Source organism: Pseudomonas sp. SDT291_1_S447 (assembly GCF_054070155.1).
In genome coordinates, this window is record NZ_JBSVXS010000023.1 from 1 (window position 1) to 56,927 (window position 56,927).

At 60.2% G+C, this 56,927-nt stretch carries 51 protein-coding genes and 1 pseudogene; 23 read left to right on the forward strand and 29 right to left on the reverse strand.

What is annotated here, in order from left to right; all coding sequences use genetic code 11:
* Positions 1-60: 60 nt before the first annotated feature.
* Both ACW9IR_RS10600 and ACW9IR_RS10605 read right to left on the reverse strand, forming a co-directional pair.
* Positions 61-915 carry a sulfurtransferase gene (locus tag ACW9IR_RS10600; RefSeq protein ID WP_457463093.1) on the reverse strand — a complete coding sequence of 285 codons (855 nt, stop codon included), beginning with the start codon at positions 913-915 and terminating at the stop codon, positions 61-63.
* 32 nt (positions 916-947) lie between these two features.
* Positions 948-1,619: a TetR/AcrR family transcriptional regulator gene (locus tag ACW9IR_RS10605; RefSeq protein ID WP_007913599.1), complete on the reverse strand. Its 672-nt coding sequence runs from the start codon at positions 1,617-1,619 to the stop codon at positions 948-950.
* A gap of 128 nt (positions 1,620-1,747) precedes the next feature.
* On the opposite strand from ACW9IR_RS10605, the gene ACW9IR_RS10610 reads away from it, so the two are divergent.
* The 5 genes from ACW9IR_RS10610 (at position 1,748) to ACW9IR_RS10630 (ending at position 6,474) form a co-directional block, all read left to right on the forward strand.
* Positions 1,748-3,196, forward strand: a complete 1,449-nt coding sequence (locus ACW9IR_RS10610) for a coniferyl aldehyde dehydrogenase (protein WP_457463148.1) — start codon at positions 1,748-1,750, stop codon at positions 3,194-3,196.
* Between the two features lie 29 nt (positions 3,197-3,225).
* On the forward strand, positions 3,226-3,771 hold the full coding sequence (locus tag ACW9IR_RS10615) for a twin-arginine translocation pathway signal protein (RefSeq protein WP_102901345.1): 546 nt from the start codon (positions 3,226-3,228) through the stop codon (positions 3,769-3,771).
* A gap of 119 nt (positions 3,772-3,890) precedes the next feature.
* Positions 3,891-5,486: a GMC family oxidoreductase N-terminal domain-containing protein gene (locus ACW9IR_RS10620; protein ID WP_457463096.1), complete on the forward strand. Its 1,596-nt coding sequence runs from the start codon at positions 3,891-3,893 to the stop codon at positions 5,484-5,486.
* Between the two features lie 115 nt (positions 5,487-5,601).
* Complete coding sequence (gene coaD, locus ACW9IR_RS10625; RefSeq protein WP_003229157.1) at positions 5,602-6,081, forward strand: pantetheine-phosphate adenylyltransferase; 480 nt, start codon at positions 5,602-5,604, stop codon at positions 6,079-6,081.
* A gap of 141 nt (positions 6,082-6,222) precedes the next feature.
* On the forward strand, positions 6,223-6,474 hold the full coding sequence (locus tag ACW9IR_RS10630; protein WP_003234652.1) for a YfhL family 4Fe-4S dicluster ferredoxin: 252 nt from the start codon (positions 6,223-6,225) through the stop codon (positions 6,472-6,474).
* 124 nt (positions 6,475-6,598) lie between these two features.
* Here ACW9IR_RS10630 and ACW9IR_RS10635 read toward each other — a convergent pair whose 3' ends face one another.
* The 3 genes from ACW9IR_RS10635 to ACW9IR_RS10645 all read right to left on the reverse strand — a co-directional run bounded on the left by ACW9IR_RS10635 (position 6,599) and on the right by ACW9IR_RS10645 (position 8,629).
* Positions 6,599-6,922 (reverse strand): multidrug transporter, encoded by a 324-nt coding sequence (locus ACW9IR_RS10635; RefSeq protein ID WP_102901347.1) that lies wholly within the window; start codon positions 6,920-6,922, stop codon positions 6,599-6,601.
* 69 nt (positions 6,923-6,991) lie between these two features.
* On the reverse strand, positions 6,992-7,804 hold the full coding sequence (mutM, locus tag ACW9IR_RS10640; RefSeq protein ID WP_102901348.1) for a bifunctional DNA-formamidopyrimidine glycosylase/DNA-(apurinic or apyrimidinic site) lyase: 813 nt from the start codon (positions 7,802-7,804) through the stop codon (positions 6,992-6,994).
* A gap of 12 nt (positions 7,805-7,816) precedes the next feature.
* Positions 7,817-8,629 carry an HDOD domain-containing protein gene (locus ACW9IR_RS10645; protein WP_457463150.1) on the reverse strand — a complete coding sequence of 271 codons (813 nt, stop codon included), beginning with the start codon at positions 8,627-8,629 and terminating at the stop codon, positions 7,817-7,819.
* Positions 8,630-8,856: 227 nt separating this feature from the next.
* Between ACW9IR_RS10645 and ACW9IR_RS10650 the strand changes: the two genes are divergently transcribed.
* From ACW9IR_RS10650 to ilvD, 6 genes are all read left to right on the forward strand, one after another.
* Complete coding sequence (locus ACW9IR_RS10650) at positions 8,857-9,396, forward strand: type 1 glutamine amidotransferase domain-containing protein (protein WP_457463099.1); 540 nt, start codon at positions 8,857-8,859, stop codon at positions 9,394-9,396.
* 172 nt (positions 9,397-9,568) lie between these two features.
* Complete coding sequence (locus ACW9IR_RS10655) at positions 9,569-10,765, forward strand: class I SAM-dependent rRNA methyltransferase (protein WP_095121546.1); 1,197 nt, start codon at positions 9,569-9,571, stop codon at positions 10,763-10,765.
* Positions 10,766-11,220: 455 nt separating this feature from the next.
* On the forward strand, positions 11,221-12,294 hold the full coding sequence (locus ACW9IR_RS10660) for a SagB family peptide dehydrogenase (RefSeq protein WP_457463102.1): 1,074 nt from the start codon (positions 11,221-11,223) through the stop codon (positions 12,292-12,294).
* A complete protein-coding gene (locus ACW9IR_RS10665) occupies positions 12,291-13,268 on the forward strand; it encodes a diiron oxygenase (RefSeq protein WP_095121549.1) in 978 nt (325 codons plus the stop codon). The genes ACW9IR_RS10660 and ACW9IR_RS10665 overlap by 4 nt, the downstream gene beginning before the upstream one ends.
* The gene (locus ACW9IR_RS10670) at positions 13,261-14,493 is read left to right on the forward strand and encodes a multidrug effflux MFS transporter (RefSeq protein WP_150706357.1); all 1,233 of its coding nucleotides are present in this window, start codon (positions 13,261-13,263) and stop codon (positions 14,491-14,493) included. Before ACW9IR_RS10665 ends, ACW9IR_RS10670 begins: the two co-directional genes overlap by 8 nt.
* Before the next feature lie 268 nt (positions 14,494-14,761).
* Positions 14,762-16,603 carry a dihydroxy-acid dehydratase gene (gene ilvD / locus ACW9IR_RS10675; RefSeq protein ID WP_110718048.1) on the forward strand — a complete coding sequence of 614 codons (1,842 nt, stop codon included), beginning with the start codon at positions 14,762-14,764 and terminating at the stop codon, positions 16,601-16,603.
* Positions 16,604-16,795: 192 nt separating this feature from the next.
* On the opposite strand, the gene ACW9IR_RS10680 is transcribed toward ilvD, so the two are convergent.
* Positions 16,796-17,857 (reverse strand): HAD family hydrolase, encoded by a 1,062-nt coding sequence (locus tag ACW9IR_RS10680; protein ID WP_064116295.1) that lies wholly within the window; start codon positions 17,855-17,857, stop codon positions 16,796-16,798.
* Between the two features lie 242 nt (positions 17,858-18,099).
* Here ACW9IR_RS10680 and ACW9IR_RS10685 point away from each other — a divergent pair, with 242 nt between their 5' ends.
* Positions 18,100-19,491 carry an L-cystine transporter gene (locus tag ACW9IR_RS10685; protein WP_457463105.1) on the forward strand — a complete coding sequence of 464 codons (1,392 nt, stop codon included), beginning with the start codon at positions 18,100-18,102 and terminating at the stop codon, positions 19,489-19,491.
* Between the two features lie 90 nt (positions 19,492-19,581).
* On the opposite strand, the gene ACW9IR_RS10690 is transcribed toward ACW9IR_RS10685, so the two are convergent.
* Positions 19,582-20,094, reverse strand: coding sequence for a dihydrofolate reductase (locus ACW9IR_RS10690; RefSeq protein WP_457463107.1), 513 nt, complete (start codon positions 20,092-20,094; stop codon positions 19,582-19,584).
* An 85-nt stretch (positions 20,095-20,179) separates the two neighbouring features.
* Between ACW9IR_RS10690 and ACW9IR_RS10695 the strand changes: the two genes are divergently transcribed.
* Positions 20,180-21,559, forward strand: a complete 1,380-nt coding sequence (locus tag ACW9IR_RS10695) for a DUF2868 domain-containing protein (RefSeq protein WP_457463109.1) — start codon at positions 20,180-20,182, stop codon at positions 21,557-21,559.
* Entirely contained in the window at positions 21,552-22,937 is a 1,386-nt protein-coding gene (locus tag ACW9IR_RS10700; RefSeq protein WP_457463111.1) for a GTPase/DUF3482 domain-containing protein, read from the forward strand. Before ACW9IR_RS10695 ends, ACW9IR_RS10700 begins: the two co-directional genes overlap by 8 nt.
* A 172-nt stretch (positions 22,938-23,109) precedes the next feature.
* Here ACW9IR_RS10700 and ACW9IR_RS10705 read toward each other — a convergent pair whose 3' ends face one another.
* The 7 genes and pseudogenes from ACW9IR_RS10705 to ACW9IR_RS10735 all read right to left on the reverse strand — a co-directional run bounded on the left by ACW9IR_RS10705 (position 23,110) and on the right by ACW9IR_RS10735 (position 32,219).
* A complete protein-coding gene (locus tag ACW9IR_RS10705; protein ID WP_457463113.1) occupies positions 23,110-23,670 on the reverse strand; it encodes a phosphonate degradation HD-domain oxygenase in 561 nt (186 codons plus the stop codon).
* On the reverse strand, positions 23,670-24,803 hold the full coding sequence (locus tag ACW9IR_RS10710) for a TIGR03364 family FAD-dependent oxidoreductase (protein WP_457463115.1): 1,134 nt from the start codon (positions 24,801-24,803) through the stop codon (positions 23,670-23,672). The genes ACW9IR_RS10705 and ACW9IR_RS10710 overlap by 1 nt, the downstream gene beginning before the upstream one ends.
* A gap of 143 nt (positions 24,804-24,946) precedes the next feature.
* Entirely contained in the window at positions 24,947-25,972 is a 1,026-nt protein-coding gene (locus tag ACW9IR_RS10715; protein ID WP_102901362.1) for a putative 2-aminoethylphosphonate ABC transporter substrate-binding protein, read from the reverse strand.
* Positions 25,973-25,998: 26 nt separating this feature from the next.
* Positions 25,999-27,723 carry a putative 2-aminoethylphosphonate ABC transporter permease subunit gene (locus ACW9IR_RS10720; protein ID WP_457463117.1) on the reverse strand — a complete coding sequence of 575 codons (1,725 nt, stop codon included), beginning with the start codon at positions 27,721-27,723 and terminating at the stop codon, positions 25,999-26,001.
* Positions 27,723-28,798, reverse strand: a pseudogene (locus tag ACW9IR_RS10725) (putative 2-aminoethylphosphonate ABC transporter ATP-binding protein). Before ACW9IR_RS10725 ends, ACW9IR_RS10720 begins: the two are co-directional and overlap by 1 nt.
* Positions 28,799-29,032: 234 nt before the next feature.
* Positions 29,033-29,896, reverse strand: coding sequence for a LysR family transcriptional regulator (locus ACW9IR_RS10730; protein ID WP_457463119.1), 864 nt, complete (start codon positions 29,894-29,896; stop codon positions 29,033-29,035).
* 13 nt (positions 29,897-29,909) lie between these two features.
* Positions 29,910-32,219: a heavy metal translocating P-type ATPase gene (locus ACW9IR_RS10735; RefSeq protein WP_457463121.1), complete on the reverse strand. Its 2,310-nt coding sequence runs from the start codon at positions 32,217-32,219 to the stop codon at positions 29,910-29,912.
* 84 nt (positions 32,220-32,303) lie between these two features.
* Here ACW9IR_RS10735 and cadR point away from each other — a divergent pair, with 84 nt between their 5' ends.
* Positions 32,304-32,753 carry a Cd(II)/Pb(II)-responsive transcriptional regulator gene (gene cadR / locus ACW9IR_RS10740; RefSeq protein WP_008088440.1) on the forward strand — a complete coding sequence of 150 codons (450 nt, stop codon included), beginning with the start codon at positions 32,304-32,306 and terminating at the stop codon, positions 32,751-32,753.
* A 121-nt stretch (positions 32,754-32,874) separates the two neighbouring features.
* On the opposite strand, the gene ACW9IR_RS10745 is transcribed toward cadR, so the two are convergent.
* The 3 genes from ACW9IR_RS10745 to ACW9IR_RS10755 all read right to left on the reverse strand — a co-directional run bounded on the left by ACW9IR_RS10745 (position 32,875) and on the right by ACW9IR_RS10755 (position 35,574).
* Positions 32,875-33,846 (reverse strand): thymidylate synthase, encoded by a 972-nt coding sequence (locus tag ACW9IR_RS10745; protein ID WP_457463123.1) that lies wholly within the window; start codon positions 33,844-33,846, stop codon positions 32,875-32,877.
* Positions 33,847-33,896: 50 nt separating this feature from the next.
* Entirely contained in the window at positions 33,897-34,712 is an 816-nt protein-coding gene (gene lgt / locus ACW9IR_RS10750) for a prolipoprotein diacylglyceryl transferase (RefSeq protein ID WP_007913003.1), read from the reverse strand.
* Positions 34,713-34,791: 79 nt separating this feature from the next.
* Positions 34,792-35,574 carry a sulfite exporter TauE/SafE family protein gene (locus ACW9IR_RS10755; protein ID WP_457463126.1) on the reverse strand — a complete coding sequence of 261 codons (783 nt, stop codon included), beginning with the start codon at positions 35,572-35,574 and terminating at the stop codon, positions 34,792-34,794.
* 132 nt (positions 35,575-35,706) lie between these two features.
* Between ACW9IR_RS10755 and ACW9IR_RS10760 the strand changes: the two genes are divergently transcribed.
* On the forward strand, positions 35,707-36,453 hold the full coding sequence (locus tag ACW9IR_RS10760; protein WP_457463128.1) for an NRDE family protein: 747 nt from the start codon (positions 35,707-35,709) through the stop codon (positions 36,451-36,453).
* A gap of 235 nt (positions 36,454-36,688) precedes the next feature.
* On the opposite strand, the gene ptsP is transcribed toward ACW9IR_RS10760, so the two are convergent.
* Complete coding sequence (gene ptsP, locus ACW9IR_RS10765) at positions 36,689-38,968, reverse strand: phosphoenolpyruvate--protein phosphotransferase (RefSeq protein WP_127930148.1); 2,280 nt, start codon at positions 38,966-38,968, stop codon at positions 36,689-36,691.
* A gap of 22 nt (positions 38,969-38,990) precedes the next feature.
* Complete coding sequence (locus tag ACW9IR_RS10770) at positions 38,991-39,470, reverse strand: RNA pyrophosphohydrolase (RefSeq protein WP_003229203.1); 480 nt, start codon at positions 39,468-39,470, stop codon at positions 38,991-38,993.
* 143 nt (positions 39,471-39,613) lie between these two features.
* Between ACW9IR_RS10770 and ACW9IR_RS10775 the strand changes: the two genes are divergently transcribed.
* Positions 39,614-40,270 carry a histidinol-phosphatase gene (locus ACW9IR_RS10775; RefSeq protein ID WP_110718059.1) on the forward strand — a complete coding sequence of 219 codons (657 nt, stop codon included), beginning with the start codon at positions 39,614-39,616 and terminating at the stop codon, positions 40,268-40,270.
* A 105-nt stretch (positions 40,271-40,375) separates the two neighbouring features.
* On the opposite strand, the gene ACW9IR_RS10780 is transcribed toward ACW9IR_RS10775, so the two are convergent.
* Together ACW9IR_RS10780 and ilvA are read right to left on the reverse strand one after the other, a co-directional pair.
* Entirely contained in the window at positions 40,376-40,789 is a 414-nt protein-coding gene (locus ACW9IR_RS10780) for a DUF2269 family protein (RefSeq protein ID WP_102901372.1), read from the reverse strand.
* Between the two features lie 40 nt (positions 40,790-40,829).
* Positions 40,830-42,344 (reverse strand): threonine ammonia-lyase, biosynthetic, encoded by a 1,515-nt coding sequence (ilvA, locus tag ACW9IR_RS10785; protein WP_095121585.1) that lies wholly within the window; start codon positions 42,342-42,344, stop codon positions 40,830-40,832.
* Between the two features lie 147 nt (positions 42,345-42,491).
* Here ilvA and rpiA point away from each other — a divergent pair, with 147 nt between their 5' ends.
* Positions 42,492-43,166, forward strand: coding sequence for a ribose-5-phosphate isomerase RpiA (gene rpiA, locus ACW9IR_RS10790; protein WP_007913886.1), 675 nt, complete (start codon positions 42,492-42,494; stop codon positions 43,164-43,166).
* 146 nt (positions 43,167-43,312) lie between these two features.
* On the opposite strand, the gene ACW9IR_RS10795 is transcribed toward rpiA, so the two are convergent.
* From ACW9IR_RS10795 to ACW9IR_RS10810, 4 genes are all read right to left on the reverse strand, one after another.
* On the reverse strand, positions 43,313-44,230 hold the full coding sequence (locus ACW9IR_RS10795) for an SdiA-regulated domain-containing protein (protein WP_457463131.1): 918 nt from the start codon (positions 44,228-44,230) through the stop codon (positions 43,313-43,315).
* Positions 44,231-44,425: 195 nt separating this feature from the next.
* Complete coding sequence (locus ACW9IR_RS10800) at positions 44,426-45,349, reverse strand: SdiA-regulated domain-containing protein (RefSeq protein ID WP_223027650.1); 924 nt, start codon at positions 45,347-45,349, stop codon at positions 44,426-44,428.
* A 268-nt stretch (positions 45,350-45,617) separates the two neighbouring features.
* Positions 45,618-46,283: a fumarylacetoacetate hydrolase family protein gene (locus ACW9IR_RS10805; protein ID WP_007913879.1), complete on the reverse strand. Its 666-nt coding sequence runs from the start codon at positions 46,281-46,283 to the stop codon at positions 45,618-45,620.
* A 41-nt stretch (positions 46,284-46,324) separates the two neighbouring features.
* Positions 46,325-47,719 (reverse strand): FAD-binding oxidoreductase, encoded by a 1,395-nt coding sequence (locus ACW9IR_RS10810; RefSeq protein ID WP_110718062.1) that lies wholly within the window; start codon positions 47,717-47,719, stop codon positions 46,325-46,327.
* Positions 47,720-47,923: 204 nt separating this feature from the next.
* On the opposite strand from ACW9IR_RS10810, the gene serA reads away from it, so the two are divergent.
* Positions 47,924-49,153 (forward strand): phosphoglycerate dehydrogenase, encoded by a 1,230-nt coding sequence (gene serA / locus ACW9IR_RS10815; protein WP_008085296.1) that lies wholly within the window; start codon positions 47,924-47,926, stop codon positions 49,151-49,153.
* Between the two features lie 119 nt (positions 49,154-49,272).
* Here the strand turns inward: serA and ACW9IR_RS10820 are convergent, their stop codons facing one another.
* A complete protein-coding gene (locus ACW9IR_RS10820) occupies positions 49,273-49,698 on the reverse strand; it encodes a DUF4399 domain-containing protein (RefSeq protein ID WP_102901377.1) in 426 nt (141 codons plus the stop codon).
* 135 nt (positions 49,699-49,833) lie between these two features.
* Here ACW9IR_RS10820 and ACW9IR_RS10825 point away from each other — a divergent pair, with 135 nt between their 5' ends.
* A complete protein-coding gene (locus ACW9IR_RS10825) occupies positions 49,834-50,397 on the forward strand; it encodes a transporter substrate-binding domain-containing protein (RefSeq protein ID WP_457463135.1) in 564 nt (187 codons plus the stop codon).
* 285 nt (positions 50,398-50,682) lie between these two features.
* Here the strand turns inward: ACW9IR_RS10825 and ACW9IR_RS10830 are convergent, their stop codons facing one another.
* Positions 50,683-51,168, reverse strand: a complete 486-nt coding sequence (locus ACW9IR_RS10830; protein WP_102901379.1) for a DUF523 domain-containing protein — start codon at positions 51,166-51,168, stop codon at positions 50,683-50,685.
* Between the two features lies 1 nt (position 51,169).
* Positions 51,170-51,802, reverse strand: coding sequence for a 2OG-Fe(II) oxygenase (locus ACW9IR_RS10835; RefSeq protein ID WP_102901380.1), 633 nt, complete (start codon positions 51,800-51,802; stop codon positions 51,170-51,172).
* Between the two features lie 108 nt (positions 51,803-51,910).
* Here ACW9IR_RS10835 and ACW9IR_RS10840 point away from each other — a divergent pair, with 108 nt between their 5' ends.
* Positions 51,911-52,642, forward strand: a complete 732-nt coding sequence (locus ACW9IR_RS10840) for a DUF2059 domain-containing protein (protein ID WP_122604472.1) — start codon at positions 51,911-51,913, stop codon at positions 52,640-52,642.
* 132 nt (positions 52,643-52,774) lie between these two features.
* On the opposite strand, the gene bipL is transcribed toward ACW9IR_RS10840, so the two are convergent.
* Positions 52,775-53,722 (reverse strand): phospholipase BipL, encoded by a 948-nt coding sequence (gene bipL / locus ACW9IR_RS10845; protein WP_110718066.1) that lies wholly within the window; start codon positions 53,720-53,722, stop codon positions 52,775-52,777.
* Between the two features lie 99 nt (positions 53,723-53,821).
* Between bipL and ACW9IR_RS10850 the strand changes: the two genes are divergently transcribed.
* Both ACW9IR_RS10850 and ACW9IR_RS10855 read left to right on the forward strand, forming a co-directional pair.
* Positions 53,822-54,400: a DUF6436 domain-containing protein gene (locus ACW9IR_RS10850; protein WP_034151959.1), complete on the forward strand. Its 579-nt coding sequence runs from the start codon at positions 53,822-53,824 to the stop codon at positions 54,398-54,400.
* Between the two features lie 102 nt (positions 54,401-54,502).
* On the forward strand, positions 54,503-56,911 hold the full coding sequence (locus ACW9IR_RS10855) for a penicillin acylase family protein (protein ID WP_457463139.1): 2,409 nt from the start codon (positions 54,503-54,505) through the stop codon (positions 56,909-56,911).
* Positions 56,912-56,927 lie beyond the last annotated feature (16 nt).

Consider the following 56,927-nt stretch of genomic DNA (forward strand, 5'->3'; position numbering starts at 1 on the left):
TAAAGGTGACTGACACACCGCTATCGCGAGTAGGCTTACTCCTACAGGGATGTGTGGTGACTATTCGCCAGTGGCGATACCGCGCGAAGGCTCGTTGATCCACTCGCTCCACGATCCGGCATACAACGACGCCAACGGATAACCCGCCAGGCACAACGCAAACAGGTTGTGACACGCCGTCACGCCAGACCCGCAATAGGCAACCAGATCCGCTGGCGAACGTTCACCGAGCTTCGCGGCAAAACGCTGCTTGAGCTGATCCGCCGGCAGGAATCGCCCATCGCTGCCGAGGTTGTCGGTGAACGCCGCGCATTGCGCGCCGGGAATGTGCCCGGCAATCGGATCAATCGGCTCAACTTCACCCTTGAATCGCGGCAAAGCCCGAGCATCAATCAAGGTCAACGCAGGTTGGCCAAGACGCTTTTGCAATTTTTCGGCGCTGATCAGCAGGCTCAGATCCGCCTGACCACTGAAACTACCGCGACTGACCGTCGGCGCATCCAGGCTCAGCGGCAGCCCCGCCGCATGCCACGCCTTGAGCCCGCCATCGAGAATGAACACGCCATCGCGCTTGCCCAGCCACGCCAGCAACCACCACGCCCGCGCCGCGTAGGCACCCGGACCGTCGTCGTACAAAACCACGTCGCTGTCAGCGTTGATGCCCCACGCTTGCAGCCGCTCGATCAACGCCGCCGGCTCGGGCAGCGGATGACGACCAGTCACGCCTTTGACCACGGTGCCGCTGAGGTCTCGTTCAAGATCGGCGAAGCTCGCCCCGGCAATGTGCCCTTCGGCATAGCTGCGCTGACCGTAATCCGGGTCTTCGAGGGCAAAACGACAATCGAGAATCACCAGCCCCGGCTGCGCCTTGCGGGCATCCAGTGCTTCGGGGCTGATCAGTTGCGCAATCGGCATAACGGGCTCCTGAGGGATTTCAACAGAACGGTTTATTTCACGTCTTCAAGGGCCTGGGCCAGCGGCACGTAGAACTCCTCGAACAACGCATTGACCTCGTCACGCGCCTGCTCGGTGACAAACCCGGCTTCCAGCACCAGCACCTGGTACACGCCACGTTTAATGGCTTGCTCGCTGAGGTGGTTGGAGTTTTCGCGGGTGGTGCACAAGAAACGCACCCACGACGTCAGAATGATCCAGGCATTGAGGGTCAGCGATTCGATCTGTACGCGATCCATATCGAGAATCCCGGCAGCGACAAAACCTTCGTAGATCGCCGCGCCCTGAATCACGCAGCGTTGCGAGAAGCGCCGATAGCGGGCGGCCAACTCCGGATCGCTGTCGAGCAGATGCTCCAGATCGCGGTGCAGAAAGCGGTAGCGCCACATCGCCGAGAGCAATTCCTTGAGATAGAAACGCTTGTCCTCGACCGTCGCCGCACGCCCCTGCGGCGGGCGCAGAAAACTGTCGACGAGGCTTTCGTACTCACTGAACAACACGGCGATGATCGCCTGCTTGTTGGGGAAGTGGTAGTACAGGTTGCCGGGAGAAATCTCCATGTGGGCAGCGATGTGATTGGTGCTGATGCTGCGCTCGCCCTGCTGATTGAACAGCTCAAGGCTGTTCAGCACGATACGCTCGCTGGTTTTTATTCGTGGGGCCATGGCTTGAGCTTTAATTCAGAGTGCGTTGGGGGGCATCTTACGACCTAACCGGAAATGGATAAAACACTGCTGTGCAAGGAAGTCATTTGACTTTCTAGAGCATAGACTCTAAAAAGTTCATCACTACAATAAATCCGGAGCAGACCATGACTGCCGACATTGCTTACCTGCAAACGCTGCAACAACCACTGGCAGAGCTGGATCGGTTGTTCAAGGCGCAGCGGGCCGCGTATGCCGCCAATCCGATGCCGCCCGCCGCTCAGCGCCAGCAATGGCTCAAGGCGCTGAGTGATTTGCTCAGCAACGAGCGTCAGGCGTTGATCGAGGCGATCAGCTCCGATTTCAGCCATCGCAGCGCCGATGAAACCCTGCTCGCAGAGTTGATGCCAAGCCTGCACGGCATTCATTACGCCAGCCGTCATCTCAAAGGCTGGATGAAAGCTTCGCGACGCAAGGTCGGCATGGCGTTCCAGCCCGCTTCGGCGAAAGTGGTGTACCAGCCTCTGGGCGTAGTCGGCGTTATCGTGCCGTGGAATTACCCGTTGTATCTGGCCGTCGGCCCGCTGGTCGGCGCCTTGGCGGCGGGCAACCGGGTCATGCTCAAACTCAGCGAATCGACCCCGGCCACCGGCTTGTTGCTCAAAGAATTGCTGGCGCGAATCTTCCCCGAAGACCTGGTTTGCGTGGTGCTCGGTGAAGCCGACATTGGCGTGGCATTCTCGCGGTTGCGCTTCGATCATTTGCTGTTCACCGGCGCCACCAGCATCGGCAAACACGTGATGCGCGCCGCCGCCGAAAACCTCACCCCGGTGACACTGGAACTGGGCGGCAAGTCGCCGGCCATCGTCTCCCGCGATGTACCGCTCAAGGATGCTGCCGAGCGCATCGCCTTCGGTAAAACTCTCAACGCCGGGCAGACCTGCGTTGCCCCGGATTACGTGCTGGTGCCGGAAGATCGGGTCGGCGGCTTTGTCGAAGCCTATCGCCAGGCCGTGCAGGGTTTTTATCCGACACTCACCGACAATCCGGACTACACGGCGATCATCAACGAACGCCAATTGGCACGGCTCAACGGCTACGTCAGCGATGCCACCAGCAAGGGTGCGCTGTTGATTCCGCTGTTCGAGCAGGGCCAGGGCCGACGCATGCCGCACAGTGTGCTGCTGAATGTCAGCGACGAGATGACGGTGATGCAGGACGAAATCTTCGGCCCGCTGCTGCCGATCGTGCCGTATCAGGATCTCGAGCAGGCATTTGCTTACATCAATCAGCGGCCACGTCCTCTGGCTCTTTACTACTTTGGCTACGACAAACGCGAACAGAACCGTGTGCTGCACGAAACCCATTCCGGCGGCGTGTGCCTGAACGACACCTTGCTGCATGTGGCTCAGGACGACATGCCGTTCGGCGGCATCGGCGCTTCCGGCATGGGCCACTACCATGGCCACGAAGGCTTCCTGACCTTCAGCAAAGCCAAAGGCGTGTTGATTAAACAGCGCTTCAACGCGGCCAGGCTTATTTATCCGCCCTACGGCAAATCGATTCAGAAACTGATCCAGAAGCTGTTCATTCGCTAAACATTCGTCACCGCCGGGTAATAAAAACAATGCACCCAAGCCTGACCGAAACACCTGCACTGTCCCGCCGTGGCCTGCTGAAATTCAGCCTCGGCGCCACGGCGTTCCTCGCCACTGCCGGGCTCGGTGCCAGTCTCAGTGGCTGCTCATCGAGCGTCGCGGCCAACGGTTTCGTGTCGTTGCGAGAAGGCGATCTGCTGTTTCTGCGCGCACTGATTCCGGTGATGCTCGATGGCGCTGTGGCGGCTGAAAAAATGCCGGGCGCTGTTGATGGCACGCTCAAATCGCTGGACTACAGCCTCGATCACCTGTCGCCGGAAATGCTCAAACTCACCCGGCAACTGTTCGATGTCCTCGGCATGGCGGTGACGCGCGGGCCGCTCACCGGGATCTGGGGCAGTTGGGAAAACGCCAGTGCCGAGGCCATGCGGCATTTCCTTGATCGCTGGGAAAACAGCTCATTGAGTTTATTGCGTATGGGGCATAGCTCGTTGCAGCAGATGGTGATGATGGCCTGGTACACCCGCGCTGAATCGTGGGCGCATTGCGGCTATCCCGGCCCGCCTTCGGTCTGAGACCGAGTCGCACCTATCGCGAGCAGGCTCACTCCTACAGGGGTTCGCATTCCAAATGTAGGAGTGAGCCTGCTCGCGATGAGGCCCGCCAGAACAACAAAAACAAGAGAACCTGATCGATGCCCGTACCCGACCCGTTCCGCGAAGGCCTCTCCCGAGGCTGGAAAACCTACAACGGCGCACAGCTGAGCGACGACCTCACCCTTGAGGCCGACGTGGCAATCATCGGCAGCGGCGCCGGTGGCGGCACCACCGCCGAAATCCTCAGCGCCGCCGGTTTCAAAGTGCTGCTGATCGAAGAAGGCCCGCTGAAAACCAGCTCCGATTTCAAAATGCTTGAAGACCAGGCCTACAGCAGCCTCTATCAGGAAGGCATCGGCCGCATGAGCAAGGACGGCGCGATCACCATCCTCCAGGGGCGCGCGGTTGGCGGTACGACGCTGATCAACTGGACCTCGAGCTTTCGCACCCCGGAGCCGACACTCGAACACTGGGCCAAGGAACACAACGTCAAAGGTCACAGCCCCGCCGAGATGGCGCCGTGGTTCGAGAAAATGGAACAACGTCTCGGCGTCGCGCCGTGGATGGTCCCGCCCAACGCCAACAACGATGTGATCCGCAAAGGCTGCGAGCAACTTGGCTATAGCTGGCACGTGATCCCGCGCAACGTGCGCGGCTGCTGGAACCTCGGCTACTGCGGCATGGGCTGCCCGACCAACGCCAAGCAATCGATGATGGTCACGACCATTCCGGCGACGCTGGAAAAGGGCGGCGAGCTGCTCTATCTGGCCCGCGCGGAGAAACTGCTGATCAGCGGCGACAAGGTCACCGGCCTGCAATGCGTGGCGATGGATGAGCGCTGCGTCGAACCGACCGGGCGCACAATCACCGTCAAAGCGCGGCATTACGTATTGGCTGGCGGAGGCATCAACAGCCCGGCGTTATTGCTGCGCTCGGACGCCCCGGATCCGCATAAAAACCTCGGGAAACGCACCTTCCTGCACCCGGTGAACATGTCCGCCGCGCGCTTCGATGAAGTCATCAACCCGTTTTACGGGGCGCCGCAGTCAATCTATTCCGATCATTTCCAGTGGAAGGACGGCACCACCGGGCCGATGGCTTTCAAACTTGAAGTGCCGCCGCTGCACCCGGCACTGGCGGCCACCCTGCTCGGCGGATTTGGGGAAGAAAGTGCGCAACACATGGCTGACCTGCCGCACACCCATGCCATGCTGGCCTTGCTGCGTGACGGTTTTCACCCGGACAGCACGGGCGGTGCAGTCGAGTTGCGTGGCGATGGTTCACCGGTGCTCGACTATCAGGTTTCACCCTACGCCTGGGAAGGCCTGCGCCGGGCCTTTCAGGTCATGGCCGAGATTCAGTTCGCCGGCGGCGCAAAATCGGTGATGCCGATGCACGCCGACGCCCGTTACGTGAAAACCTTGGCCGAAGCGCGCACGCTGATCGATGGTTTGAGCCTTGAGCTGTACCGCACTCGGTTGGGCAGCGCTCACGTCATGGGCGGCTGCGCGATGGGCGAAGACCCGAAAAGTGCGGTCACCGACAGTCTCGGCCGGCATCATCAACTGGCTAATCTGTCGATCCATGACGGCTCACTGTTCCCCACCAGCATCGGCGCCAACCCGCAGCTGTCGGTGTATGGCCTGACCGCGCAACTGGCAACATCCCTCGCCGATCGGCTGAGAAACCCGTGAAAAAACCGATTATTGCCATCGTCTATAGTGCTTTCTTACCCAACAGGCGACTTGGCCGACCGGGACGGCTGCGATACCATCCGACTCCCCAACGGACTCCCGCCAGGACGACGCGATGAACCGAGTGTTGTACCCAGGTACCTTCGACCCTATTACCAAGGGCCATGGCGATCTGGTCGAACGCGCCTCGCGCCTGTTCGACCACGTGATTATTGCGGTCGCTGCCAGCCCGAAGAAAAACCCGCTGTTCCCGCTGGAACAACGGGTCGAACTGGCTCGCGAAGTCACCAAACACCTGCCGAACGTGGAAGTGGTCGGCTTCTCGACGCTGCTCGCGCATTTCGCCAAAGAGCAGAACGCCAACGTGTTCCTGCGTGGTTTGCGTGCGGTGTCGGACTTCGAATACGAATTTCAGCTGGCCAACATGAACCGCCAGTTGGCCCCGGATGTGGAGAGCCTGTTTCTCACGCCGTCCGAGCGTTATTCGTTCATTTCGTCGACGCTGGTGCGGGAAATTGCCGCGCTGGGCGGCGATATTAGCAAGTTCGTCCACCCGGCCGTGGCTGATGCGCTGACCCTGCGCTTCAAAAAGTAGACGTTGCCGAAGGCTCGGGCTGCGATCCTGGCTGTTGATTACAGCCCTTGATCGCAGCAGCGTGCACTGCGCGCGCCAATGCGGCACAATTGCGCGCATTGATTTATTGCGCCCGGGCCCGCCGCCCCGGCTGGAGTTAGCATGTCCCTGATCATCACCGACGATTGCATCAACTGCGACGTCTGCGAACCCGAGTGCCCGAACGCCGCCATTTCCCAGGGCGAAGAGATCTACGTGATCGACCCGAACCTGTGCACCCAGTGCGTCGGCCACTACGACGAACCGCAATGCCAGCAGGTTTGCCCGGTGGATTGCATTCCGCTGGACGAGGCGCATCCGGAGACTGAAGAACAGTTGATGGACAAGTACCGCCTGATCACTGGCAAGGCCTGATTTTTCAGCGCCTGTACCGACGCCATCGCGAGCAGGCTCACTCCTACATTGGAACGCATTTCAATTGTAGGAGTGAGCCTGCTCGCGATGAAGCCGCCAGCCTCACAGTTAAACCCTGATCAGCTTACTCACGCTGCTCAAACCCCTCCCCCGTACACCCCAGACAGCGCACAAACGCCGCCTTCGCCGGATCCACCACTAGCGCCTGCCCGGCATCGCCAATCCCGCCGCCCAGCGCGGTAAACGGCAGCGACACGACAAACGCCCCCGCACCGATCACCGTCGCCACTACCAATAAAGGGCGGGCAATCAGCAGATCGCCAAGCATGGCGTAGGCCGGTGGATTCTGGATGGTGTAGCGCGGGTCACCGCTGCCATTTTCCGCGGCTTGAACAGCCAGACTGGAACACAGCAGCAGCGCAACAAAGAGGACTTGCAAGGATTTCATGGCACGATCCTTCGGGCTGAACAGTGAGACAACTCACTATAGACCGTAGGACTTTTTCAGCTTTTTTCCTCAGCTCTGACAGCGCGGGCAGAACACACTGGCACGCTGGCCCAGCTTCACTTCACGCAGCCCGGTGCCACAAACCTTGCAGTGTTCACCGCCACGGCCATAGACAAACAGCTCCTGCTGGAAATAGCCCGGCTGACCGTCACCGCCAATGAAATCACGCAACGTCGTCCCGCCACGCTCAATGGCAGCGGCCAGAATGCGTTTGATCTCGATCGCCAGCTTCAGGTATCGCCCTCGGGAAATGCCTCCGGCCTCGCGGCGCGGGTCAATTCCGGCAGCAAACAGCGCTTCGGTCGCATAGATATTGCCGACGCCCACAACCACCGCGTTGTCCATGATGAACGGTTTGACCGCCATCGACCGCCCACGTGACAGCTGAAACAAACGCTCGCCATCGAACAGATCAGTCAGCGGCTCCGGGCCGAGGCGAATCAGCAGTTCGTGATTGAGTGGATCATTGCTCCACAACATCGCGCCGAACCGTCGCGGGTCGGTGTAACGCAGCGCCAGCCCTGACTCCAACTCGATATCGACGTGTTCGTGTTTGAGCGCCGGCAAACCGGCTTCGACCAGACGCAAATTGCCCGACATGCCCAAATGGCTGATCAACGTACCGACCTCGGCGTTGATCAGCAGGTACTTGGCGCGGCGCTCGACCAGCACGATGCGCTGCCCCGACAGGCGCACATCGAGGTCTTCCGGGATCGGCCAGCGCAACCTCCGGTCGCGAACAATCACCCGACTGACACGTTGGCCTTCCAGATGCGGAGCAATCCCGCGACGAGTGGTTTCGACTTCCGGCAGTTCAGGCATAGCGTCCTCGAATCAATGCGCGCCGAGGTCGCGGATCGTTTGTTTGAGGGTTTCGAAGTCGTAATCCGACAGCCCTACATAGTCGAGTACCAACGGCCCGACGGCGTTCCATTCGAAATCTTCGGTCTGGTTGCCCAGCACGCGATACGAAGCGCAAATGTGTTCGGCCATTTTCAGGATCGCCAGCAGGTTTTTCATCTGGCTGTTGCGCGAAGACTCATCGCTGAAAATTGCCAAGGCGTTGTGGTGATTGGCAATCGCCGCACTGACGTGTTCCGGCAGGCGCCAGGATTTGGCGGTGTAGTAGCCGACCACCGCATGGTTGGTGTTGAACTCGCTGTTCTCGGTGTCCACTACGCGACATTCGGCGCTAGCGTTGGCGTAAGCCTTTTCCAGAACCGTCATGTAATTGGGGAACCGTTGCAGCATCAACGGCACGCCGCAATCGTGGAACAGGCCCAAGGCGTAAGCCTCATCGCCCGCCTGAGTGCCGACGCGTTTGGCCAGCGTCAGGCACGTCATCGCCACGTCCTGGGCGGTGTCCCAGAAACGGTTGAGCGTGACGATGGTGTCGTCGTTCATCTCGCCTTTGATCGACTGAGCGTTGATCAGGTTGATGATCGAGCGGCTGCCCAACAGATTCACCGCGCGTTGAATCGAGGTGATCTTGTTGCTCAGACCGTAATACGGCGAGTTGACGATTTTCAGCAACGAGCCGGACAGGCCAGGATCCTGAGCGATCAGCTTGGCGATCACCTCCAGGTCCGGGTCGGGCATGTACTGCTCCATTTGCAGATCCACCATGATCTGCGGTTGCGCCGGCACACTGATGCCTTGCAGCGATTGTTGAATCTGTTCGGTGGTCAGCTCTTGGGACATAAGTACACACTCTGGGACAGGCGGCGATTCTAACCTCTAAAAACCGCGAGACGACACACCAGTGGGCAATTGTCAGGAACTTTCATTCACGCGCAGGCTTCGGAATCTGTAATGCCCGACGGATCACTCCGGTCCTTTACGGCGGCAATCTCCCACAGACTCAGGAGCTTATGATGGCCACTTCCCTCACCGGCAAACGCGTCGCCATTTTGGTAACAGACGGTTTCGAACAGGTCGAACTGACCGGTCCCAAGCAGGCACTGGAGCAAGCCGGCGCGCAAGTCGACATCCTTTCGGCCGAGGCTGGCAAGGTCAAAGGCTGGAATCACGACAAACCGGCGGATGACTTCAAGGTCGACCAGACCTTTCAAGGAGCCAGCAGCGAGCAGTACGACGCGATCGTCCTGCCGGGCGGCGTGCAGAACTCCGACACCATCCGCATTGATCAGGATGCCCAACATCTGGTCAAGACCGGCGCGTCTGCCGGCAAACCGATTGCGGTGATCTGCCATGGCGGCTGGTTGCTGATCTCGGCGGGGCTGGTCAACGGCAAAACCATGACCAGTTACAAGACGCTCAAGGACGACCTGGTCAATGCCGGGGCCAATTGGGTCGATAAAGAAGTGGTCAAGGATGGTCACCTGATCAGTAGCCGTCAGCCGGATGATATTCCGGCGTTCAACAAAGAGCTGATCGACGCACTGTCGGCGTAGAAGTCAAAACCGCTTCGCGAGCAGGCTCGCTCCCACATTGGTCTTGTGTCCGCCACAAATCCCCTGTGGGAGCGAGCTTGCTCGCGAAGGCGTCGTCAGCGTTTCATCGCTCTCCAATCCCGGCACCAGCCCCAACACGCTATACTCCCGCTCTTTTTTCCGGAGCGACGTCATGTCCCTGCCTAGCTTGCGCCTCAAAGCCAACGCCGACCGTCGCCTGCGCGCCGGTCACCTGTGGGTCTACAGCAACGAAATCGATGTAGCCGCCACCCCTTTGCACGGCTTCCAGGCCGGCGATCAAGCCATCCTCGAAGCCGCCGGCGGCAAGCCGTTGGGCATCGTGGCGATGAGCCCGAACAACCTGATCTGCGCCCGCCTGCTGTCGCGCGACATTAAAGTTGCGCTGGACAAATCGCTGCTGGTGCACCGCCTGAACGTGGCCCTGTCGCTGCGCGAGCGCCTGTTCGACAAGCCGTTCTATCGTCTGGTCTACGGTGACTCCGACTTGCTGCCAGGTCTGGTGGTCGACCGTTTCGGCGACATCCTTGTGGTCCAGATCGCCTCGGCGACCATGGAAGCGCATAAAGATGACGTGATCGCGGCACTGACCCAAGTGCTCAAGCCAAGCGGCATTCTGTTCAAGAACGACTCCGCCGCACGTGATGCCGAAGGCCTCAACCGCTACGTCGAAACCGTGTTCGGCCTGGTGCCGGAGTGGGTGGCGCTGGAAGAGAACGGCGTGAAGTTCGAAGCGCCAGTCATTCAGGGCCAGAAAACCGGCTGGTTCTACGATCACCGCATGAACCGTGCTCGCCTGGCCCCTTATGCCAAAGGCAAACGCGTCCTCGACCTCTATAGCTACATCGGTGGCTGGGGCGTGCAGGCTGCCGCTTTCGGCGCCAGCGAAGTGTTCTGCGTCGATGCCTCGGCGTTCGCCCTCGACGGTGTTGAGCGCAACGCTGCGCTGAACGGTTTCGCCGACAAGATGACCTGCATCGAAGGCGACGTTTTCGAAGCCCTGAAAGAACTCAAAGCCAGCGAAGAGCGCTTCGACGTGATCGTTGCCGACCCGCCAGCGTTCATCAAGCGCAAGAAAGACATGAAAAACGGCGAAGGCGCCTACCGTCGCCTGAACGAACAAGCCATGCGCCTGCTCAACAAGGACGGCATCCTGGTCAGCGCGTCGTGCTCGATGCACCTGCCGGAAGACGATCTGCAGAACATCCTGCTGACCAGCGCCCGCCACCTGGATCGCAATATCCAGCTGCTGGAACGTGGCGGTCAGGGTCCGGACCACCCGGTGCATCCGGCCATTGCCGAAACGCGCTACATCAAGAGCATCACCTGCCGCCTGCTGCCTAACAGCTGATCAATGCGGAGACGGGGAGCCAGCAGGCTCCCCGTTTGCTGTACGCCTGGCCCTGGCAGTCATTCCGCGCCTGTAAATTCTTCCGACGTTTACGACTTCCTACACTTGCCTTCCTATGAACGTGCAGGATATTTCCTTACGTCTTTTAATTATTGAAACTTACCCTACAAAATCGATCTCCAGCTAAAGATTATTCCGACAAAATTACTGGAGCATTCCTACTTAATATCCACTTGCCAATAATCCATTACAAACTATTATGAAGTCGTCACCACGAGGTGACTTAAAATTTCAACGAACAAGGAGTTCACATCATGAAAAAGATTTCTCTGGAAACCAACAAAATCGCAAACCTGGCTTTTCTGGTTGCTCCTAAAGCCCGTTAAGTAAGTCAGGACGCTGGGGAGTGCCGGCAACTCAGCGTCCTTTCGATTTCAGCCAGAGTGAACAGCCCCATGTACATCAACCCTTATCTTTTTATATTGCCGCGCTCACCAGGACAAATAGTATGGAATTACAAAGACCATACTCAACATGAACTCGACATCTACTATTCATCGCGCCTTGCCCAACTAATAAACAACCCAGACCTGTTCGACACCCACAACATCATAGATACACAACTATTAAGCGCGGGCATTCTAACCATTGCAAAAATCGACACCCCGCAATGGGGCTGGGATGAATTATCAAAGATCTATCACATCGGTACTCAAAACATTCCCTGCGAACACTCACCACAGAACATTCATGAGTGGTCCAGACAATATCTGGCGCACTGCAACGAAGTATTGGCTTGCCCGCCCCCCGCGACTGAGCGCCCACAGCATGAGACTGATCAGCGCATTGCGCTGCCCGTCCCGTACGCATTGAGCAACGACAGCCTGAATAACGCGTTACTTCAGCGAAAGACCTGCCGCTCCTTTACCGATGCAGCGATGACGCTCAGCGACGTCGGCACCCTGCTTTATCTTTCACTCGGTTATCTCCACGAGCGCGACATTGATCGCGACGACAGCATCGCCCAAGGCCTCGGCGCACGTCGCAGCAGCCCCTCCGGTGGCGGCCTGAACGCCTGTGAAGGCTTTCTGCTGGTACAAAATGTCGAGAATCTGGAACCCGGCATCTACGCCTACCACCCGGCGCAACACACCCTGAGCCGGGTCAATCCATTACCACAACCGGCGCTGGGCGATTTGCTCGGCGGCCAGCATTTCATCAACAACCTGCCGCTTGGGTTGTTCATCACGGCCCGATTTGATCGGCTCTGGTGGAAGTACGAGCACTCACGGGCCTATCGAATGGCGTTCGTCGAAGCCGGTCATCTATCGCAGAGCTTTCAACTGGTTGCCACAGCGCTTGGCCTTAACACCTGGCTGACCGGTGCGTTTGCCGACAAGCAAGTCGAAACACTGCTCAAACTTGAGGGAAGCGCTGAACAACCGCTGTTCTTTGTCGGCTGCGGTGCGAGCGACGGGCACGTGATGTGCGCGGAAATGCGCGATCTGCTGCGCGAGGTCCAGGCATGACCCTGCTGATCCCCGATCCGAATGAAGTACCGGTGTCATGGGCGCTCAAGTTCACCCTCAGGGACTGGGACAGCCGAGCCTCGGTACGCAGCAGCACCCACGACTATCAATTGCCGGACGACGTGCAGCAGCAACTGCAAAGCCGCTACTGGTTCCCGCCCGCATTCCTGCCCTACCTGGCCCATCCAGCAATCCAGGCTGCGGGGCGCGAGGTGTTGCATCGGCTGACCGCCAATCACTTGGTGCACTTCCTCGACTACACCACGCTGCTCGAACACCGCATCGTCAACCGCGCGGTTGAAGTCATTGCGCATCGGGAACTGCCCATTTACGTGCCTCTGCCGATGAAGCACGCGGCGCTGCAACTCTACACCGATGAGGGTTACCACGCGCTGTTCTCCAATCGTCTCGCGGAGCAGATCGCCGGGCTTTACGGAATCACCGGACGGCCGACGATCCCCAGGCGGATCACCCGCATGAACGCAATGATCGCCCGCACCCCGGAGAAGAACCGCGCACTGGCATGGTTTCTGCTCGGCTTCGTCTCGGAGACCATCATTGCCCGCGAGCTGCTGGACATCTGCCGCGACACTCTGGTGTCCAGCGTGAACGACATGCTGCGCGACCATCTGGCCGACGAAGCCCGCCACAGTCGCTACTTTGCCGAAGTGTTCCACTACTGCTGGCTGTCCATGAACAGCCGCCAGCGTACGTTTGTGAGTAGAACGCTGCTGGAGATCATCGGGATTTTCTTCGAGGTCGACGAACGCTGGCTGCAACAGAGCCTGCGTGGCGCGGGCATCGCCGACAGTGACGTGATGGAAATAGTCGGCGGCATGGCAACGGTGCAGGCCAACCGCGCGCGTGCACGATCAGGTTGCATCGCTACGGTGGATGCATTGCGCAAGGCCGGATTTTTCGCCACACCCCATAACCAGACACTTTTTGCCAAGGCAGGACTGATCGATGGATAAAGGAAAATCCGTGGTAACTCCCCGTCAACGTCGTGGGGCTGTCAGCCTGTTGCTCGCAATGGTGCTGCTTGGCGTGTTTCCACTGGATGTCCTGCTGCCTTCGTTTCCGGCACTGGCGGCGCATTTTCGCAGTACACCGGCGGACATCGCACTGTCGATCAGTCTGTTCGCCGTAGGTATCGCGTTTGCCCAGGTGTTGATCGGCCCACTGTCCGACGTGATTGGCCGCAAGGGTTTGTTGCTCGCCGGCATGAGCGTATCGATGCTCGGTGCCGTCGGTTGCGTGATGACCAGCGATTACGCACTGTTCCTGGTGTTCCGGGTAGTACAGGCCTTGGGGTGCGGCTGCTTCGTACTGTCCCAGGCACTGGTGCAGGATCTGTTCGAAGGTGAAGAGCGTGATCGTCTGCGTATCCTGATGGTTACGGCCACCGGGATTTTCATCTCCGTATCGCCGCTGGCCGGCACCTTTCTGCAAGCAACCCTTGGCTGGCGCGGCAGCTTCTGGGTGTTCACTGCGCTGGCTGGCGCAGTGTTGCTCAAGGCCTGGATTTTCCTGGAGAACACCCGCCCCGTTGTCAGCGGCCCTCCCATGAGTTTTCTCAAGGCCTATCGACGGGTGTTGGGAGATTTCGACTTCGTCGGCTACTGGCTGATTTCAGCCTTCGCATTTGCCTGCCATTTTTCCTTTATCGTGATTTCACCGCTGATTTTCATGGACCAACTGCAAATGTCGGCCTATGAGTTTTCGCTGATCCTGCTGGTGTACGGCGCCGCGTATGTCGTGGGCGGCATCATTGCCACCGTATTGAACCGACGTATCACGCCGGGCCGGCAAATCATCACCGGGCTTAGCCTGATCCTGCTGTCGGGACTGGTCATGCTGTATCTCGCCGCCCACCATGCTTTGGCCCCCGCCACGGTGCTGATCCCGATGCTGATCTGCACCGCCGGCACCACCATCACGCGTCCAGCCGCCACCTCCCGGGCCATGGGGCTGTTTCCCGAAAATGCCGGCACATCAGCCTCGGCCGGCAGCACAATCATCTTCATCTGCGGCGGGTTGATCAGTGCATTGATCAGCCTGAGTCCGACCAATATGCAATCGACGCTGGGATACAGCTTTGTGCTGCTCAGCGGCATCGCGCTGATACTCAACAGCCGGATAAGCCAACGCGCCAGGAACCTTGCAGACAATGCGCTTGCGCAACCGGGTGGGGATTAAACCTGCCGATCGTCATCCCACACGCACCGTCGGCACTGGAACAACACTTTGCGCCATTCCCTCCAGACGCCAGCGGTGTAGAATCGGCTGATTCATCGCCATTCATCCCCCGGCGGGTTTATGAGCTCAGGCTGAGACCAGCGGCGATCCCGCAACGTCATCGGCAACATCACGGACACACGGCCATTTCTGAGTGTTCCAGACGTCAATAGAAGCTCACTCCCCTTTTGCACCTGATTAGTAAGCGATTAGCCGCCCGGAGTGCTCCATGCCAGATTACCGTTCGAAAACATCCACCCACGGCCGCAACATGGCCGGTGCCCGCGCACTGTGGCGCGCCACGGGGATGAAAGATGACGACTTCAAAAAGCCGATCATCGCCATTGCCAACTCGTTCACCCAATTCGTACCGGGCCACGTGCACCTGAAAGACCTGGGTCAACTGGTCGCCCGCGAAATCGAACGCGCTGGCGGTGTAGCGAAAGAATTCAACACCATTGCCGTGGATGACGGCATCGCCATGGGCCACGACGGCATGCTGTATTCGCTGCCGAGCCGCGAGATCATCGCCGACTCCGTCGAGTACATGGTCAACGCCCACTGCGCCGACGCCATCGTCTGCATTTCCAACTGCGACAAGATCACCCCGGGCATGCTGATGGCTGCTCTGCGCCTGAACATTCCGGTGATCTTCGTTTCCGGCGGCCCGATGGAAGCCGGCAAGACCAAACTCGCCTCCCACGGCCTCGACCTCGTCGACGCCATGGTGATCGCCGCCGACGAAAGCGCTTCTGACGAGAAAGTCGCCGAGTACGAGCGCAGCGCCTGCCCGACCTGCGGTTCGTGCTCCGGCATGTTCACCGCCAACTCGATGAACTGCCTGACCGAAGCCCTGGGTCTGGCCTTGCCGGGCAACGGTTCGACCCTCGCCACCCACAGCGACCGCGAACAGCTGTTCCTGCAGGCCGGCCGTACCATCGTCGAGCTGTGCAAGCGTTACTACGGCGAGAACGACGAATCGGTACTGCCGCGCAACATCGCCAACTTCAAGGCGTTCGAGAACGCGATGATGCTCGACATCGCCATGGGCGGTTCGACCAACACCATCCTGCACTTGCTCGCTGCTGCCCAGGAGGCCGAAATCGACTTCGACCTGCGCGACATCGACCGTCTTTCGCGCACCGTTCCACAGCTGTGCAAGGTTGCGCCGAACATCCAGAAGTACCACATGGAAGACGTGCACCGCGCCGGCGGCATCTTCAGCATCCTCGGCTCGCTGGCCCGTGGCGGTCTGCTGCACACCGACCTGCCGACCGTGCACAGCCGCAGCATGGAAGAAGCCATCGCCAAGTGGGACATCACCCAGACCAACGATGAAGCCGTGCATCACTTCTTCAAGGCTGGCCCGGCCGGGATCCCGACCCAAACGGCGTTCAGCCAGTCGACTCGTTGGGAAACTCTGGATGATGACCGTGAAAACGGCTGCATCCGCAGCTTCGAACATGCCTATTCGCAGGAAGGTGGTCTGGCCGTGCTGTACGGCAACATCGCTCTCGACGGCTGCGTGGTGAAAACCGCCGGTGTCGACGAATCGATCCACGTCTTCGAAGGCAACGCGAAGATCTTCGAAAGCCAGGACAGCGCCGTACGCGGCATCCTCGCCGACGAAGTGAAGGCAGGCGACATCGTCATCATTCGCTACGAAGGCCCGAAAGGCGGCCCGGGCATGCAGGAAATGCTCTACCCGACCTCGTACCTGAAATCCAAAGGCCTGGGCAAAGCCTGCGCCCTGCTCACCGACGGTCGTTTCTCCGGCGGTACTTCCGGTCTGTCCATCGGCCACGCTTCGCCAGAAGCCGCCGCCGGTGGCGCGATCGGTCTGGTGCAGGACGGCGACAAAGTGCTGATCGACATTCCGAACCGCTTGATCAACCTGTTGGTCAGCGACGAAGAACTGGCCGCACGCCGTGCCGAACAGGACAAGAAGGGCTGGAAACCGGTTGAAGTGCGTCCACGTAAAGTGACCACCGCACTGAAGGCCTACGCCCTGCTGGCGACCAGTGCCGACAAGGGTGCTGTGCGTAACAAAGCGATGCTCGACGGGCTGTAAGGCTTAACCGTCGAATACAAAAATGCCCCGCCTGAGTGCGGGGCATTTTTTTTGCCTGAGCAGATTCCCGAAACACTAAAAATCAAACTGTGGGAGCGAGCTTGCTCGCGAAAGCGGCATGTCAGAAATACAAATGGTGACTGACACGACGCATTCGCGAGCAAGCTCGCTCCCACATTAAATCTGCGGTGATTACTGAATTTCCTCAGGCTTGACGATCACCCAGTTCTTGTCCGCCGTCACCGGCAACCCTTCCTTGGCCTGCGCCGCTGCATGCTTGGCCATCATGCCGTTGAGCTGGGTCATGTACTTGTCCTTGCGGTTGATCCACAAGTGAATCCCGCCCTTGGCCACGTCGACATCGTGGAACAGCATGTAGCCGTCGCTGGTCGGGGTATCGCCACCGACCAACACCGGTTTTTTCCATTCATCGATGTAGGTGAGAATCGCCGCGTGCTTGCCGGCCATCCACGTTGCCGGGGTCCACAGATACGGCGTCAACTCCAGACCCAAATTGGCCTTCTCGTCATATTTGCCGGCAGTGATCTGCTTGCGCGCGGTGGTCAGTTCGTTGGTCTCGCGGTTCTTCAGCAGGGTGGTCACGCCGATGACGTTCTGCGGTTTGACGTTGTAGCCGTACTTCGGATCCGCCGCGACCATGCGCACCAACTCTTCCGAGGCGGCGGTCATCACGTAGACCTCGATGCCGTTCTCCATCAGCTTGTTGTACAGCTCCTGCTGGCCAGTGAAGATCTTCGGCGGATTGACGTCGAGCTTCTTCACCACATCGCCTTCGTAATAAGTCGCCGGCACCGGTTTGCCCGAGGCCATCAGCTCATCGACGTAGCCTTTGAGTTCCTTGAGGGTGAAACCGGAGAACACCTGCGCCACCCATGGGTAGCAGACCATGTCATCGACTTCGCAGAGGCGATAGTAGTAACTGAACAGGCTTTCCTTGTGGTCGGCGGTGTCCTTGAACGGCATCAGTTTCAGGGAGGGGTCGAGTTTGTCGCGGGTGATCAGGCCCTTGTTTTCCATGAACGGCAACAAGGATTCTTCGAGGTCGTAGCGGTAACTGGTGTTGTCCATGTCGAACACCGCGTAGTTACCCTTGTTGGCGTTGGCCGCGATCATCGCGTCCAGCGCCTTGGCCTGATCGGCCGGCCAGTGTTTCAGGTCAGTAGCGAACGCCTGAGTGGCCAGGCCCATGCCCACTGTCAGTGCGACAGCCAGAAATTTCGGTGCGAACTTCATAAGCCTCTTCTCCCTGATTCAAAGAGATCGACGCTAACAAATAAGTGTGACAGTCCTCGTCTGTCAGCGACCGTCCGCGCCGCTGTTTGCGCCAGATGCATTGCCGAGAGCGACACACGCTTATTCCAAAAACGACGGACGACCTGCGATTTTGGTATTAATTCATTGCAAATCAAGCTGTTAGGCTTGCCGGTTCGCAGTTGCCCCAGAAGGCGACTGGCACAAGTCTTATCGGAGTTTTCATGAATCTGCCGCTGATACTCAATCTGCTGGTGTTCCTCGCCCTGCTCTTCGGTCTGGCACAAACCCGCCACACCACGTGGAGCCTGGCGAAAAAAGTCCTGCTCGCGCTGGTATTGGGCGTCGCGTTCGGCGTGGCCCTGCACACCGTTTACGGTGCCGGCAACCCGGTGCTGAAAGCGTCGATCGGCTGGTTCGATCTGGTCGGTAACGGTTACGTGCAGTTGCTGCAAATGATCGTTATCCCGCTGGTGTTCGCCTCGATCCTCAGCGCAGTGGCGCGCCTGCACAATGCTTCGTCGCTGGGCAAGATCAGTTTCCTGACCATCGGCACCCTGCTGTTCACCACCGCGATTGCCGCGCTGATCGGCATCGGCCTGACCAACCTGTTCGGCCTCACCGCTGAAGGTCTGGTCGCCGGCACCCAGGAAATGGCCCGTCTGCAAACCATTCAGTCCGACTATGCCGGGAAGGTTGCCGACCTGAATGTGCCGCAACTGCTGCTGTCGTTCATCCCGCAGAACCCGTTCGCCGATCTGGCGCGGGCCAAGCCGACCTCGATCATCAGCGTGGTGATTTTCGCCGCATTCCTCGGGGTTGCCGCGCTGCAACTGCTCAAGGATGACGTCGACAAAGGTCAGAAAGTGATCAACGCCATCGACACCCTGCAAGCCTGGGTGATGCGTCTGGTGCGTCTGGTGATGAAGCTGACCCCGTACGGCGTGCTGGCGCTGATGACCAAAGTGGTCGCCGGTTCCAATCTGCAAGACATCATCAAACTCGGCAGTTTTGTCGTGGTGTCGTACCTCGGTCTGGGCCTGATGTTCGTGGTGCACGGCTTGCTGGTATCGGCGGCCGGGATCAACCCGCTGCGTTTCTTCCGCAAGATCTGGCCGGTGCTGACGTTCGCGTTCACCAGCCGTTCCAGCGCCGCCAGCATTCCGCTGAGCATTGAAGCGCAGACCCGTCGTCTGGGGATTCCGCAGTCGGTGGCGAGCTTTGCTGCATCGTTCGGTGCGACGATTGGCCAGAACGGTTGCGCCGGTCTGTACCCGGCGATGTTGGCGGTGATGGTTGCGCCGACCGTGGGCATCAACCCGCTGGATCCGCTGTGGATCGCGACGCTGGTGGCGATTGTGACGCTGAGTTCGGCGGGCGTGGCGGGTGTTGGTGGCGGCGCGACCTTCGCGGCGCTGATCGTGCTGCCGGCGATGGGCTTGCCGGTTTCGCTGGTGGCGTTGCTGATTTCGGTTGAGCCGCTGATTGATATGGGGCGTACAGCGTTGAACGTGAGTGGTTCGATCACTGCTGGCGCGATTACCAGTCAGGTGATGCAGCAGACTGATCAAGAGTTGCTGGATGCTGATGAGCATGCGGAGCTTGCTCAGGCTTGATTAGCGCCTGACAGACCGCTATCGCGAGCAGGCTCACTCCTACAATTGGAATGCGTTCCCCCTGTAGGAGTGAGCCTGCTCGCGATGCTCTTAGGCTTTCTCCCAAACCTCAAAGCTGTACGCGGGTTTATCGCCCTCAGCCGGATTCGGCACATTCGACACCAGCTTCCACTGGTGCAAATCAAACTCCGGAAACCACGCATCCCCTTCCGGGCTCAGCGCCACGCGAGTCAGATACAGACGATCCGCCTGCGCCAGCCCTTGCGCGTACAACTGCGCGCCGCCAATCAGCATCAGCTCATCGACGCCCTGCTCCTTCGCCCATTCCTCGGCGCGAACCACGGCTGCTTCCAGCGATGGATAAACCTCGGCACCTTCGAGCACCAGATCGGCCTGACGGCTGACCACGATATTCAAGCGCCCCGGCAATGGCCGACCGAGCGAATCCCAGGTCTTGCGACCCATGATGATCGGCTTGCCCAAGGTGGTGGCCTTGAAGTATTTGAAGTCCCCCGGCAGGTGCCAGGGCATGCTGTTGTCGACGCCGATCACGCGGTTTTCACCGAGGGCTGCGATCAGGCTGAGGGGGAGTGATTTAGTCATGCCGGCGAGGATACCAGAGCCACGCTTACCCCGATAAGCGCCACAGCGGTTATGCTCAGCGCTCAATTAAGCGACGGGACGCTGCGTGACTGAACTGACTCCACTGCAAAACCTCTGGCTCACCGAGACCGTGCGCCTGCGCGAAGAACACGCAGGCCCCTTGGATGATCTGGAAGCCAATCGTCTGGCCCGCACCGCCGGCGGCGATCTGCCGAGCCGCATTCAGCGCCGGGCGCTCTGGCTGGCCGAACGTGACGGGCTGACGGCCGCCCTCAAACACTGGCTGCAAGGCGCGCGTCTGGCACTGCTATTGATGGTGCTGCTGGCCTGCGTCACTGGCGCAGGCATGGCATTTTCTGCGCTCGGCGACGGTACACGAGCGGTGAACATTTTCTGGGCGCTGGGCACCTTGCTCGGGGTCAATCTGATCCTGCTGCTGAGTTGGGCATTCGGCCTGCTATTCGCGGGCGAACACGCGGCAGCGCTTGGCAGGTTGTGGCTGTGGCTTAGCGAGAAATTTGCCCGGGACGCCAAAGCCGCGCAATTACCCCCCGCATTACTGGTCCTGCTGCAACGCCACAAACTCAATCGCTGGGCGATTGGCTCACTGGTCAATGGCCTGTGGCTGCTGATCATGTTCAGCGCGCTGAGCATGCTGATATTGATGATGGCCACTCGGCAATATGACTTCATCTGGGAAAGCACGCTGCTGGGCGCTGACTTCTTCGCGGCACTGACTGATGCGTTGACGGTTATTCCCCATGCGCTGGGCTGGAGTGCGCCGAGCGTGGACATGATTCGCGTAACGCTGGACACCGATTACAACCGCGTCCTGGTTCGCCAGATGTGGGCGATATGGCTGGTCGGCGCGGTGCTGATCTATGGCGTGCTCCCCCGCCTGCTGCTGATGCTGTTCTGCCGTTGGCGCTGGAAACGTGGTCGGGATCGCTTGCGTCTGGAGCTGAACCTGCCCGGCTACGCACAATTGCGCGAACAACTGATGCCGACCAGCGAACGCCTCGGCGTCAATGACCCGGAGCCGGCGCAGTTGCATCGCGTCGAAAGCAGCGTCGGCGAACTCGCCAGCGAAGGTGCGTTGCTGGTGGCCATCGAACTCGACGAACAACGTCCGTGGCCGCCCGCGCTGCCGAAACACGTCAGCAATGCTGGCATCCTCGACAGTCGCGAATCACGCCACAAACTCCTCGAACAACTCAGTCGCTTCCCGCCGGCGCGTCTGGCGATTGCCTGCGATCCACGGCGCTCGCCGGATCGCGGCAGCCTCGCCTTGATCGCCGAACTGGCGCGCAGCGCTGGCGAAACCCGCGTGTGGTTGCTGCAAGCGCCGCCCGGCGAAGCGCTGGATGCCGAGCGTCTCGGCGACTGGCACGTCGCCCTGCAACAACTTGACTTGAAGTTCGCCGATTGCGCGCCGTTGAACTGGCTGGAGACGGGTCATGACTGATGCCTGCAAAACGCCGCTGAAACTCGCGGTGGTCGGCCACACCAACGTCGGCAAAACCTCGCTGCTGCGCACGCTGACACGCGATGTAGGTTTCGGCGAAGTCTCGCATCGCCCGAGCACTACGCGGCATGTCGAAGGCGCGCGGTTGTCAGTGGACGGTGAGCCGTTGCTCGACCTCTACGACACGCCGGGGCTGGAAGACGCCATTGCCCTGCTGGATTTTCTCGAACGCCTGGAACGTCCCGGCGAACGCCTTGATGGCCCGGCGCGACTGGCGCGATTTCTCGACGGCAGCGAGGCGCGCCAGCGCTTTGAGCAGGAAGCCAAAGTGCTGCGGCAACTGCTCGCCTCCGACGCCGGGTTGTATGTGATCGATGCGCGCGAACCGGTGTTGGCCAAGTACCGCGACGAACTGGAAGTGCTCGCCAGTTGCGGCAAGCCGCTGCTGCCGGTGCTGAATTTCGTCAGCAGTGCCAACCATCGCGAGCCGGATTGGCGTGAAGCGTTGGCACGGCTTGGGCTGCATGCACTGGTGCGTTTCGACAGTGTGGCGCCGCCCGAGGATGGCGAGCGGCGGCTGTATGAAAGTCTGGCGCTGCTGCTGGAAAATGCCCGTCCGCAATTGGAACGGTTGATTGCTGATCAACAGGCTCAGCGCCTGGCGCGGCAGCAAAGTGCGGCGCGATTGATTGCTGAATTGTTGATCGACTGTGCGGCTTGTCGGCGCAGTGTGGTCAGCGAAGCCGAGCAGGAACAACAAGCCATCAGTGAACTGCGCAAAGCCGTGCGCCAGCGCGAGCAGAAATGCGTCGAGGCGCTGCTCAAGCTGTATGCGTTTCGCCCGCAGGATGCGGCGGCGAGTGATTTGCCGTTGCTGGATGGACGTTGGGGTGATGACTTGTTCAACCCGGAAACCTTGAAGCAACTCGGCGTACGCGTGGGCAGCGGTATTGCTGCCGGTGCGGCGGCGGGGGCTGGTGTGGACTTGCTGGTTGGCGGGATCACCCTCGGCGCGGCGGCGTTGGCGGGGGCGATTGCCGGGGGTGCGCTGCAGACGGCGCGCAGTTATGGCAGTCGCTTGCTCGGCAAGATCAAAGGGCAGCGTGAGCTGACGGTGGATGATGGTGTGTTGCGGTTGTTGGCGTTGCGTCAGCGGCAACTGGTGTTGGCGCTGGATCAGCGTGGGCACGCGGCGATGGATGCGGTTCAGGTGGCGACCCCGCAGGATAAAACCTGGCGTGAGGGCAAGTTGCCGGAAGCGCTGAACAAGGCGCGGGCGCATCCGCAGTGGTCGTCGCTGAATCCGCAGGCGAAGTTGAATCAGGCTGAGCGGCAGGAGCAGATTGAGGGGTTGGTTGATCGGGTGCTTGAGCTTTAGATCGCTACCCCCTCACCCCAGCCCTCTCCCCCAAGGGGTAGAGGGGGAAGGGAGCAGATCTTCATGCTTTTCAAACATGAGTTCGGCTGGATATCTCAGGTCGATGTATGGCCCCAAAACAACACGGTCAGCTCCCTCTCCCTCCGGGAGAGGGCTGGGGTGAGGGCGACAATCACTCAGCCAACAACAAAACCTCAGCCTTGCGCTTGAGCACCGCCAGATCCATCACCGGCACCGCCCTCTCCTTGGCCAACTCATCCCACTGGCGCATCCGCAGGCTGACCGCGCATAACGGATCTCGCTCAAACACATCCGCCTCCGCCTCGGTCATCACCCCGCCCTGATACTCAAGCGTCCGCCGACTCGCCTCACTCAACCGATCAAAATACCCCGGCTCACGCAACGTCAAATACCGTTTGGCCTGTACGTGATACTCCACCAGCCGCGCCATACGCTCGCTGAAACCAGCTTCACGCAAGTAATCCGCGCCCAGGCGTTCATGGCTGAGCACGCCATAACCGCCCATATTCTCCGCGCCCTCGGCACACAAATGGCCGATGTCATGAAAGAACGCCGCCAACACCACTTCATCGTCAAAGCCCTCAGCCATCGCCAGTTCGGCCGCCTGAGACATATGCTCGATCTGCGACACCGGTTCACCGATGTAATCGCTGGTGCCGAAGCGCTCGTACAGTCCGAATACCCGGGCGACGACTTGCTCGTGACCTGTCATCAAACTTCCTCCAGCAACTGCGCAATGTTGCGCTCGGCCAACGCCGGGCCGACGCTCATGCCGACGCCGGTGTGCATCAACGCCACACTCAACCCCGCTGCCGGGCGCAGCAACGAAAACGGCCCGGGTCCTCGAGAACCATAGACGCCCTGCCAGCGCTCGACCACTTGCACCTTGCAGCCCAATGTCTGTTCGGCCAGTTCGAGCATCCAGTTGTCGACTTGCTCGGCGTTGAACGGTGAAGGGTCGCTGCCGTAATGGTGCGAGTCGCCGATGATCAGTTCGCCGTACGGCGTCGGGCTGATCAACAGGTGGATGCCGTTGTCGTGCAGGTGCGGTTGTTCACGCAGGATCTGCGCCTGCACCGCCGATGCTTCCGGCAGATCGGCGAAGGCGCCGTAGTGCACGCAACTCAAACCGGTGAGCAAGGCGTGTTGCAGGTTGAGATCGATCTGCGGTTTGGCGCGGAGCATTTGCAGGCGGCAGATTTGCGGGTCGAGCGCGGCGATCGGTTCGGCCAGCAGGGTCTGATAGTCGTGGCCGGAGCAGACGATGATCTGCTTCGCGGTAAAACTGCCGGCGGTGCTGTGCAGGTGCCCCGGCTCGACGTCGCGTACGAGCGTGGAGAAGTGGAACTCGACGCCGAGGTCGCGGCGCAGGTAATCGATCAGCGCCGGGATTGCTTCACGTGAGTACAGCTGTTGATCGTCGATGCCGTGCAACGCGGCGCGGTGGTGGCTGAACTGGCCGTGATACAGATCGCGCAAGGCCGCGCCGCGCAGCAACTGGATGTTGTAACCGTGCTCCACGGCGCGACCGTTGCAGAACACTTCCAGCAAGTGTTCTTCAACTTCAGTGCGAGCGAACAGGTACGAGCCGTTACGCTTGATCTGCAAACCGGCGAGCTGCGCCCAGTCGCCCCATATCTCGCGGCTGGCCTTGGCCAGTTCGAGCATTGGGCCGGGTGGTTGGCCGGTGACCAGGGCCTGACCGAAGTTGCGCACCGAGGCGCCGAGGGGCGTGGCGGTGCGTTCGAAAACGGCGACCTTGAGGCCGCGTTTGGCGGCGGCGTAGGCGTGGGACAGGCCGAGGATACCGGCGCCGACGATGAGCAGGTCTTTGTGTTGTGTCATTTAGAGGTGCTCTGAATGAAGGATAGCCATCGCTGGCAAGCCAGCTCCCACAGGGTTTTATGGTGAACACTGATGGCGGGAACACCTTGAAACCTGTGGGAGCTGGCTTGCCAGCGATGAGGCCCTTTCAGTCGATAAAGATCTTACTTGGCCGCAACTTTCTCGGACTTGCCGTCATAACGCTTGCGCCACTCGGTCAGGATCTCGTCACGATTCTTCGAGGCCCAGGCAAAGTCGTTCTTGATCAGACGCTGCTCATAATCTGCCGGCAATTCTGTCTGCGGCTTGGCGATCCCCGGTTGCGCGAGCACGGCGAAGTTCTCCTTGTACAGATCCATCGCCTCAGCACTCGCCGAGAAGTCAGCCAGTTTCTTCGCTGCCTCTTCATGCGGCGTGCCTTTGATCACGGCAGTCGCTTCGATCTCCCAGCCCAGGCCTTCCTTCGGCAAGATGATGTCCAGCGGCGCGCCCTGACGCTTCAGCTGTACCGCTGGGTATTCAAAGGAAATCCCGATCGGGAACTCGCCCGCCGCGGCTAACTTGCAAGGCTTGGAACCGGAGTGAACGTACTGGCCGATGTTCTGGTGCAGACCGTCCATGTAGGCCCAGCCCTGCTTCTCGCCAAAGGTTTGCAGCCAGGCGCTGACGTCGAGAAAACCGGTGCCGGACGACGCCGGGTTGGGCATGACGATCTTGCCTTTGTACTCAGGCTTGGTCAGATCCTGCCAGCTCACGGGTTTGGTCAGGCCCTGCTTCTCAGCCTCAACGGTATTGAAGCAAATCGTCGCGGCCCACACATCCATGCCGACCCACGCTGGCGGGTTGGCAGCGTCACGGTAGTTCGCGCCGATCTTGCCGAGATCCTTCGGCGCGTAGCTTTGCAGCATGCCTTGCTGGTCGAGGATCGCCAGGCTCGAAGCGGCCAGGCCCCAAACGGCGTCAGCCTGCGGGCGGGCTTTTTCGGCGAGCAGTTTGGCGGTGATGATCCCGGTGGAATCGCGCACCCATTTGATCTCGACGTCCGGGTTGGCCTTTTCGAACGCTTCTTTGTAGGTCTTCAGCTGTTCGGCTTCGAGGGCGGTGTACACCGTCAACTCGGTTTTTGCCGCGAAGGCATTCAGGCTGAAAGTAGCGAGCACAGCTGCGGCCAGGGCCATAGGCTTGAACATGATCGTTTTCCTGTAAGTGAGTTGAATCAGTGACCGGGCGCGGTTTGCCGCCAGGCTTGAGAACGGCGCAGCAAGCCGCGCGAAGCCCACGCCAGCAGCAAGGACACGCCCGCCGAGGTGAACAGAATCAGGGTCGACATCGCCGCCGCACCGCCGACGTTGCCGGCGTCATCCATGTTCAGCACCGCGACCGCCGCGAGGATGGTGTCGGGGCTGTAAAGGAAGATCGCAGCGGAAACGGTGGTCATCGCCGAGACGAACAGGTAGCGCACGATGTCGAGCAGCGCCGGCAAACAGATCGGCACGGTGACGCGCAGGTAGTGGCGGTACAGCGGCGCCTTCAGCGACAGCGCGGCGGCTTCGAACTCGGCATCGAGCTGGCGCAACGCGGTGGTCGCGGTCATTTGTGCGGTGGTCAGGTAGTGCGCAATGGTGCAGACGATCAACAGCGTCATCGTCCCGTACAGCACGTGCAGCGGGTTACCGGTGAGGTTGAAGAAGAAGACGTAACCCAGACCAAGCACCAGCCCCGGCACCGCCATCGGTACGAAACTGAGCATGCGCAACGCCAGGTTGAGGCCGCGCTGAGTGCGGGTTTTCTCCATCAGGTAAGCGCCGGTGAAGATCAACACACTGCCGATCAACGCCGTGCCCAAGGCCATCTTCAAACTGTTGCTGTAGGCCAGCCAGCCACCGCCAGCGGTTTCGTTGAACTGGTAATGGTTGAGCGACAGCGACAGGTTGTACGGCCAGAACTTCACCAAGGAGGAGAACACCGCCATGCCGAACACCAGAATCAACGCGGCACTGATCAATAAGACGATCGCCAGATAGCAGCCATCGCGCACTTTCGACGGCGCCGGTTTGAACACCTGCGCCCGCCCGCTCATGGAGTCGCCGTGACGCCGACGCAGCCAGGCATCGACGCCGAAGCTGAACAGCGCCGGCAGCAACAGCACCATGCCAATCAACGCGCCGCGACCGAATTGTTGCTGGCCGACCACCGCTTTGTAGGCCTCCAACGCCAGCACTTGATAGTCGCCACCGACCACCACCGGCACGCCGAAATCGGTGATGGTCAGGGTGAACACCAGACAGAACGCGGCGAACACGGCCTGCCGCGTTGCCGGCCAGGTGATGCTGCGAAACGCCTTGGCCGGACTGGCGCCCATGCTCGACGCAGCGTCGAACAATCGCGCATCAGCCAGCGACAATGCCGAGAGCAAAATCATCAGCGCATGGGGAAAGGTGTAGATCACCTCACCCAGCACAATCCCCCAGAACCCGTAGATATTGTCCGAGAGCAACCCGCGCAACATGCCCTGGTTGCCGAACAGATAAACCAGCGCAATGCCCGGCAACATCGACGGCGCCATCAGCGGCAGTAAGGAGATGCCGCGCCAGATGCCCTTCGCCGGAATCATTGTGCGTTGCAGCGCGTAGGCAAACAGATAGGCCAGCGGTACAACGATGGCCGCGACGCTGAGGGACACTTTCAGGCTGTTGCCGAGCAGCCAGTGGAAATTCTCGCTGCTCACCAGTTCCTTCGCCGCGACCCAGCCACCGCCCTGCCCGGCTTCACTGCTGAAACCACGCCAGAAGATCGCCAGCAACGGCAGCAACACCGCGACGCCGAGCAACAGCAGCAGAAGGACTTTGCCGCCGACGACAAAAATGCGATCGCCGATCTCGGCTTTCGAAGTCTGGCGCACCTGCTTGTGCGGTAGCGGCAGCGCGAGGTTGCTGTTCATCAGGCAAACACCTGCAGGCTGCGCGGCGGTAAGGCGACCATGATTTGCTGGGCGCCGAGGCGTGGCATGGCTTCCGGGGCGAGTTCGGCGAGCAGCGCGTGGCCCGGCAACTGATCGAGCTCGAAGCTCATGCGGCAGCGATTGCCGAGGAAAGTGATCTCGCGGACTTTGGCCGGAAACAGGTTTTCTTCGTGCACCGGTGGATTGACGTTGATCGCTTCCGGGCGGCAGAACAGTCGGCCCGAGGCGCGCTGGATGCTGCCGTCGCTGAGGCGCAGATTCATCCCGCCGACCTGCGCGTGAGTGTCGCTGCTGCGTTGGAACGGCAACCAGTTGCCCTGGCCGACAAACTCGGCCACGAACGGCGTGGCCGGGCGGTTGTAGATTTCCTGCGGCGTGGCGTACTGCTCGACGCGGCCGTTGTTCATCACCGCGATACGGTCGGCCATCAGCATGGCTTCGTCCTGATTGTGCGTGACCATCAGGGTGGTGATGCCGAGGTTGCGCTGCAGTTGGCGCAGCTCGGTGCACAGATGCTCGCGGACGCGGGCGTCGAGGGCGGACATCGGTTCGTCGAGCAACAGCAGCGATGGTGCCGGCGCCAAGGCCCGAGCTAGAGCAACGCGCTGCTGCTGGCCGCCGGACAACTGGCCGGGGTACTTTTTCTCGCTGCCGGTGAGGCCGACCAGTTCGAGCATCTGCCCGACGCGGCGGCGCACTTCATCGCGGCCGCTGCCAGCGAGGCCGTAGGCAATGTTCGCTTCGACGGTCAGATTGGGGAACAGCGCGTAGGACTGGAACAGAATCCCGTAGTCCCGCGCTTGCGGTGCGAGGTGCGAGACGTCGCGGTCACCGAGGTACAGCTCGCCGCTGTCCTGCTTTTCCAGACCGGCGATGCAGCGCAGCAACGTGGTCTTGCCGCAGCCCGACGGACCGAGCAGGCACACCAGTTCACCGGCGGCGACGTCGAGGGAGACGTTATCCAGCGCAGTAAACGCGCCGAAGCGTTCTGCACGCCGCGCACTTTCATGGGTGCGCCGGGGTTGGTCAGGGCAGTTGCGATGGCAGGATTCATGGACAGACCTCATCAAGCAGATGAGGCCAATCCTAGAGTTGTAATGCGTCCGTCATGTGGCAGTGAGGCAAAAACGGCCGATAGTGGTATTCAGGGATTTTGGTTCAGATTTTGTGTTGCCTGGGCTGACGCCTTCGCGAGCAAGCTCGCTCCCACAGGGGATAGTGTTCACAACGCAAATTCAATGTGGGAGCGAGCTTGCTCGCGAAAAGGCCGGCACAGGCACTGAAGATCTCAGGCCGGGGACATTTCCTGGGCCAAGCCGAGAAACGCCGCCGGCAACCGCGCGCCCTTGCGCTCTTTCAGGCAATACAGATATTCAGGAATCTGCGGCGCATTCTCAATGGTCAACACGCGCAACTGCGGATCATGCGGCACTTCCTGCCGCGCAATAATACTGATGCCAATATTGCGCAACACCGCCTCACGGATCGACTCACGACTACCAATTTCCAACAACGGCCCGAAACTGACCCCGGCGCTGGCCAGTAACTCTTCAGTCAGCCGCCGCGTCGTTGACCCGGTTTCGCGCATCAACAAGGTATGCCCGGCCAGCGCACTCAACGCCACATGCTCCTGCGTCGCCAGCGGATGATTGCGATGCACCGCCAGCACCAGCGGATCAGTGCCCAACACCCGACGAATCAACCGCGCGTCATCAAGCAATTGCGACGACGCGGCGATGTCCACGCGGTAATCCTCCAGCGCCTCGAGCACCTGCTGTGAATTGCCGATTTCCACCGACACTTCCACTTGCGGCAGACGCTCGCGAAAGGTCTTCACCAGATCAAGAATGTAATACGGCGCCGTCGCGGCGATGCGCAAAGTGCCCTGCACCTGGCCGCTGTTGCGCAGGAAGAACTCGATATCGGCCTCTTGCTGCAGCAGGGTCTTGACCATCGGCAGCAACCGCGCGCCTTCATCACTGACGCTCAGACGCCGGCCGCCACGGTAGAACAGCTCCACCGAGTACTGACTTTCCAGATTGCGGATCTGCGTGGTCACGGTCGGTTGGCTGAGGCCGAGTTTTTTCGCCGCCAGCGTGATGCTGCCCAGGCGGGCGACCATGTAAAACGCTTTCAGCTCGGCACTCAGCACAACCTTTCCTCATCTATTTGCGCAGCAGGCGCAAACCGTTGAACACCACCAGCAGGCTCACGCCCATGTCGGCAAACACCGCCATCCACATGGTGGCGAGCCCGGCGAAGGTTACCGCAAGAAAGATAGCTTTGATCACCAGGGCCAGCGCGATGTTCTGTTTCAGGATGCTGGCGGTATTGCGCGACAGGTTGATGAACGCCGGGATTTTGCGCAGATCGTCGTCCATCAGGGCGACATCGGCGGTTTCAATCGCCGTATCGGTGCCGGCAGCGGCCATGGCGAAACCGATCTCGGCGCGGGCCAGTGCCGGCGCGTCGTTGATGCCGTCGCCGACCATGCCGACCCGATGACCTTTACCGTAAAGCTCCTCGATGGCTTGCAGTTTGTCGGTCGGCAACAAGTCGCCACGGGCCTCGTCGATGCCAACCTGCGCAGCAATCGCCTGAGCGGTGTGCACGTTGTCACCGGTGAGCATCAGGGTTTTCACCCCGAGTTCATGCAACTGACGAATCGCTTCGCGGCTGGTTTCCTTGACCGTGTCAGCCACGGCGAACAGCGCCAGCGGGCCGGAGCTGTCGAGCAGCAACACCACCGATTTGCCCTGCTTCTCCAGTGCGAAGAGTTTTTCTTCCAGCGCGGGCGAGCACAGGCCGAGTTCTTCTACCAAGCGATGGTTGCCCAAGTGGTAGGTCTGGCCGTTGATCTGGCCTTTGACGCCACGCCCGCCCAGCGCTTCGAAGTTATCCACAATCAACGCTTCGAAGTTTTTATCCACAGCGGCATTGGCGATGGCCAGCGACACCGGGTGATCCGAGCGCCCCGCCAACGCAGCAGCGATAGCCGGCGCGGAGGCATCGGCGGTTGGGTCCAGCGACAGGTAATCGGTCTGCACCGGTTTGCCGTGAGTGATCGTCCCGGTTTTATCCAGCGCCAGATAATCGAGCTTGAAACCGCCCTCCAGGTACACGCCGCCCTTGACCAGAATGCCTTTGCGCGCCGCCGCCGCGAGGCCGCTGACGATGGTCACCGGGGTGGAAATCACCAGTGCACACGGGCACGCGACCACCAGCAACACCAGCGCGCGGTAGATCCAGTCGAACCACACAGCGCCCATGAACAGCGGCGGAATGATCGCCACGGCCAAGGCAAACACGAACACTACGGGCGTGTAGATTTTCGAGAACTGATCGACGAAGCGCTGGGTCGGTGCGCGCGCGCCTTGCGCCTGCTCGACGGCGTGAATGATTCGCGCCAGGGTCGAGTTGTTCGCCGCTGCGGTCACCGTGTATTCCAGCGAACCGGCCTGGTTGATGGTGCCGGCGAAGACTTTGTCGCCGACGGTTTTTTCGACCGGCAGGCTCTCACCGGTGATCGGCGCCTGGTCGATGGTCGAACTGCCGCTGAGCACTTCACCGTCCAGCGCAATGCGCTCGCCGGGTTTTACTCGCACACGGGCACCGAACTCGACGCTTTTCACATCCTGCTCAATCCAGCTGCCGTCAGCCTGCAACACCGTGGCTTGTTCCGGCGTCATCTGCATCAGGCCGCTGATCGCGTTGCGCGCACGGTCCAGCGAGCGCGCTTCGATCAGCTCGGCAACGGTGAACAGGAACATCACCATCGCTGCTTCCGGCCATTGGCCGATGAGGATGGCACCGGTGACGGCGATGCTCATCAGTGCGTTGATGTTGAGGTTGCGGTTCTTCAGGGCGATCCAGCCCTTTTTATAGGTGGTCAGGCCACCGCTGAGGATCGACACCAGCGCGATGATCGCCACCACCCAGGTCGGTGCGGCGTTGGTGAAGTGGATGACTTCGGCGGCGAGCGCGCCGACACCGGACAGCGCCAGCGGCCACCAGTGTTTTTTCACCGGGGCCGGGGCTGGCGAGTCGACGCCCGCCTCCAGCGGTTCGGCGTGCATGCCGAGGGATTTGATCGCCTCGGTGATCGGTTCCGTGCCCGGCAGATTGTGGGTCACGCCGAGCACGCGATTGATCAGGTTGAATTCCAGTTGCTGCACACCGGCGAGCTTGCCGAGTTTGTTCTGGATCAGCGTCTGCTCCGTCGGGCAGTCCATCGCCTCGATGCGGAAACTGCTCAGCCGCGCATCGGCGCTGGTCTTTTCGCTCAACTGCACCAACGCAGGCGCGGCGGCTGTCGACGAGCAGCAGGAATCTTCGTGCGCATGAACCGGTGCCGGTGCTGCGACTTTCGACCCGCAGCAGGAATCGGCGCCATGTGAATGCTTATGCACAGGCTGCAATTTATGACTGTGATCGTGGCCGTCACCGGGCTTGTGGGTGTGCTGGGAATCGCTCATTGGTCGCGTCCATGAAGGTGCCTGTTGCCAAGTAAAGACCCTGTAGCCACTATAGGGTCAAGCACCCTTTTGGAGATTGCCGTCATGAAGATCGGAGAACTGGCCAAACTCACCGACTGCGCCGTGGAAACCATCCGCTACTACGAGCGCGAAAACCTCCTGCCGGAACCGGCCCGCAGCGACGGCAATTACCGCGTCTACACCCAGGCCCACGCCGAACGCCTGACCTTCATCCGCAACTGCCGCACCCTCGACATGACCCTTGAAGAAATCCGCAGTCTGCTGGCCATGCGTGACAGCCCGCAGGATCAGTGTGAAAGCGTCAATACGCTGATCGACGAGCACATCCAGCACGTGAAGGCGCGGATCGATGGCTTGTTGGCGTTGCAGACGCAACTGCTCGACCTGCGCCAACGTTGTGGCGAAGGGCCGGGGGCGGATCAATGCGGGATTTTGCAGCGGCTGGAAGTGAGTGGTGGGGTTGTCGCGACGGAAGTGGAACACTCCCACGTAGGCCGCAGCCACGGCCATTGAGTCCAACACAAAACCAAATGTAGGAGCTGCCGCAGGCTGCGATCTTTTGATCTTATAAACAGTAAGATCAAAAGATCGCAGCCTTCGGCAGCTCCTACACAGGGGTATTGCGTATTGCTTGTCAGACCGCCATTGGCGCGGTCATTGGCGCGTGGTGCTCGTAACCTTCCAGCGAGAAGTCGCTCGGCTCGACCAGCTCCAGCCATTCCGGCTGATACACGCCAGTCTTGGCGAACTCCGGCACGCGGTCGGAGATTTTCAGTCTCGGCATGGCGAACGGCTCGCGCTTGAGCTGTTCGTTGAGCATGTCCAGGTGGTTCTCGTAGACGTGCGCATCACCGATGAAATAGGTGAACCAGCGCGGCGTGTAGCCGGTCAGGCGACCGATCAGGCTAAGCAGCGCGGCGCCTTCGGTGAGGTTGAACGGCGTGCCCAGACCCAGATCGTTGGAGCGGATGTAGAGGGTCAGAGAAATCTCTTTGGTCTCGACATTCGGGTGGAACTGGTACAGCAGGTGGCACGGCGGCAGGGCCATTTCATCCAGCTGAGCGACGTTCCAGCCGTGGAACAGAATACGGCGGCTACCCGGATCGTTGATGATCGTGTCGACGCACTGGCGCACCTGGTCGATGGCTTTGTACAGCACCACGTAGGCCTGGCCGTCTTCTTCGCCCTGAGCAATCTGCTTGTAGCCGTTGCTCAGGGTTTGTTCGATGGCGGCGCTGTTGCTCAGCGGGATCTGCTTGTACGCCGGCCATTTGCGCCATTGCACGCCGTAGATTTCGCCGAGGTCGTCGTCGCCCTGGCGGAACGGGTTGGCCAGCCATTGCGCGTTTTCGTTGGCGTTCTGGTCCCAGACCTTGCAGCCCAGCGCGCGAAATTCAGCGGCATTGTTCACGCCACGGAGAAAACCGCACATCTCGCCGATGGCCGATTTGAAGGCCATTTTGCGCGTGGTGATCGCCGGAAAACCTTCCTGCAGATCGAAACGCAGCATCGCACCCGGGAAACTGATGGTGTTGATGCCGGTGCGGTTGGCCTGTTTGCTGCCGTTCTGAATGACGTGCGAGACCAGTTCGAGATATTGCTTCATGAGTTACCTGTGTCCTTTGAGCCCCGGCGTCGCGCGCCGGGGTTCGTAGTTTAAGCCGTCGGCGCGAGCGGTGCTGCCGGTGCGCGACGATAGGCCAGCCAGATCAGGAACAGCCCGCCGACGATCATCGGCACGCAGAGTACCTGGCCCATGGTCAGCCAGTTCCAGGCCAGATAGCCCAACTGCGCATCCGGCACACGGACGAATTCGACGATGAAACGGAAGATGCCGTAGAACAGCGCGAACATGCCGGAAACGGCCATGGTCGGACGCGGTTTGCGCGAGAAAATCCACAGGATCAGGAACAGCGCCACGCCTTCGAGCGCGAACTGATACAGCTGCGACGGGTGACGCGGCAGTTGCGCCGGATCGCTGAATGGCGGAAAGACCATGGCCCACGGTACGTCGGTGGCTTTGCCCCACAATTCGGCGTTGATAAAGTTACCTATGCGCCCGGCGCCCAAACCGATCGGCACCATCGGCGCGACAAAGTCCATCAACTGGAAGAACGACTTGCCGTTGCGCTTGCCGAACCACAACGCAGCCAGCATTACGCCGATGAAACCGCCGTGGAACGACATGCCGCCCTTCCACACTTCGAAAATCAGCGTCGGGTTGGCCAGGTAAGCGCTCAGATCGTAGAACAGCACATAGCCCAGACGTCCGCCGACGATGACGCCCATCGACATCCAGAAGACCATGTCGGAGAGTTTCTCCTTGGTCCAGGTCGGGTCGAAACGGTTGAGCCGGCGCGACGCCAGCAGCCACGCACCGCCGATGCCGATCAGGTACATCAGACCGTACCAGTGGATTTTCAGCGGACCGATGGCCAGGGCCACCGGGTCGATCTGCGGGTAAGGCAGCATTGCGACTCCTCGTTAGAGTTGAAACCAAAATTCCCGGGCGACGCTGCCACCTCAGGATTAAGCCAGGATTGCGACGCGATTAAAGCAGGAAGCTCACACCCACGCTGAACAGCAAAGCGGCGAACAGCCGTTTCAGCAAGCGCGGCGACAACCGATGCGCCAAACGCGCGCCAATGCGGGCGAAGATCATGCTGGTCAGGGCGATGCCCAACAACGCCGGCAAATACACAAAACCGAGACTATGCGGCGGCAACAACGGATCGTGCCACCCCAGAATCATGAAACTTAATGCACTGACCAGCGCGATCGGCAGCCCGCAGGCCGACGAGGTCGCCACCGCTTGCTGCATCGGCACGCTGCGCCAGGTCAGGAACGGCACGGTTAGCGAGCCGCCACCGACGCCGAAAATCGCCGAGGCCCAGCCGATGATGCTGCCGGCCACGGTCAGACCGAGTTTACCCGGCACCGTTCGGCTGGCCTTGGGTTTGATGTCCAGCGCCAGTTGCACCGAGATGATCAAGGCAAACACGCCGATGATCTTTTGCAGGTGCGGCCCGGAAATCGCCTCAGCGGTCAGCGCACCGAAACCTGCACCGAGCAGAATGCCGACGGCCATCCACATGAAGATCGGCCAGCGCACCGCGCCTCGTCGATGATGCTCACGCACGGCGTTGACCGAGGTGAAGATGATCGTCGCCAGCGACGTGCCGACCGCCAGATGGGTGAGAATCGACTGATCAAAGCCCTGCAAGGTGAAACTGAACACCAGCACCGGGACAATGATGATCCCACCGCCAACCCCGAATAGCCCGGCCAGCACGCCCGCACAGGCGCCCAGCGCCAGATAGAGCAGAAATTCCATGACCGTCTCCCCAGACCGCATCCGCAAAACCGGAGCGGCATGGTAACGGATGCACACCCTTTGGCTCCACTGGCGATGGATGCACGGACGCCGGATGCGTACAGTGGACAAAAAACACACAAGGACCACCTTATGTGCCTGATTGTTTTCGCCTGGCGCCCGGGTCATGCCCTGCCACTGATCGTCGCGGCCAACCGTGACGAGTTCTACGCCCGGCCGAGCCTGCCGCTGGCGCAATGGCCGGAAGTGCCGCACGTACATGCCGGGCGTGATCTTGAGGCCGGCGGCACCTGGCTGGGGATTGGCGCCAATGGACGCTTTGCTGCGCTGACCAATATTCGCGATCCGCAGCAGGCGCCAGCGCGCAAGTCACGGGGGGAACTGGTGGCGCGGTTTCTGACTGGCGATTCGTCGATTGATGATTATTTGAGCGATGTGGTCGGGCGTGCGGCGGAATATGCCGGGTTCAATCTGCTGCTCGGCAATAGTCATGAGCTGTGGCATTTCAATGCGCGGATGTCGGAGCCGGTGATGCTGGTATCGGGCGTCTACGGGTTGTCCAATGCGGGGCTGGATACGCCGTGGCCGAAGTTGCTGAAGGCCAAGGCTGGGTTGAGTGCGGTGCTGGAGGATCCTCAGCCGCAGCACTTGCTCGATTTGCTAAGCGATGCCCAGACCGCGCCGGAAGCTGAATTGCCAGATACCGGGGTGGGTCTGGCGACGGAGTCATTGTTGTCGAGTGTGTTTATTGCCAGTCAGAGTTATGGGACACGGGCGAGTACGGTGTTGATTGTGCAGGCGGATGGGTCGCGGCGGATGGTCGAGCGGAGTTTTGGGCCGTATGGCGGGCATTTGGGCGAGGTGGAGATAACAGCTTAAAAAGCTACCCTCACCCCAGCCCTCTCCCGGAGGGAGAGGGAGCCGACCGAGGTGTCTTGAGCCATACACCGACCTGAAAGACCGAGTTGATTATGGATTTAGCAAGGCACTACCAGATCGGTGCAGGTCGATTATGGATTCAACACAGCACTTTCAGGTCGGCGTACCTCTGCAGCATCCCCCGATCAGTCCCCTCTCCCTCCGGGAGAGGGTTAGGGTGAGGGGCTTTTGATCTTCAGAGGGCCTTGACCACCGCCGGCGGATGCATCTTCGACAACCCAAGGTTCTTCAGCGCCAATTGCAGCGAGCTGTGGATCACTTGCGGGTTATCGATGGTCATCAACTCGGCCAACAACTCCTGGGCCTTGCTCAGATTGACCTGACGCAACATCCACTTCACCTTCGGCAAGTTGGTGGCGTTCATCGACAAACTGTCGAAACCCATCGCCATCAACAGCACCGCCGCCGCCGGATCACCGGCCATCTCGCCGCAGATACTCACCGGTTTGCCTTCGGCATGGGCATCGCGCACCACGGTCTGCAAAGCTTGCAGCACCGCCGGATGCAGGTAATCGTAAAGATCGGCCACACGCGGGTTGTTGCGGTCGACCGCCAGCAGGTATTGGGTCAGGTCGTTGGAGCCGACGGACAGGAAGTCGACCATCCGCGCCAGTTCCTTGGTCTGATACACCGCCGCCGGAATCTCGATCATCACGCCGATCGGCGGCATCGGCACGTCGGTGCCTTCGTCGCGCACTTCGCCCCAGGCCCGGTGGATCAGGTGTAGGGCTTCTTCGAGTTCGTGGGTGCCGGAGATCATCGGCAGCAGAATCCGCAGGTTGTTCAGGCCTTCGCTGGCCTTGAGCATCGCGCGAGTCTGCACCAGGAAGATTTCCGGGTGGTCGAGGGTGACGCGAATGCCGCGCCAGCCGAGGAACGGGTTGTCTTCCTTGATCGGGAAGTACGACAGCGACTTGTCACCACCGATGTCGAGGCTGCGCATGGTCACCGGCTGCGGGTGGAACGCAGCGAGCTGCTCGCGGTAGATCGCCAGTTGTTCCTTCTCGCTCGGGAAGCGCTGGTTGATCATGAACGGCACTTCGGTGCGGTACAGGCCGACACCTTCGGCGCCACGCTTCTGCGCCCGCGCCACATCGGCAAGCAGTCCGGTGTTGACCCACAGCGGCATGCGGTGGCCATCGAGGGTCACGCACGGCAGGTCGCGCAGGGTGTCGAGGCCCAGCGCCAGTTGTTTCTCTTCTTCGACGACCTCGGCGAACTGCTTGCGCAGCACTTCGCTCGGGTTGGTGTAGACCTCGCCGCGTGTGCCGTCGACGATCATTTCGATGCCGTCGACCTTGGCATACGGCAGGTCGACCAGACCCATGACCGTCGGAATGCCCATGGCGCGGGCCAGGATCGCGACGTGGGAGTTACCCGAACCGAGTACCGAAACCAGACCGACCAGCGTGCCTTCCGGCACCTCGCCGAGCATCGCCGGCGTCAGTTCTTCGCTGACCAGAATGGTTTTTTCCGGGTAGACCAGGTTCTGCTGACGCTCTTCCTGCAAATAGGCGAGCAGGCGGCGGCCGAGGTCTTTGACGTCCGAGGCACGCTCACGCAGGTAGGCGTCGTCCATCAATTCGAAACGGTTGACGTGTTCCGTGACCACCTGACGCAGAGCGCCCTGGGCCCACTGGCCGGTCTTGATCACGGTGGTGATTTCGCTGCCCAGCGAGGCATCGTCGAGCATCATCAGGTAAACGTCGAACAGCGCGCGCTCTTCCGGGCGCAACTGCGTCGCAAGCTTGGCGGACAAAGCGCGCATGTCGGCGCGCACGCCTTCGATGGCGGTCTTGAACAGCGCCAGCTCGGCGTTGATGTCAGTGATGGTCTTGTCTGGCACCACGTCGAGATCGGCCGGCGGCAGCATGACCACCGCGGTACCGACCGCCGCACCCGGCGAACCCGGCACGCCGACAAACTTGGCTTCCTGAATACCCTTGCCCTGACGGCCCAGACCACGGATCGAACCGGTGGCCTCGGCGTGGGCGATAACCCCGGCGAGCTGCGCACTCATGGTCACGAGGAAGGCTTCTTCACCTTCGTCGAACTGACGGCGTTCTTTTTGCTGGATGACCAACACGCCGACGACGCGGCGGTGGTGAATGATCGGTGCACCGAGGAACGAGGCATAACGCTCTTCACCGGTTTCGGCGAAGTAACGGTAGCGCGGGTGAACCGAGGCGTTTTCGAGGTTCAGGGGTTCTTCACGCGTGCCGACCAGACCGACCAGACCTTCGTTGGGTGCCATGCTGACCTTGCCGATCGAGCGCTTGTTCAAGCCCTCGGTGGCCATCAGGACGAAACGGTTGGTCTCGGGATCAAGCAGGTAGACCGAGCAGACCTGGCTGCCCATGGCCTCTTTGACGCGCAACACAATAATCCCCAACGCCGCCTTGAGATCCTTGGCGGAGTTAACTTCCTGGACGATCTTGCGCAGCGTATTGAGCATGGCTCGGGGTCGAACTCCGTCGTCAGTCGCGCGCTAAAAGGCGCGGGGCAAGCTCTTTGAGGGCGCGGCGATACACCTCGCGCTTGAATGTCACCACCTGGCCCAACGGATACCAATAGCTGACCCAGCGCCAGCCATCGAACTCCGGTTTACCGGTCAAATCCATCCGCACCCGCTGCTCGTTGGAGATCAGGCGCAGGAGAAACCATTTCTGTTTCTGGCCGATGCACAGCGGTTGGCTGTGCGTACGCACCAGACGTTGCGGCAAACGATAGCGCAACCAGCCCCGAGTACAGGCCAGTATTTCAACATCTTCACGTTCCAGGCCAACTTCTTCGTTCAGCTCGCGGTACAAGGCGTCTTCCGGCGTCTCTTCAGGGTTGATTCCCCCTTGCGGAAACTGCCAGGCATCTTGATTGATACGGCGAGCCCATAGCACCTGGCCGGCGTCATTCGTCAGAATGATCCCGACATTGGGGCGGAAACCATCGGGGTCGATCACGGCAACAACCTCGCAAACGCATGTCGCCGCATTGTTCCACAAAGGTTGATAAGGCGGCAACGAAGCTTCCTACCTTATGTGCACTCTTGTGAAAAGACCGTATTCTTGTCGCCTTTTTACAGACTTATCAGCGGGTAACTGCAATGCGCCTGGCACTCTTCGATTTGGACAACACCCTTCTGGGCGGCGACAGCGATCACGCCTGGGGCGACTATCTGTGTGAACGCGGCTTCCTCGACCCGATTGCGTACAAAGCGCGCAACGACGAGTTCTATCAGGATTACCTGGCCGGCAAACTGGATAACGCCGCGTACCTGAACTTCTGCCTGGAGATCCTCGGCCGCACCGAAATGGCCGTGCTCGAGCAATGGCACAGCGATTACATGCGCGACTGCATCGAGCCGATCGTGTTGCCCAAGGCGCTGGAACTGCTGAAAAAGCACCGCGACGCCGGCGACAAACTGGTGATCATCACCGCGACCAACCGCTTCGTTACTGCGCCGATTGCTGTGCGCCTCGGTGTTGAAACCCTGATCGCCACTGAATGCGAAATGGTTGATGGCCGTTACAGCGGACGCAGCACCGACATTCCGTGCTTTCGTGAAGGCAAGGTGACGCGCCTGAACCGTTGGCTGGAAGAGACCGGGTATTCGCTGGACGACAGCTATTTCTATAGCGATTCGATGAATGACTTGCCGTTGCTGGAGCAGGTGGCGAATCCCGTTGCTGTGGATCCGGATCCGAATCTGCGGGCTGAAGCCGAGAAGCGTGGCTGGCCGGTGATTTCTTTGCGCGGCTGATTACGCCTTCGCGAGCAAGCTCGCTCCCACAGGGTATTTGTGAATGACACAGATCCAATGTGGGAGCGAGCTTGCTCGCGAATGAGGTCGACTCGGTCTCAAGCCTTAAACAGGTTTGGCACCCATCAACCCGGCAATGGCGAGAAATCCGATGCCGCTGACAATCGCCAGCGCCAACGTGAATTTCCAGTTACCAACCCCGCTAGTCCACAGCCGATTAAGCCGCACCAACAACCACACTGCACTCAACGTGGCCACGGCATAGATCACGCTGGAACCCAGAATCCACAACTGCCCCAGTGGCCAGCCGATCAGGTGCACCAACCACCAGCCGGTGAAAGGCATGCTGAGCATACCGATCAGCATCAAACACCAGATAAACAGCCAGGGACGCTGCATCGTGCTGGCCGGCCCTTCGCTGCGATTACGCCAGGTCAGAGCGGCGAGCCCCAGCCCGCTCGCGAGTATGACCACGGTCGCCGCGACGTGAAGGACTTTCAGGGTGGTCAGGGTTTCCATGTATTTCTCTTCCTTGGGCCATGCCCATCAGCGTAGCCGTTCAGCCAAGAAACAGCTGATAGGCCGGGTTTTCGCTTTCATCCCAGTACGGGTAACCGATTTCCGCAAGCGCCGCCGGCACCAGATGACGCTCGTCGTGCGGCACTTGCAGGCCGGCGACCACGCGGCCATCGGCGGCGCCGTGGTTGCGGTAATGGAACATCGAAATGTTCCAGCGCCCACCGAGCTTATTAAGGAAGTTGAACAGCGCCCCCGGACGCTCCGGGAACTCGAAACGGAACACCACTTCATCGACCACCTGCGCCGCGCGGCCGCCGACCATGTGGCGGATGTGCAGTTTGGCCAGTTCGTTGTCGGTCAGATCGGTGACCGGGAAACCTTGCTCGGTCAGGCTCGCCAGCAATGCACTGCGCGGGTCGTTTTCCGGATGGGTCTGCACGCCAACGAAGATGTGCGCTTCGCTGCCGGTGTTATAGCGATAGTTGAATTCGGTGATCTGGCGCTTGCCGATCGCTTCGCAGAACGCCTTGAAGCTGCCGGCCTTCTCGGGGATGGTCACGGCGATGATCGCTTCACGACCCTCACCCAGTTCGGCGCGTTCAGCGACGTGGCGCAAGCGGTCGAAGTTGACGTTGGCGCCGGAATCGATCGCGACAAAAGTCTGGCCGCTGACGCCGCGCTGTTCGACGTATTTCTTGATCCCGGCCACGCCCAACGCGCCGGCAGGCTCGGTGATCGAGCGGGTATCGTCGTAGATATCCTTGATAGCGGCGCAGATCTCGTCGGTGCTGACGGTGATCACTTCATCGACATAGTCTTTGCAGATATCGAAGGTATGCTGGCCGATCTGCGCCACCGCCACGCCGTCAGCGAAGATGCCCACAGTCGGCAGCACCACGCGCTCACCGGCGGCCATCGCCGCTTGCAAGCAGTTGGAATCGTCCGGCTCGACGCCGATGACTTTGATGTCCGGGCGCAGGTATTTCACGTACGCAGCGATGCCGGCGATCAGACCACCACCGCCAACCGGAACGAAAATCGCGTCCAGCGGCTGCGGGTGCTGGCGCAGAATTTCCATGGCCACGGTGCCCTGCCCGGCAATGGTGTGCGGATCGTCGTACGGGTGGATGTAGACGTAGCCTTTTTCATCAACCAGTTTCAGCGAGTAGGCCAAGGCTTCCGGGAACGAATCCCCGTGCAGCACCACTTTGCCGCCGCGCGAACGTACACCTTCGACTTTGATTTCCGGAGTGGTCTTGGGCATGACGATGGTGGCTTTGACGCCCAGCACTTTCGCCGCCAGAGCCAGGCCCTGCGCATGATTGCCCGCCGACGCAGTAACCACGCCACGGGCGCGCTCTTCATCGCTCAGTTGCGTCAGCTTGTTGTAGGCGCCACGAATCTTGAACGAGAACACCGGCTGCAAGTCTTCACGCTTGAGCCAAATGTCATTACCCAGCCGCTCGGAGAGCTGGCGAGCGTTCTGCAGCGGGGTTTCTACGGCAACGTCATAAACGCGCGAGGTGAGGATCTTTTTGACGTACTGTTCGAGCATCGGAAAGCATCACTGAGCGGTTGAGCGGGACCGAGGAGTCTAACCCGGCTTTTGCCCGCACGACCACACGAATCCAGAGGTTTTAGCCGCGCTTGCGGCTATAATGCCGGCCTTTCCGTTCTCACCTTGCCCGCTTCCGGAGCCCGCATGACCCAGGATCAACTCAAACAGGCAGTGGCTCAGGCCGCCGTCGACTTCATCCTTCCGAAACTCGACGACAAGAGCATTGTCGGGGTCGGCACCGGCTCCACCGCCAACTGCTTTATCGACGCCCTGGCCCAGCACAAGGGTGCGTTCGATGGCGCCGTCGCCAGCTCCGAAGCCACCGCCGCGCGCCTCAAGGGCCACGGGATTCCGGTGTATGAGCTGAACACCGTCAGTGACCTGGAGTTCTACGTCGATGGCGCCGACGAAAGCGACGCGCACCTGAACCTGATCAAGGGCGGCGGCGCCGCACTGACCCGCGAGAAGATCGTCGCGGCCGTGGCCAAGACCTTCATCTGCATCGCCGACGCCAGCAAACTGGTGCCAGTGCTGGGCGAGTTCCCGCTGCCAGTCGAAGTGATCCCGATGGCGCGCAGCCACGTCGCCCGCCAACTGGTGAAACTGGGCGGCGACCCGGTGTACCGCGAAGGCGTTTTGACCGACAACGGCAACATCATTCTCGATGTGTTCAACCTGCAGATCACCAACCCGGTGGAGCTGGAAGCGCAGATCAATGCGATTGTTGGCGTGGTCACCAACGGCCTGTTCGCGGCGCGTCCGGCGGATCTGTTGCTGCTGGGTACTAGCGAAGGCGTGAAAACCCTCAAGGCTGAGTAAGCCAACGCTGCCCACACTTTATGGGCAGACGAATAAACCTGTGGGAGCGAGCTTTCTCGCGAAAGCGCCAGTTCAGCCAACATCTTCATTGGCTGACACGACACCTTCGCGAGCAAGCTCGCTCCCACAGTGTTTTGTGGTGTGAGTTAGGGCTGTGTTGTTTTTTTGAAGACGTAAAACAGGTTCGGCTCACTGACCAGATACAACGTCCCGTCATCATCCATCGCAATGCCTTCCGCCTGCGGCACGGTCTTCTTCAAACCCTGCCGCCCGCCACTGATGGACATGGTGCTCAACGGTCGCCCGCCGACATCCAGCTCCAGAATCAGCCGCGACTCATCGGACAGCGCCAATAAATGCCCGCTGCGCTCGTCGTACTGCAAACTCGACAGATCGCGCACAAACATCCCGGCGTCACGCTTGGGATCGTTGATTACATGCACCGCGTAGGACTTCTCCGGATTGAAGTGCGGAAAGCCGTGCACTTCGTAGATCAGCATCGGGTTGCGTTCTTTCGCGACAAACAGGCGCTTGCCCACGGAGTCATACGCCAGACCTTCAAAACCTTTGTTGCTGGCCATATGTACGCCAAGGGTCATCTGCTCGGCGTCCGCCGCGTCGAGGAAGGTGGTGTCTGCTTCCAGGTGAATCTTGATCAGCCGCTGCTGACGCTCGTCAGTGATCACGTAGGTGTCGGCGCTGATGTACTCGACCGCTTCGGGATCGCCAAAACCAATCAGGGCAATGCGCCGCAGGATCTTGCCTTCGAGCGACAGTTCGACCAGTTCGGAATTCTTGTTGGTCACGGTGAACAGGCTTTTGCGCACCGGATCGAAGGTCAGCGCCGAAACATCGTCGTCCAGCCCGTCAATCACCCGCGCTTCAATCTCGACGCGATACTGATCCAGCCCAATCGACTCGCTACTCTGCGGTTGCCACAGGGTGTGCAGGTTGAACCAGGCACGCTCGAACAGGCGCATGTATTGACCGATCGCAATCAACGCGATCAGGGCAATCACCGTCAGGACGATAATCAGAGGTTTGGGGCGGGCAAGTCGACGCATTCGGGTAGGCTCGGGATCAAGACAGGCGGATGAAATATCACGCTCGTCTGAACTGAAGCTTAATGGCCACTTGCCTCAAACCACAAGCCAACCCGTGTAGGAGCTGCCGCAGGCTGCGATCTTTTGATCTTGCTGTTCATAAGATCAAGAGATCGCAGCCTTCGGCAGCTCCTACATTGGAATCGGTAAAGGCTGCTATTTCTGTTTCTCGAAGCGGTAGAACAGGTTCGGCTCGCTGACCATATACAGCGTGCCCGCCTCGTCCATGGTCACGCCTTCGGCGCGCGGGATGGTGTTTTTCAATCCGTTGAAGCCGCCAAGCAGGGTCATGAAGCTGACCTGTTCGCCCTTCTCGTCCAGCTCCAACAGCAGGTGTGAATCGGCAGACAGCACCAGTGTGTGCTGGGTGCGCGGGTCAATCGCCAAGGCCGAGAGGTTGCGAATATCCAGTTCATCACTGACGAGTTTCTGCTTGTCGCCCTTGAGGGTCTGGCTGCCATCGCTTTTCCAGGTGAACAGCGCTGGTGGCCGCTCCTCGCCCAGCAACAGTTGCTGATTGCGAGCGTCCCAAGTGATGGCTTCGAACGCTTTGTTCTGGTCTTTCGACGGGCCGAGATCGTATTTCGGGAAATCGGCGATGTTCAATTCGCGAGTATCAGCGTCGACCCTGACGATCGACAGCATGTGCTGGCGCTCGTCGACGATGGCCATCAGGCCGTTTTCCATCATCGTCAGGCCTTCCGGATTGCTCCAGCCCACCAGCGGCATCTTGCGCAGTACATCGCCCTGTAAAGTCAGTTCAGCGAGAAACGGGTTCTTGCCCATCACCGAGAACAGCGTTTTGGTCTGCGGGTTGTACGCCAGATCCGAAGCCTCGTCCTTCTCCATCCCCTTGAGCGGCTTGGCATCGATCACCACGCGATAGTCCGGCAGCCAGATGCTTTCTTTCTGCTCGGCCTGGCTTTCGAACCGCTCTTGCAGCCAAAGCACACCGCGATCATCCCAATGCATGGCAAACGCCACGGCATAAGCGGCGGCAAGGACCAGCAAAAGCCAGACATACCAGCGCAGGGCGAAACGTGAACGGCGAGTGGGTTTGAGCTGAGTTTGAGATGACATCGAGGGACGCGTTCCGAAAATTCAGGCTAAGGGTAATAGCACAAAGAGGCCGGCTCAGACGCCAGAATGAGAGGAATTATCCGTACAGGATGTGAAAAAAACGGCAAATGGCGGGATTGTCGTGTGTTGTCAGCGATCTCCAGGGCACCACAAAACAATGTGGGAGCGAGCTTGCTCGCGAAGACGGAGTGTCAGGCAACGATGATGTCGACTGACCTGGCGCCTTCGCGAGCAGGCTCGCTCCCACAGGGGATTTGCGGCGTGGCGGTTAGCGCACGCTGCTGGTGAAGCTGCTCGCACCGACCAGTTCGAGGACGATGTCGTCGCCCACGTTCAGCGGGCCAACGCCCACCGGCGTGCCGGTGAGGATCACGTCACCGGCCTGCAGCGAGAAGCAACCAGCCATGTGCTGGATCATCGGCACGATCGGGTTGAGCATCGCGCTGCTGTTGCCGTCCTGACGCACTTCGCCGTTGATGGTCAGGCGGATACCGATGTCGGTCAGGTCAGCAAAAGTGCTGCCGACCACGAACGGTGCAAGCACCGCCGCGCCGTCGAACGACTTGGCGATTTCCCACGGCAGCCCCTTGGCTTTCAGCTCGGCCTGCTTGTCACGCAGGGTCAGATCAAGCGCGGGGGCGAAACCGGAAATGGCGTCGAGCACTTCTTCACGGCTTGGCTTGGTCGACAACGGCTTGCCGATCAACACGGCAATTTCGGCTTCGTAGTGCACCGAACCGCGTTCGGTCGGAATGGCGAAACCGCCTTCCAGCTCGACCACGCAACTGCCCGGCTTGATGAACAGCAACGGCTCGGTAGGCACCGGGTTGTCCAGTTCCTTGGCGTGTTCGGCGTAATTACGGCCAATGCACACGACTTTCCCGATCGGGAAGTGGATGCGCGTGCCGTCGACGTACTGGTGCTGATAGCTCATTTACCGACTCCTGCCTTCATTGATTCATCAAAGATTGCCGATCAAACCGCGAAGATCTTGCCCGGGTTCATGATGCCGTTCGGGTCGAACACCGCTTTGACCGCTTTCATGTACTCGATCTCAACCGGCGAGCGGCTGTAGGTCAAGTAATCGCGCTTGGTCATGCCCACGCCGTGCTCGGCGGAGATCGAACCGTTGTACTTCTCGACGGTTTCAAACACCCACTTGTTGACGGTCGCGCACTTGGCGAAGAACTCATCCTTGCTCAGGTTATCCGGCTTGAGGATGTTCAAGTGCAGGTTGCCGTCGCCGATGTGGCCGAACCAGACGATTTCGAAGTCCGGATAGTGTTCACCGACGATCGCGTCGATTTCCTTCAGAAACGCCGGCACTTTCGACACGGTGACCGAAATGTCGTTCTTGTACGGCGTCCAGTGCGAGATGGTCTCGGAGATGTACTCGCGCAGTTTCCACAGGTTCTGCAGTTGGGTTTCGCTCTGGCTCATCACGCCGTCCAGCACCCAACCCTGCTCGACGCAATGCTCGAACGTTTCCAGGGCGCTGTTGGCCACCTCTTCGGTGGTCGCTTCGAATTCCAGCAACGCATAGAACGGGCAATCGGTCTCGAACGGCGCCGGTACGTCGCCACGGCCCATGACTTTGGCCAGAGCCTTGTCGGAGAAGAATTCGAACGCGGTCAGGTCGAGCTTGCCCTGGAAGGCGTGCAGCACCGGCATGATCGAATCGAAATCGGCGGTGCCGAGGACCATCGCGGTGAGGTTTTTCGGCGCGCGATCCAGACGCATGGTCGCTTCGACCACGAAACCAAGCGTGCCTTCAGCGCCGATGAACAACTGGCGCAGGTCGTAACCGGTGGCGTTCTTGATCAGGTCTTTGTTCAGCTCCAGCACATCGCCCTTGCCGGTGACGACTTTCATGCCGGCCACCCAGTTGCGGGTCATGCCGTAGCGAATAACCTTGATCCCGCCGGCATTGGTGCCGATGTTGCCGCCAATCTGGCTGGAACCTGCCGAGGCGAAGTCGACCGGGTAGTACAGGCCCTTTTCTTCAGCGACGTTCTGCAAATGCTCAGTGACCACGCCCGGCTGACAAACGGCGGTACGGTCGGTGAGGTTCACGTCGAGAATCTGATTCATGTAGTCGAACGACACGACCACTTCGCCGTTGGCCGCAACCGCAGCCGCAGAAAGCCCGGTACGCCCGCCCGATGGAACCAGCGCCACCTTGTGCGCGTTGGCCCAACGAACCACGGCCTGCACCTGCTCAATAGTCTTGGGAAACACGATGGCGCTTGGCGCCGGGGCGAAGTGCTTGGTCCAATCCTTGCCGTACGCATTCAGGGAGTCGGCGTCGGTCAGGACCTTGCCAGGCTCGACCAGGGTCTTCAGTTCATCAATCAGGGCAGGATTGGTCATCGACAGAACTCTCGAACAATTCATGGTCATCCTGAGAACGCTTCACGTCGCAGGAATGAGTGTTTAGCGGGGAGGCTATGCTAGCATATCGACCCCGCAGGACAGTGCCCAAGGCCAGATCCGCGGAGACGACATTCTTGTCGTCCGGGTCAGCGTCTGTTGACCATTTCCTGCCATTTTTCTCCGGGATACAGGTTTACGCAGATGAGCAAGACTTCTCTCGATAAGAGCAAGATCAAGTTCCTTCTTCTCGAAGGCGTCCACCAATCGGCTGTCGACGTCCTCAAGGCGGCGGGCTACACCAGCATCGAATACCTGACAGGTTCCTTGCCGGAAGCCCAGCTCAAGGAAAAGATCGCTGACGCTCACTTCATCGGCATTCGTTCGCGCACCCAACTGACCGAAGAGATCTTCGATCACGCGAAGAAGCTGGTTGCGGTCGGCTGTTTCTGCATCGGCACCAACCAGGTTGACCTGAGTGCTGCCCGTGAGCGCGGTATTGCCGTGTTCAACGCGCCGTACTCCAACACCCGCTCCGTTGCCGAGCTGGTACTGGCCGAAGCGATCCTGCTGCTGCGCGGCATCCCGGAGAAAAACGCTTCCTGCCACCGTGGCGGCTGGATCAAATCCGCAGCCAACTCCTTCGAGATCCGTGGCAAGAAACTCGGCATCGTCGGCTACGGCTCGATCGGTACGCAGCTGTCGGTTCTGGCTGAAGGTCTGGGCATGCAGGTGTACTTCTACGACACCGTGACCAAGCTGCCGCTGGGCAACGCGACTCAGATCGGTAGCCTGACCGAGCTGCTGGGCATGTCCGACATCGTCACCCTGCACGTTCCGGAAACCGCTGCGACCCAGTGGATGATCGGCGAGAAGGAAATCCGCGCCATCAAGAAGGGCGGCATCCTGATCAACGCTGCTCGTGGCACCGTGGTTGAACTGGACGCTCTGGCTGACGCGATCAAGGACAAGCACCTGATCGGCGCGGCCATCGACGTATTCCCGGTGGAGCCACGCTCCAACGACGAAGAGTTCGAAAGCCCGCTGCGTGGCCTCGACAACGTGATCCTGACCCCGCACATCGGTGGTTCGACCGCCGAAGCGCAAGCCAACATCGGTCTGGAAGTGGCAGAAAAACTGGTCAAGTACAGCGACAACGGTACCTCCGTTTCGTCGGTGAACTTCCCGGAAGTGGCCCTGCCGGCTCACCCTGGCAAGCACCGCCTGCTGCACATCCACGAGAACATCCCGGGTGTGATGAGCGAGATCAACAAGGTCTTCGCCGAAAACGGCATCAACATCTCCGGTCAATTCCTGCAGACCAACGAGAAGGTTGGCTACGTGGTGATCGACGTCGACGCCGAGTACTCGGATCTGGCGCAAGAGAAGCTGCAGCACATCAACGGCACCATCCGTAGCCGGGTTCTTTTCTAAGAACAGCTACAAGCCGCGAGCTACAAGCGGCAAGTGATGTTCGCTTGTGCTTTTGCTTGAAGCTCGTAGCTTGCAACTCGCCGCTGATAAAAAAGGGAGCCCCGAAAGGGCTCCCTTTTTTATTCCACGTTGATGGTGATTTTCTTCGAGACGATTGGCGGGTCGAATGCCATGTGACCGCTGTCGCCAAGTTCCAGCTGCAAGGTGTGTTTGCCCGGGGCGAGCTTGATGTCAGCTTGGGTCTGCGCCTTGCCGAAGTGCATATGGTTGGCATCGGTAGGGACGACCGAACCGGCAGGAACGATTTCCTTGGCGTCGATCAGCAGGTGATGGTGACCGGTGTTCTTGGTGACGTCACCGGCCGGTGCCAGTGCGACGTCCTTGGTACCGAACTTGACGGTAAAGGTCTGCGAAACCGTGGCCCCGTCCTCGGGAGAAACGATGAACACTTCGGCACCTTTTGGCGCCGGTGTGGCGGCACTGGCCAGCACCGAAACGCCCATCAGCACACCCGCGAACGCTGCACGTGACATAAAGCTTTTCATTTTCTTCTCCAGTTTTTCCGTAAAATCCGCACGGTCATGACAACTTCATGACCATTCGTTGTCGAAGGCACTCGACAACCATAGCAAAGCGAGCCTGAATCAGAGCGTCGCGATAATGATTTCAAAGGAGTGACCATGCGTTTTCTGCCTGGCCTGATCTGCCTGCTACCCCTTTTGAGCCCTTTGGCTCACGCCGAACTGATTGATGACGTCAACGACCGTGGCGAGCTGCGCATAGCCCTTGAGGCTAATACACCGCCCTTCAATTTCAAGGAAGGCGACACACTCACGGGGTTCGAGGTCGAGCTTGGGCAACTGCTGGCCAACGAACTGGATGTGCGCGCCGACTTCATCGTCACGGATGAGGCTGATCTGCTCCAGGGCGTTGAAAGCGGCAAGTACGACGTCGCGCTCAACCACATAGCACTGACACCCGAACTCAAGGATCGTTTCGACTTCAGCGAGCCTTACGGCAAGGTCGATTCGCAGTTGTTGGCGAAGAAGGATGAGCAGCCACGGCCGATGGTGTTGGTGCAGGCGTTGACGGAAGAGAAGCCGAAAGCGGCGGAGCCGGTGGATTTGGCGATTCCGTTCCAGAAGGGTAATCCGGCGTTTCAGGCCAGCCTTGCGAGTGCGATGCAGCGGATCAAGGACGACGGGCGCCTGGCAGCGCTGACCGAGAAGTGGTTGAAGCCTTAAAAGCCCCTCACCCTAGCCCTCTCCCAGAGGGAGAGGGGACTGAATGGGGGATGCTTCAGAGATACGCCGACCTGAAATGGATGTACCGAATCCGAAATCGACTGGTCATGGCTTTGTCGAATCCATAATCGATCGGTATGGCTGTGTCGAATCTATAATCGATCGGTCATGGCTGTGTCGAATCCATAGTCGATAAGGTCTTCCAGGTCGATGAATAGCGCCAGACACCTCGGTCGGCCCCCTCTCCCTCCGGGAGAGGGCTGGGGTGAGGGCAACGATTGCGGATCAGTCCAAAGCAGCCAGGGCCAGCGCGACCTGCGGCAGTTCAAGTTCGCTGAAGACTTGCACACCATGGCGTTTGAGTAACGCGGCCGTCACCCCTTCGCCACTCACCTTCACGCCACTGAACGTCCCGTCGTAAGTCAGCAAATTCCCGCAAGAAGGACTGTTGGCCTTAAGCACCGCCACGCGGATGCCATATTTCTGCACCAGTTCCAGCGCCTGCCGCGCGCCATCGAGAAACTGCGCACTGACATCTTCGCCCTCAGTGGTGATCACCGCCGCGACACCATCGAGCACTTCACCACCCTGCCCGCCCGGAATCTCCGCCGCCGCCCGTGGCGTTGGCAAACCACCCGCAACCTCCGGACACAACGGCACCACCCGCCCTTCAGCGATCCACTGCTCAAGCAAATCAAACGGCCCGCTCGCGCCACCGTCATAACGCACGCGATGACCCAACAGGCAGCGACTGACCAGAATCCTGTCCATCTCAGAACGGCTCGTTGCCACGGCGGCGGAACCAACCGGTCAGCGACAAGCGCTCGCGGTGCGCCGGCAGCACTTCATGAGGCACCTCACCAGAGAGAAACACCACCAGACAACCGCCGGTAGGCTGCACGTCGTGCACGCGCTCATCGTTCAGGTACATGCGCAACTGACCGCCATCCTCCGGCAGCCACGCGTCATTGAGGTAGACCACCACCGAGACCATGCGCTTGTCATCGTCGCGGAAACGGTCGACGTGCTTGCGATAAAAAGCACCCGGCGGATACAGCGCGAAATGGCATTCAAAGTCCTCAAGACCAAGAAACAAGCCACGGTTGAGCGCCTCGCGCAGGCTCTCCATCAGGTTCAGATAGCGGTCGCTGGCCTCGGCCTGACCGGGATCGATCCACTGAATGTGGTCGCCACGAATCCCCTCGCGAATCTCTGAAAACGGCCCACGGCCAACCGCCGCCGGCGCCAGTTCACCTTCGGCCTCACGTTTACGGCACTCGGCTGCCAGCTCACGGGTCAAACCGGCGGGCAGGAAAATGTTCTGCTGCGACCAGCCGTGGTCGGCCAGGTCATCGACAATGCGTAACAGCAGCGGGTGTTCAGAGGATATTTGCATGGCGCGCATAGTATGTCGGCGGCAAGAAATCCGACAGAGCCACGCGGCGGCTTGCTACGAATTCTCGACAAGTACCGGCACCGCACGGAGAATAGTCCGCTGCTGACAGGAGTCCCTATGCGCCGTTTGCTTTTTTCACTGTTGATGTTCTGCGTTTTGCCCGCCTGGGCGGACGGCCACGATCAGTTGTACAAGGTCGCCGGCTGGCCAGATCAACGTGCGCATTTCAACGATGCCCTGACGGCCGCACAGCAGCGCTATCAGAACAGCCTGCCGCCGGCGGTGTTTCAAGCATTGGTTAACAACAGCAATCAGCGCTTCGCCCCGCAAGCTGTCGATCAACGCGCCGAAGCGCAACTGCGGCAGAAGCTTGCCGACCCGAAACCGGCGCTGACCTTCTTTCAATCGCCGCTGGGCAAGAAAATCGTCGCCGCCGAATTGCTCGCGACCCGCCGCGATCAATTGGCGAAAAATGCCAAGGGTCTGCCGAAGATGCAGGCCAGCGACAGCCGTCTGCTGATCATCGGCCACCTCGCCCAAGCCTTGCCTGCCCGTGAAGCTGGCGCCGAAGTGAGTCTGGCGATTGCCGGCGTGGCGGCGGACAGTTTGAGTTCGATGATTCCGGGATTGCTGGGTGGCGGTCAGGCGCAAGGCATGCTCAATGGTCAGCGCCAGCGCTTGATGGATCAGATTGGCGCGGACATGAACAACACGTTGCTTTACGTCTATCGCGACTTGTCGGATGAAGAGCTGGAAGAGTTTGCGACGTTTGCCGAGTCGGCTGAGGGCAAGGCCTACTATCAGGCGGCGCTGGCGGCGATTCGCGCAGGGTTGGCGGTCGGGCAGTGATCCTTGTTGCCTGACAAACCGCCTTCGCGAGCAAGCTCGCTCCCACATTTGGATCTTCAGCGAACACAAAATTGTGAACATCCCCAAGCCCCTGTGGGAGCGAGCCTGCTCGCGAAGAGGCCCTCACAGACGCTAAAGATTCCTGCCCCTGATCCGCTTGCTCAGAAATTCGAAATACTCCTCACGCATCTCCACCGTCTCATTCGCCAGATGATGCCGCGCCTCGGCCAGCAGCAAGATCTGCGGTCGATCAAACTTCCATTTCAATACCTGCAAATTGTGCTGCCAGTCGACGGTCATGTCCGCCTGCCCCTGAATGATCAGCGGCCGTCGCGGACTTTTTTTCGCGTGCTCGACGCGAATGATCCAACGCGACAACGCCCCCACCCATTTCGTCGGCAAGCGTCGCGGCTGCAACGGATCGGCCTGGAGAAACGGCAGGAAATCCGGATCGTTGGAGTTCTCGCTGAAGCGTCGCGCGACACCCCGGACGAAAGGCCTGAGCAGGTAATAACTCAGCTGCGACCAGCCCCACGCCCGTGGCCGCACCAGCGGCGCCATCAAAATCACCTGACCCTGCGCCGGGCTGTTTTCGCCATGATTGAGCAGGTGATCGACGACAATCGCCCCGCCGGTGCTCTGCCCGCACAGATGCCACGGCTGCGGCAGCGCGATCGACTGTGCCTCGGCGAACAAGGCCTGGAGGACGTCTTGGTATTCAGAAAAATCGCGAATGCTCGCGCGCGGCCCGCTCGACAAGCCATGGCCCGGCAAGTCGCAGGCGATCACCGCAAAATCCTGATCCAGCGCCCACTCGATCACATGCCGATACAGCCCGGTGTGATCGTAATAACCATGCAGCAGAAACAGCGTCGCCTTGACCTTCTCCGGCCACCAGCAATGGCTGACCACTTCATAGCCATCGACTTCGAAACGGCCCATGCCACGCCAGACGTCGCGATGGGGAAAGTCGGTTTTATAAAACTGCTGGTACGCCTTCGCCTCGTCCGACAACGGCTGCCACTCGGCCAGAGGCTTGAGACTGGCGCGGATTTGATCGGGGTCGAAAGTGGCAGACATAAGGCAATTCCAAAGCGGTAAACAGACTTTATCGGCCTGCGATATTCATCTGTAGTGACAGACATGGCAAGCTAGCCGACCTTTCGAGGATCGAAAACCATGCGTTCGCCCTACCGCACCGCACTGTTTGCCAGCCTGCTCGCGCTGATTTGCGCCGGGGTGCTGTGGGCGGCGTATGACTGGTTTCAGGGGCGTTATCTGCGTGCGTTCAGCGAACACACGGCAGTGTTTTCCGGTGATCCGCTGCGCCTGCCGGACAATCTCGCCGGCCCCGGCAAGATCCGCCTGGTGCATTTCTGGGACCCGGCCTGCCCGTGCAATGTCGGCAATCAACAGCACCTGACCGAGATGGTCGAGCAGTTCGGCGCCAAGGGCGTTGAGTTCTTCGCCGTGCAGAAGGCTGGCAGCCACGGCCAGTTGCCCGCGACCCTCAGCAGCCTGAAAACCATCACGATTTTGCCCGGTTCCGAACAGGTGCCCGCCAGTCCGGCCGTGGCGATCTGGGACCGCAGCGGCAAACTGGCGTACTTCGGCCCTTATAGCGAAGGCCTGACCTGCAACTCCAGCAACAGCTTTATCGAACCGATTTTGAATGCCCTGACAGAAGATCGCCCGGTCAATGCCACGCACACCCTGGCGGTCGGTTGTTACTGCCCGTGGCCGGTGGAAACGCCGTAAGGCATTCCGGACTTTTCAAGGACAGCGCTGCACGGCACAGAAGGTCTGTGCTAATTGTTTGCAGCCCGACGGGCGGCAATCCCGCCTGCACAAGGAGTCACCATGAAGCGCGTGTTCACCGAACTTGGCTTGCTCATCGTTGTTCTGCTTGCCGGCGCAGGCTGGTACGTCTACAGCAAACAGCCAACGCGACAGGGCCAGGTCGAACTGCGCAACCTGCAGGGCTCGGTGACCGTGCGCTACGACGAACGCGGTGTACCGCACATTCGCGCCGAGAACGAAACCGACCTCTACCGCGCCCTCGGCTACGTGCATGCCCAGGATCGCCTGTTCCAGATGGAAGCCATGCGCCGCCTCGCACGTGGCGAACTGGCCGAAGTGCTCGGGCCGAAGCTGCTCGACACCGACAAACTGTTCCGCAGCCTGCGCATCCGTGAGCGCGCTGCCAGTTACGTCGCCAGTCTCGATAAACAGTCGCCGGCGTGGAAGGGCCTGCAAGCCTATCTGGATGGCATCAACCAATATCAGGACAGCCACGCCGCGCCGATCGAGTTTGACGTGCTGGGCATCCCCAAACGACCTTTCACGGCAGAAGACAGCATCAGCGTCGCCGGCTACATGGCCTACAGCTTTGCCGCCGCATTTCGCACTGAGCCGCTGCTGACCTATGTGCGCGATCAGCTTGGCGCCGATTACCTCAAGGTCTTCGACCTCGACTGGCAGCCAAAAGGCGTCCTCGCCAAGGATCACGGCAAATCGACTCCACCCCTGGCCGCTGGCGACTGGAAAGACCTCAACGCCCTCGCCCGCCTCAGCGAACAGGCACTGATCGACAATGGCCTGCCGCAGTTCGAAGGCAGCAACGCCTGGGTCATCGCGGGCAGCCGCAGCCAGAGCGGCAAACCGCTGCTGGCCGGTGATCCGCATATTCGCTTCTCGGTGCCGTCGGTGTGGTACGAGGCGCAATTGTCGGCGCCAGGCTTCGAGCTGTACGGCCATCATCAGGCGCTGGTGCCGTTCGCGTTCCTCGGCCACAACCTCGATTTCGGCTGGAGCCTGACCATGTTCCAGAACGACGATCTGGACCTGATCGCCGAGAAGGTCAATCCGGATAACCCGAATCAGGTCTGGTATCGCGGCCAGTGGACCGACATGCTCGTCACCCAACAGCAGATCAACGTGAAGGGGCAGTCGCCGGTGCCCCTCACCCTGCGCCAATCGCCCCACGGGCCGATCGTCAACGATGCGCTGGGATCTGCTGCCGGGAAGACACCGATTGCGATGTGGTGGGCCTTCCTCGAAACACCGAACCCGATCCTCGAAGGCTTTTACCAGCTCAACCGCGCCGACACGTTGGCCAAGGCTCGTGCCGCAGCGGCCAAGGTGCAGGCGCCGGGGCTGAATCTCGTCTACGCCAACGCCAAGGGTGATATCGCCTGGTGGGCCTCGGCATTGCTGCCCAAGCGTCCGGCCGGGGTGCGGCCGGAATTCATCCTCGACGGCAGCAGCAATCAGGCCGACAAGGATGGCTTCTACCCGTTCAGCGCCAACCCGCAGGAAGAGAACCCGGCGCGCGGCTACATCGTCTCGGCCAACTTCCAGCCGCTGTCGCCGACCGGTATGGAGATTCCCGGTTACTACAACCTTGCCGATCGCGGGCAGCAACTCAATCGTCAGCTCAGCGACAAGAGCGTGAAGTGGACCAATGAGGCCAACCAGAAACTGCAACTGGGCACCGCCACCGGCTACGGCCCGCGCTTGCTCGCTCCTTTGCTGCCGGTATTGCGTGAAGTCGTCAGCGATCCGGCGCAACTGAAACTGGTCGAGCAACTGGCGCAGTGGCCAGGCGACTATCCGCTGGACTCGGTCAGTGCGACGGTGTTCAACCAGTTCCTCTACGACCTGGCCGATGCGGCAATGCGGGATGAGTTGGGCAATGACTTTTTCGACACGCTGCTGTCGACGCGAGTGATCGATGCGGCGCTGCCGAAGCTGGCGGCGAATGCCGATTCACCGTGGTGGGATAACCGCAGCACACCGAACAAGGAGACCCGCGCCGATGTCGTGCGCGCGGCGTGGCAGGCGAGCATGCAGCACTTGAAGCTGACCCTCGGCGATAACTCTGCCGAGTGGAAATGGGGCGCTTCGCACACGCTGACTCACGGGCATCCGCTGGGACAGCAGAAGCCGCTGGAGCGGATTTTCAATGTCGGGCCGTTTGCGGCGCCGGGCAGTCATGAAGTGCCGAACAATCTGTCGGCGAAGATCGGCCCGGCGCCATGGCCAGTGACTTACGGGCCGTCGACACGGCGCTTGGTGGACTTTGCTGATCCGGCGCATGGTTTGACGATCAACCCGGTTGGGCAGAGTGGTGTGCCGTTCGACAGTCACTATGACGATCAGGCTGAGGCGTATGTCGACGGGATGTATGTGCAGGCGCATTTCAATGCCGAAGAAGTGACGGCGAATACGCGCAGTACGTTGAAGCTGTTGCCGGCGCGGGCACCTTAAAAGCCCCTCACCCTAA

Coding starts and splice junctions, on each gene's coding strand:
- ACW9IR_RS10780 (WP_102901372.1), bottom strand. CDS start 40,789: ATGGAAACCCTGACCACCCTGAAAGTCCTTCACGTCGCGGCGACCGTG.
- lgt (WP_007913003.1), bottom strand. CDS start 34,712: ATGCTGCCTTACCCGCAGATCGACCCGGTGGCCCTGGCCATCGGTCCG.
- ACW9IR_RS10605 (WP_007913599.1), bottom strand. CDS start 1,619: ATGGCCCCACGAATAAAAACCAGCGAGCGTATCGTGCTGAACAGCCTT.
- serA (WP_008085296.1), top strand. CDS start 47,924: ATGAGCAAGACTTCTCTCGATAAGAGCAAGATCAAGTTCCTTCTTCTC.
- ptsP (WP_127930148.1), bottom strand. CDS start 38,968: ATGCTCAATACGCTGCGCAAGATCGTCCAGGAAGTTAACTCCGCCAAG.
- ACW9IR_RS10720 (WP_457463117.1), bottom strand. CDS start 27,723: ATGAACAGCAACCTCGCGCTGCCGCTACCGCACAAGCAGGTGCGCCAG.
- ACW9IR_RS10715 (WP_102901362.1), bottom strand. CDS start 25,972: ATGTTCAAGCCTATGGCCCTGGCCGCAGCTGTGCTCGCTACTTTCAGC.
- ACW9IR_RS10820 (WP_102901377.1), bottom strand. CDS start 49,698: ATGAAAAGCTTTATGTCACGTGCAGCGTTCGCGGGTGTGCTGATGGGC.
- ACW9IR_RS10795 (WP_457463131.1), bottom strand. CDS start 44,230: ATGCGTCGACTTGCCCGCCCCAAACCTCTGATTATCGTCCTGACGGTG.
- rpiA (WP_007913886.1), top strand. CDS start 42,492: ATGACCCAGGATCAACTCAAACAGGCAGTGGCTCAGGCCGCCGTCGAC.
- ACW9IR_RS10635 (WP_102901347.1), bottom strand. CDS start 6,922: ATGAAATCCTTGCAAGTCCTCTTTGTTGCGCTGCTGCTGTGTTCCAGT.
- ACW9IR_RS10710 (WP_457463115.1), bottom strand. CDS start 24,803: ATGACACAACACAAAGACCTGCTCATCGTCGGCGCCGGTATCCTCGGC.
- ACW9IR_RS10670 (WP_150706357.1), top strand. CDS start 13,261: ATGGATAAAGGAAAATCCGTGGTAACTCCCCGTCAACGTCGTGGGGCT.
- ACW9IR_RS10735 (WP_457463121.1), bottom strand. CDS start 32,219: ATGAGCGATTCCCAGCACACCCACAAGCCCGGTGACGGCCACGATCAC.
- ACW9IR_RS10650 (WP_457463099.1), top strand. CDS start 8,857: ATGGCCACTTCCCTCACCGGCAAACGCGTCGCCATTTTGGTAACAGAC.
- ACW9IR_RS10775 (WP_110718059.1), top strand. CDS start 39,614: ATGCGCCTGGCACTCTTCGATTTGGACAACACCCTTCTGGGCGGCGAC.
- ACW9IR_RS10630 (WP_003234652.1), top strand. CDS start 6,223: ATGTCCCTGATCATCACCGACGATTGCATCAACTGCGACGTCTGCGAA.
- ACW9IR_RS10825 (WP_457463135.1), top strand. CDS start 49,834: ATGCGTTTTCTGCCTGGCCTGATCTGCCTGCTACCCCTTTTGAGCCCT.
- ACW9IR_RS10840 (WP_122604472.1), top strand. CDS start 51,911: ATGCGCCGTTTGCTTTTTTCACTGTTGATGTTCTGCGTTTTGCCCGCC.
- ACW9IR_RS10810 (WP_110718062.1), bottom strand. CDS start 47,719: ATGACCAATCCTGCCCTGATTGATGAACTGAAGACCCTGGTCGAGCCT.
- ilvA (WP_095121585.1), bottom strand. CDS start 42,344: ATGCTCGAACAGTACGTCAAAAAGATCCTCACCTCGCGCGTTTATGAC.
- ACW9IR_RS10800 (WP_223027650.1), bottom strand. CDS start 45,349: ATGTCATCTCAAACTCAGCTCAAACCCACTCGCCGTTCACGTTTCGCC.
- ACW9IR_RS10660 (WP_457463102.1), top strand. CDS start 11,221: ATGTACATCAACCCTTATCTTTTTATATTGCCGCGCTCACCAGGACAA.
- ACW9IR_RS10680 (WP_064116295.1), bottom strand. CDS start 17,857: ATGAAGTTCGCACCGAAATTTCTGGCTGTCGCACTGACAGTGGGCATG.
- ACW9IR_RS10600 (WP_457463093.1), bottom strand. CDS start 915: ATGCCGATTGCGCAACTGATCAGCCCCGAAGCACTGGATGCCCGCAAG.
- mutM (WP_102901348.1), bottom strand. CDS start 7,804: ATGCCTGAACTGCCGGAAGTCGAAACCACTCGTCGCGGGATTGCTCCG.
- ACW9IR_RS10855 (WP_457463139.1), top strand. CDS start 54,503: ATGAAGCGCGTGTTCACCGAACTTGGCTTGCTCATCGTTGTTCTGCTT.
- cadR (WP_008088440.1), top strand. CDS start 32,304: ATGAAGATCGGAGAACTGGCCAAACTCACCGACTGCGCCGTGGAAACC.
- ACW9IR_RS10760 (WP_457463128.1), top strand. CDS start 35,707: ATGTGCCTGATTGTTTTCGCCTGGCGCCCGGGTCATGCCCTGCCACTG.
- bipL (WP_110718066.1), bottom strand. CDS start 53,722: ATGTCTGCCACTTTCGACCCCGATCAAATCCGCGCCAGTCTCAAGCCT.
- ACW9IR_RS10830 (WP_102901379.1), bottom strand. CDS start 51,168: ATGGACAGGATTCTGGTCAGTCGCTGCCTGTTGGGTCATCGCGTGCGT.
- ACW9IR_RS10615 (WP_102901345.1), top strand. CDS start 3,226: ATGCACCCAAGCCTGACCGAAACACCTGCACTGTCCCGCCGTGGCCTG.
- ACW9IR_RS10805 (WP_007913879.1), bottom strand. CDS start 46,283: ATGAGCTATCAGCACCAGTACGTCGACGGCACGCGCATCCACTTCCCG.
- ACW9IR_RS10755 (WP_457463126.1), bottom strand. CDS start 35,574: ATGGAATTTCTGCTCTATCTGGCGCTGGGCGCCTGTGCGGGCGTGCTG.
- ACW9IR_RS10685 (WP_457463105.1), top strand. CDS start 18,100: ATGAATCTGCCGCTGATACTCAATCTGCTGGTGTTCCTCGCCCTGCTC.
- ACW9IR_RS10665 (WP_095121549.1), top strand. CDS start 12,291: ATGACCCTGCTGATCCCCGATCCGAATGAAGTACCGGTGTCATGGGCG.
- ACW9IR_RS10620 (WP_457463096.1), top strand. CDS start 3,891: ATGCCCGTACCCGACCCGTTCCGCGAAGGCCTCTCCCGAGGCTGGAAA.
- ACW9IR_RS10655 (WP_095121546.1), top strand. CDS start 9,569: ATGTCCCTGCCTAGCTTGCGCCTCAAAGCCAACGCCGACCGTCGCCTG.
- ilvD (WP_110718048.1), top strand. CDS start 14,762: ATGCCAGATTACCGTTCGAAAACATCCACCCACGGCCGCAACATGGCC.
- ACW9IR_RS10705 (WP_457463113.1), bottom strand. CDS start 23,670: ATGACAGGTCACGAGCAAGTCGTCGCCCGGGTATTCGGACTGTACGAG.
- coaD (WP_003229157.1), top strand. CDS start 5,602: ATGAACCGAGTGTTGTACCCAGGTACCTTCGACCCTATTACCAAGGGC.
- ACW9IR_RS10700 (WP_457463111.1), top strand. CDS start 21,552: ATGACTGATGCCTGCAAAACGCCGCTGAAACTCGCGGTGGTCGGCCAC.
- ACW9IR_RS10835 (WP_102901380.1), bottom strand. CDS start 51,802: ATGCGCGCCATGCAAATATCCTCTGAACACCCGCTGCTGTTACGCATT.
- ACW9IR_RS10850 (WP_034151959.1), top strand. CDS start 53,822: ATGCGTTCGCCCTACCGCACCGCACTGTTTGCCAGCCTGCTCGCGCTG.
- ACW9IR_RS10690 (WP_457463107.1), bottom strand. CDS start 20,094: ATGACTAAATCACTCCCCCTCAGCCTGATCGCAGCCCTCGGTGAAAAC.
- ACW9IR_RS10745 (WP_457463123.1), bottom strand. CDS start 33,846: ATGAAGCAATATCTCGAACTGGTCTCGCACGTCATTCAGAACGGCAGC.